Raw genomic sequence first — 55,818 nt, forward strand, 5'->3', positions numbered from 1 at the left:
CGAAATTGTTGAAAAACTCGTCGGCGATCTTCTTGGCGGAGCCATTGATCAGGCGCTGGCCGAGCTGGGCGAGCTTGCCGCCGATCTGCGCCTCCACATTATAGGTGAGCAGCGTGCCGCCATCCTAGTCGGTCAGCGCCACCGTAGCACCGCCTTTGGCGAAGCCGGCGACGCCGCCCTCGCCTTCGCCGGAGATCTTGTAGCCATTCGGCGGATCGAGATCACTCAAGGTCACCTTGCCCTTGAAGCGGGCCGAGACCGGGCCGACCTTGATTTTTGCCGTGGCACGGAAACCGCCATCCTCGGTGGTCTCCAGCTCCTCGCAGCCAGGGATGCAGGATTTCAGCACGGCAGGATCGTTGAGCTTCTCCCACACCACTTCGCGGCTTGCGGCCAGTTGCACTTCGCCGCTCATCGTCATGGCCATGGGCAATCTCCTGAAGGTCTTGGAATTTAAAAAGGCTTATTCCAAGTAATGCACGGATCGAGCAAAGGAAAGACCAGCCCGCAAACGGCCTGCTGCCTATTCGCAGTGCAACAGCCGCGCGGCTGCGGGCCTCTTCCGCAGCCTCTTGGAGACTCCGGCGGGAATGGCTAGGGTCCGGCCAAATGAGTACAGCCCTTTCCCCTCTTCTGGCACCGTTACTCTCGAGCGCCGCGATGCGCGCGATCTGTGACGACGCCACGACACTGCAGCACATGCTGGATTTCGAGGCCGCGTTGGCGCGGGCGGAAGCCGCTGTCGGCGTGATTCCCGCTGATGCCGTCAAGGCCATCGAAGCCGCATGTCGCGCTGATCGATTCGACACGGGCGCATTGGCCGATGCGGCGACGCGTTCGGGCAATCTGGCGATTCCGCTGGTCAAGGCGCTGACGGCCCTTGTGGCCAAGGCCGATGCGGATGCCGCACGCTATGTGCATTGGGGCGCCACCAGCCAGGACGTGATCGACAGCGCAACCATGCTGACTTTGCGCGCCGCGATCGATGCGCTGTTCGCTGATTGCGACCGCGCCATTGCTGGCTTTGCGAAACTGGCAGAGACACACCGCAACACAGCGGTGGTCGCGCGCACCTGGCTGCAGCATGCGCTGCCGATGCCGTTCGGGCTCAAGCTCGCGGAATATGCCTCGGCGCTGCATCGCTCGCGCCAACGGCTTGCCCGGCTTCGCGCTGACGGACTGGCGCTGCAATTCGGCGGTGCCGCAGGCACGCTGGCAGCGCTGGGCGACAAGGGTCTGGCTGTCGCGGAGAAACTCGCAAAAGAACTGGACCTGCCGCTCCCCGACGCACCCTGGCACACGCATCGCGACCGCATCGCTGACTTTGCTTCGGTACTCGCCATCCTGTCCGGCACCTGCGGCAAGATCGCCCGCGACGTCTCGCTGATGATGCAGACCGATGTGGGCGAAGCGTTCGAGCCATCCGGCGAAGGCCGCGGCGGTTCATCGACCATGCCGCATAAGCGCAATCCGGTGGCCTCCGCATCAGCGCTTGGTGCCGCGACAATGGCGCCGAATCTCGCGGCCACGATTTTCGCGGCTCAGGTGCAGGATCACGAACGCAGCGCCGGGCCATGGCATGCGGAATGGCCGACGCTACCGACGCTGCTGCTGGTCACATCCGGCGCCCTCGCCGCCATCGTCGATATTGCCGAGGGACTTGAGGTCGATGTCGCGAAGATGCGCAGCAATCTCGATACCGCGCATGGGCTGATCATGGCCGAGGCCGTGACCTTTGCGCTGGCCGAGACGCTTGGCAAGAGCGACGCCCATCATCTGGTGGAAACGGCCAGCAAGACCGCTGCTGCCGAGAAGAAGCATCTGCGCGATGTACTGACTGCAGATCCGAAAGTGACTGCGCAGCTCAGCACGGATGCGATCGCCAAATTATTCGAGCCGATGGATTATCAGGGCGCCTCGCAAGCCCTGATCGATCGTCTGCTCGCCTCACTCACGCATTAAGAACGACGGAGATTTCCGATGCCCATGATCGATGCCGACGGCTGCCTGCTCAATGTTTCCGTCGAAGGCCGCGACGGCGGGCCGACGCTGATGTTGTCGAACTCGCTCGGCTGCACCATGGCCATGTGGGAGCCGCAGCTGCCGGTGCTGACAAAACTGTTTCGCGTGATCCGTTACGATCGCCGCGGCCATGGCAAATCCGGCATGAACGGCCCGGTGTCGATGGAGCGCTACGGCAAGGATGTGCTGGCCATCCTCGACGATCTCAATATCGACACGGTGCATTGGTGCGGCCTCTCGATGGGCGGCATGGTCGGGCAATGGCTGGGCGCCAACGCGCCGGATCGCTTCAACAAGATGATCCTGGCCAATACCAGCTGCTACTATCCGGACCCGACCAACTGGCACAACCGCATCAAGGCCGTGCGCGAAGGCGGCATCGCCTCGGTGGCGGATGCCGTGATCGGTGGCTGGCTGACGGCGGATTTCCGCGAACGCGATCCGGACGCGACCGCCAAGATGAAGGCGATGCTGCTGGCGACGCCGGTGGACGGCTATCTTGCCGCCTGCGAGGCACTGAGCACGCTGGACCAGCGCGCATTGCTTCCCAACATCAAAAGCCCGGTGCTGGTGATTGCCGGCAAGCAGGACAATGCGACGCCCGTGTCCGCCGGTGAATTCATCCGCGCAAATATTCCCGGCGCCAGCATGACGCTGCTGGATGCCGCGCATATTTCGAATGTGGAACAGAGCCACGCCTTCACGGAAGCCGTGGTCGGCTTCCTGACGCAGAGGTAACTACGTGTCGTCCTCGCGCAGGCGGGGACCCATAGCCTCCGACGAGGCGGTTGAAGCGGCAGAGTTACCACCATCCGTGTTTAATTTATAACCCTCGCGTGTATGGGTCCCCGCCTGCGCGGGGACGACGGCCGAGATGACGGAGCTTCACACATGGACGAACAACAACGCGCCGCGAACGGCACCGCCAAACGCCGCAAGATTCTCGGCGATGCGTGGGTCGATAAATCCGCCGCCGGCAAGAACAGTTTCAATGCCGACTTCCTCGACCTCATTTCGCGCTATGCCTGGGGTGAGATCTGGACGCGGCCGCAATTCGACGATCGCACACGGCGCGTGCTCGTCATCGGCACCATGGTGGCGCTCGGCCAGTGGGATGAGTTTCGCCTGCATGTGCGCGCCGCCCTCACCGAAGGCGGCTTCACGACCGATGACATCAAGGAAATCCTGCTGCAGCAGGCGATCTATTGCGGCGTCCCGGCTGTGAATCACGCGACCAAGGAAGCCAGCACGGTGATCAAGGAACTGGGGCTGTCGATCTAGAACGCAGGGTGGGCGAAGCGTTACGCTGCGGTCGCCTTCTGCACGGACGGCGCTTCGCCCGGATCTTCGCTCGACCACGTCTGCGCCTGCGCCACGTCCCGGCGCAGCGGGGGCTCGAAAGCCATCACCACGGCCACGCCGAGGATCAGCAGCAGTTCGGTGATGTGTAGCCGCATGGCGGCAAGCTCGCCGACCTTCCAGGCCATCACCATGCCTGCGAATGAAATCGCCCCGCCGATGCTGAGCGCCACGGCCAGCGCTTCATCGCAGCCGCCCGCCTTGCGGATCTTCGGCTGCGTGATGAACACCAGAAACACCGCAAAGAAAGCCACAACGGTCAGTTTGGCGAGCACCAGCAGCCACGCATAACGCACGGTGCCAAAGCTCGACAATTGCAGATAGTCGTTCAGGAACAGCGCCAGCGAGATATTCGGCCGCTCGTAAAAGCCCTGGATCGGCGAGACCATGATGCGGAACGCATAAATGGTCCAGGTCGGGATGAAATAGCAGGCCAGCAGCGCGCCGGTGAAGGTGCTGATGCGCCAGCTCTGCACCGTGCCTTTGGCCGACAGATTGTCCTGGAAAATGCCGTGCTCTGCCATGCCGTCGCGGTCCATCGCTCATCTGCGACTCGCGGGCGAGCCGATATGGTTGACGCAGAGCTAACGCCCACGCCGTCTCTGCGACAACGTAAACCATTTGGTAACCTTAATTTTCAAAAGGCGTGGATATCGGGGCCAGCAGCCCGATTTGCGCTGGACAAAAGAAAAGCCCCGCCTTGCGGCGGGGCCTTCCTCAGGGGTTGCTGAGAACAACCCGCTCTAACGCTGCTGCTGATGACCCGGCGGGTTGCCCTGACGGCTCGGATCCTGATGCTGATCGGGCCGCTGCTGACCGCCCTGCTGGCCCTGATTCTGGCCGGGGTTTTGGGTCTGCTGGCCCTGATTGTTCTGGCTCTGGTTCGATTGGCGTTTGGACATGTATCCTTCTCCTGTGTTGAACCATCCAACGCACTGACAACGTCCCGCTGACGCAAGCGTTGCAGTTCCGCCGTGGAGATTGCAGGGCCATTGCGCGGAGCAAATGTGACGGCGGAACCGTTTGCGCTGCAGCGAAAAACGGCAGGGACAGCACAACTTAGCCGCACGTCTGCCTGTTGCTGTTCCCGCATATGCACTGTTAGAAAATGGAACAGTGATCGCGAGATTCCGGCTGTCGGGGTTTTGGTATCGATTCACACGGACACGGCAGCACGATACGGGGTCTATGGATTATTTCGCCCAGCAACTGATCAACGGTCTCGTGCTCGGCTCGATCTACGGCCTGATCGCCATCGGCTACACCATGGTCTACGGCATCGTCGGCATGATCAATTTCGCCCATGGCGATATCTTCATGATCGGCGGTTTTATTGCGCTGATCACCTTCCTCATTCTCGTTTCCATCGGCCTCACTGCGGTGCCGGTGATCCTGTTGCTGGTGCTGCTGGTCGCGATGGCGGTCACCTCGCTCTATGGCTGGACCATCGAGCGCATCGCCTATCGGCCGCTGCGCCACTCGTTCCGCCTCGCCCCGATGCTGTCGGCGATCGGCATGTCGTTCGTGCTCACCAACTTCTCGCAAGTCGCGCAAGGCGCGCGCGTAAAACCGGTGCCGCCGATCATCACCGGCGGCTATACGCTGCATGAAGGCGCCGATGGCTTTGCCATCCGCATTTCCAACATCCAGATCATCGTTGTCATCACCACCGTGCTGCTGATGGCGCTGTTCACCTATCTCGTCGCGCGCACACGGCTTGGCCGCGACATGCGCGCCTGCGAGCAGGATCAGAAGATGGCCTCGCTGCTCGGCGTCGATGTCGATCGCACCATCTCCATGACCTTCGTCATCGGCGCCGCTTTGGCTGCGGTCGCCGGCATGATGTATCTGCTCTATTATGGCCTGGTGGATTTCTTCATGGGCTTTGTCGCCGGCATCAAGGCCTTCACCGCCGCCGTGCTGGGCGGCATCGGCTCGCTGCCGGGCGCCATGCTCGGCGGATTGCTTATCGGCTTGATCGAAACGCTGTGGTCGGCCTATTTCTCGACCGAATACAAGGACGTCGCCGCCTTCTCGATCCTGATCGTGGTGCTGATCTTCATGCCGACCGGCCTGCTCGGCCGTCCCGAAGTCGAAAAAGTCTGAGACGGGACCCGGCGTGGCAGCGGTAGCGACATCAATCAAACCCACCCGCGGCCTCGATGTCGCATTTATCTTCAAGAAAGCCGTGATCTCCGCGCTCGTCGCGCTGGTGCTGTTCTCGCTGATGATCGGCGTACGCACCGAAGCCGGTTCGGACGGACAGCTCACCTACTGGACGCGCTTCGGCGATCTCGCCGCCATGGTCGCCACCGTATTTGTCGGCAGCATCGTGATCGAGCTGCTGCGCCACTGGTGGGGACCGGTGGACACCGTACGCATCGTGCCGCCTTCGGCCACCAAGGCGCTGTCGCTCGCGGGCCGCGCGCTGGTGCCGGTGCTGCTGATCTTTGCCTTTCTCGTGCCGGTGATCTTTTACAACGAGCGCTACATCCTCGATCTCGGCATTCTCGTGCTGACCTATGTGATGCTCGGTTGGGGCCTCAATATCGTGGTCGGCCTCGCCGGCCTGCTCGATCTCGGTTATGTCGCCTTCTATGCCGTCGGCGCCTATTCCTACGCGCTGCTGGCGACGACCTTTGGCCTGTCGTTCTGGATCTGCCTGCCGCTCGCCGGCATTCTCGCGGCGTTCTTCGGCATCCTGCTCGGCTTTCCCGTGCTGCGCCTGCGCGGCGACTATCTCGCCATCGTCACCCTTGCGTTCGGCGAAATCATCCGCCTTGTGCTGCTGAACTGGCAGTCGCTCACCGGCGGGCCCAATGGCATCTCGGGCATTCCGCGTCCGACCATGTTCGGCATTCCGCTGACGCCGGGCGATGACGGCCTTGCCGCCCTGCTCGGCATCGAGTTCTCGCCGACCCATCGCATCGTCTTCCTGTTCTATCTCATCTTCGCGCTGGCGCTGATCACCAACTGGGCCACCATCCGGCTGCGCCGCCTGCCCATCGGCCGCGCCTGGGAGGCGCTGCGCGAGGACGAGGTCGCCTGCCGCGCACTTGGCATCAACACCACGACGACGAAACTCACGGCTTTCGCGATCGGCGCCATGTTCGGCGGCTTTGCCGGCGCTTTCTTTGCCACGCGGCAGGGTTTCATCAGCCCGGAGAGCTTCACCTTCCACGAGTCGGCGCTGGTGCTGGCCATCGTCGTCCTCGGCGGCATGGGCTCGCAGCTTGGCGTCGCGCTTGCCGCAGTGGCATTGATCGGCGGCTTCGAACTGTTCCGCGGCCTCGAACAATTCCGCATGCTGGTGTTCGGCATGGCCATGGTGCTGCTGATGATCTGGCGCCCGCGCGGCTTGATCGGCCATCGCGCGCCGACGGTTTATCTCGAGCGCAATCAGGCGATCTCCTCCGACCTCGTGAAGGAGGGCGCGGGTTGATCAACACCATTCTCAGCGTCGAAAACCTGACCATGCGGTTCGGCGGCATCGTTGCCGTCAACGACCTCTCCTTCACCGCGGATCGCGGCAAGATCACCGCGCTGATCGGGCCGAACGGCGCCGGCAAGACCACGGTGTTCAACTGCATCACCGGCTTCTACAAGCCCACCTCGGGCACCATTCGCCTGCGCCATACCGACAGCGAATGGCAGCTAGAGACGCTGAACGATTTTCGCATTTCGAAAGTCGCCAAAGTCGCGCGCACGTTCCAGAACATCCGTCTGTTTCCCGGCATGACCGCGCTGGAAAACCTGATGGTGGCGCAGCACAACGCGCTGATGCGCGCGTCGGGCTACACCTTTCTCGGCCTGTTCGGCGTGCCTTCCTATCGCAAGGCGGAGAACGACGCGATCGATCTCGCGCGCTACTGGCTCGACCAGATCGGCCTGCTGCCCCGCGCCGATGATGCGGCGGGCAACCTGCCTTACGGCGACCAGCGCCGTCTCGAAATCGTGCGCGCGATGTGTACCGAACCGGCCCTGCTCTGCCTCGACGAACCTGCTGCCGGTCTCAATGCAAAGGAGAGCGGCGAGCTCAATGAACTCCTGCTGCGCATCCGCGCCGACCACGGCACTTCGATCCTGCTGATCGAACACGACATGTCGGTGGTGATGGAAATCTCCGACCACATCAATGTGCTCGATTACGGCGTCAAGATCGCGCATGGCACACCGCAGGAAATCCGTGACGATCCAAAAGTGATCGCCGCCTATCTCGGCGCCGACGAGGAAGAAGCGATTGCGGTCATGGAGGGCGAGACGTGAAAACGCCGTTCTCTCAGCCGTCATTGCGAGGAGCCCTTGCGACGAAGCAATCCAGCTCTTCCTTCACGTGGCTTTCTGGATTGCTTCGCTGCGCTCGCAATGACGGCGAGGCCATCGCATGACCACCTCCCCTATGCTCGCCATCACCAGCCTGCGCGCCTCCTATGGCAAGATCGAAGCGCTGAAGGGTGTCGATCTTGCGATTCAGCACGGCGAGATCGTGGCTTTGATCGGCGCCAATGGTGCCGGCAAATCAACGTTGATGATGACCATCTTCGGCAAGCCGCGCGCCCGTGCCGGCAGCGTCGTCTATGACGGCACCGATATCACGGGCCTGCCGACCCACGAGATCGCGCGCATGCGCATCGCGCAGTCGCCGGAAGGCCGCCGCATCTTCCCGCGCATGAGTGTGGCGGAAAACCTGCAGATGGGCGCCGATGTCAACGAGATGACGCCCGCGCAATACAGCGAAAGCCTCGACAAGGTGCTGACGCTGTTTCCGCGCCTGAAGGAGCGCATGACCCAGCGCGGCGGCACACTCTCCGGCGGCGAGCAGCAGATGCTGGCGATCGGCCGCGCGCTGATGAGCCGTCCGCGTTTGCTGTTGCTCGATGAGCCCTCGCTCGGCCTCGCGCCACTGATTGCCAAGCAGATCTTCGATGCCATCCGCGTGCTCAACAAACAGGACGGCCTCACGGTGCTGATCGTCGAGCAGAATGCCAATCACGCATTGCGGCTCGCCCACCGCGGCTATGTCATGGTCAATGGATTGATCACGCTGTCGGGTACAGGCGCTGAACTGCTGAAAGCGCCGGAGATTCGCTCTGCCTATCTCGAAGGCGGACGACACGGCTAGTTTTGTAGAGTGGGCAAAGCGCAGCGTGCCCGCCACCTTTCGCGACTTGTGCTGGTGGGCACGTCGCTTCGCGCCTTTGCCCGCCCTACAGGTCTAGAGCGATACTAAACTGCGACATGGTGGAGGTCGCACATCCGGCGCGGCGCGTAGCAAGCTGTTTTCGCTGCGCTTTCGACCGCTCTGCCGCTGCAGGCCGACTGCAATGCCCCAGCCATGCATCTTCACGTTCGTTGCTCGGGAACGGTACTCGCCATAGGCCACGATGGCTTCATCCTCGAGCGAGTTCAACATGATCCTCACCACCCGCGCCTGCGCGGCATCGCTGGCCTTTCTGGCGCTGGCCGCGGCCACGCCGGCAATCGCGCAGACCTTCACGGTCGATCCCGCCCTTCCCGCCTACGCGCCCAGCAGCGCAAGGCCCGCAGCCGGCGCGCCTTATCTCAGCGCCGATGGCGCGATCCGCATCGGTGGCGCGGTCCATGCCAAGGTCGCCGTCGAGCGCGCCAATGCGCTCTATGCCAAAACCCATCCCGGCGCGAAGCTGGTCGATGTCTCCGCCGGCGCGGAAACCGCAATTCCCAATCTCACTTACAATCGCATTCTGGTCGGCTCGATGGGACGCCCGATCAAGCTGCTGGAAGCCGCCGGCTTCAAGAGCGCGTTCGGCTCCGAGCCGGTCGAGATCAAGGTCGCCAATGCCGCCAATGACACGTCGCAGAAACTCGCGACCTCGCTGGCCGTCTATGTCCATCGCGACAATCCGCTGATGCAGCTCACCACCAGGCAAGTCGCGAAGATCCTCACCATCGGCAATGAGGGCGGAGACTTCTCGCGCTGGGGCCAGCTCGGCCTGACCGGCCACTGGACCAAGCGCCTGATTCATCCGCTCGGCACGCCGCAATATAGCGGCTTCGGCACCTGGATGATGGCCAACCGGCTGGACGGCAAGCCCTACAGTGCCGCCTACGAGGAATATTCCTCGACGGACGAATTGCTGAAGCGGCTGGAAAACGAGCCCGGCGGCATCACCGTCGCCGCGATCGGGCGCGGGACGGACAAGATCAAGCAGCTCGCCGTATCCGAAAAACCGGAAGGTCCATTTATCAAGGGCACGCCGGCAGAAATCCAGGCCAACGCATATCCCTATGGACGCTATCTGTATTTCTACGCGCGCCGCGAAGCGAACGGCAAGGTCGATCCCGTCGCTGCCGATTACCTGAAGCTGCTGCTGTCGAAGGAAGGCCAGCAGATTTTTGCCGCCCAGTCCAACGGCTATATCCCCCTCAGCGCCGCCGACGCGGCTATCGAACGTGCAAAGCTCGACCAATGAAACAGACCTTCCCTCTTCTCGCTTTGCTGATCGCAGTCTCCGGCGCACAGGCCCAGGATGCCAAGACGAAGCCAGCCGCCGCACCGAAAGATGCAAGCTATCTGCTGCCCGACGGCCGCATCGCGCTGCATGGCGATGAAGCGCTGGCGCCGGTGATCGATGCGCTGAATGCCAAATTTGCCGAGACGCATCCCGGCACAAAATTCGCTCCGATGCTCAAGGGCTCTGCAACAGCGTTGCCCGCGCTGGCGGCCGGTGCCACGGCAATCGGCTTCGTGGTCGGCGAAGCCGCCCGTCCCGACCTGCGCGCTTTCAAGGCGATCAACAAGCACGATCCGCTCGGCATCAAGATCGGCTATGCCGGCTATGGCCCGCGCGCCGGCGGCAAGACGCCGCCGGCCGTCTATGTCCACAGCTCCAATCCGCTTGCAGGCCTGACGCTGGCGCAGCTTGCCGGCCTGTTCACGTCGGGTTCACCCGCGGGCGACATCAACACCTGGAGCCAGCTCGGTGTCACCGGCGCCTGGGGCACCCGCCGCGTCCATCTCTACGGCCAGCGCGACGATGGCGACTTCTCCACCAGCCTGCGGCTGGCCCGCCTCGGCGGCATGCCATTCGCCGGGCACTACGAAGGACTGGCAGACGATGCCGCGGTGCTGCAGGCCGTGGCGCAGGATCCCTACGGCATCGCCATCGTCGACTGGGCCGAACAGAAGCCGTCGTCGGAGGGCGTGCGCATCGTTCCGCTCGCCAACGACGCCGGCAAGCCATTCGCCGTGCCCGGCAAAGACGACGTCGCCAGAGGCGTCTATCCGTTGACGCCGGCGATCACGCTCTATGCGGCGCATCCGCCGAAGCAGCCGCTGGATCCTGTGGTGAAGGACTATCTGGCACTCGCGCTGTCGGACGAAGGCCAGGCGATCATCGCCCGTTTCACGGACAATGCGACGGGATTTCTGCCGCTGGCGGCGGATGATCTGAAAGCACAGCGCGCAAAGCTGAAGGATTGAAGCTCGCAGCTTGTCGCGATGCTCACCAACCTCTCCCTGCCCTGTCGCGGGGAGAGGTTGGAAACCCGGCGGCGAAGTGACGCAGTCGGCCTTGGGGGCACCTTAAAATTGCCGATGACTTCGCGCGAAAATCGCCCCACACTCCGGTGTCATCCACCCGGCCGCACGGCCCCGTTCTGGATCATCGCGAGGATCATATGAAACCCATCAAGCTCATCGGTCTGGCATTCGCCGCATCGCTGCTCTCCTCCGCAGCCTTTGCGCAGGACATCAATGTCGCGGTGGCCGGCCCCATGACCGGCGGCGAATCGGCCTTCGGCCGGCAGATGAAGAACGGCGCCGACCAGGCCGTGGCTGACATCAATGCCGCCGGGGGCGTGCTCGGCAAGAAGCTGGCGCTGCAGGTCGGCGACGATGCCTGCGATCCCAAGCAGGCGCGCTCGGTGGCCGAGAAACTGGCCTCCTCCAAGGTGCCGTTCGTCGCCGGACATTTCTGCTCGTCGTCGTCGATCCCGGCTTCGGAAGCCTATGCCGACAGCAATGTGCTGCAGATCACGCCGGCCTCCACCAATCCGCTGTTCACCGAGCGCAAGCTCGCCAATGTGCTGCGCGTCTGCGGCCGTGACGACCAGCAGGGCCTCGTTGCCGCCGACTACATTGCCAAGAACTACAAGGGCAAGAATGTCGCGATCCTCAACGACAAGACCACTTACGGCAAGGGTCTCGCCGACGAAACCAAGAAGGCGCTCAACAAGGCCGGCTTCACCGAAAAACTGTTCGAGAGCTACAACAAGGGCGACAAGGATTTCAATTCCATCGTCTCGCGCCTGAAGCGGGACAATATCGATCTGGTCTATGTCGGCGGCTACCATCAGGAAGCCGGCCTCATCCTGCGCCAGATGCGCGACCAGGGCCTCAAGACCGTGCTGATGGCCGGCGATGCTATGAACGACAAGGAATTCGCCTCGATCACCGGCCCTGCCGCGGAAGGCACCCTGTTCACCTTCGGCCCGGATCCGCGCAACAAGCCGACCGCCAAGGCGATCGTCGAGAAGTTCAAGGCGAAGAACATCGATCCCGAAGGCTACACGCTCTACACCTATGCCGCGTTCCAGGTCTGGACCCAGGCCGTCGCCAAGGCCGGCTCGACGGATCTGAAGAAGGTCATGGATGTGATCAAGGCCGGCGAATGGGACACCGTGCTCGGCAAGATGGCGTTCGACGCCAAGGGCGACATCAAGGCCATCGACTATGTCGTCTACAAGTGGGACGCCAAGGGGAATTATGCGGAGCTTGGCAAGGGAAGCTGAGCTTCACCGCCCTCTTCCCACTCCGTCCTCATCCTGAGGAGCGCGCCCCTTGGCGCGCGTCTCGAAGGATGGATGCGATCACCAATCATGGTTCGAGACGGCGCCGAAGAGGCGCCTCCTCACCATGAGGGCTGAGTTTCAGGCCTTAACCACTGCTATCCAAAATTCTGCAGCGCCGGAAACGTCTCCAGCAGCCAGATGCTGGCATTCGCGATGCCGCCGGTGAGAAACGCGATACCGGTGATGATCATCAGCACGCCCATCGCGCGCTCCACATGCACCAGATGCTTCTTCATCCGCGCGAACACGCTGGAGAAGCGCTCCACCATGAAGGCCGCGATCAGGAACGGGATGCCGAGGCCGAGCGAATAGACGGCAAGCAGCCCCGCCCCTTTGGTCACCGTCGCCTCTGCCGCCGCCACCGACAGGATCGCCGCCAGGATCGGGCCGATGCACGGCGTCCAGCCAAAGGCGAAAGCGAGGCCCATCGCATAGGCGCCCCAAAGCCCGACGGGCTTCGGCATCGTCATGCGGCCTTCCCGCATCAGCACGCCGATCCGGGTCAGGCCGAGGAAATGCAGGCCCATCAGGATGATCAGCACGCCGGCGACCATCGAGAGCTGCGCCGCATAGGCACGCACCAGGCTGCCGATCAGGCTGGCGCTGGCGCCCAGGATCACGAACACCGTGGAGAAGCCCAGCACGAACACCAGCGCGGAAATCATCACCGCGCGGCGGGACACCGCCTCCTGCTCGTCATTGGCGACATGCTCGATGGTCGCGCCCGTCAGATAAATCAGATAGGGCGGCACCAGCGGCAGCACGCAGGGCGACAGAAAGCTGACTATGCCGGCGATCAGCGCCGCGGGGATCGTGACATCCGTGATCATGCGGCTAGATGCACCGTGGGCGCGCCGACATGCAAGCGTGTTAGATCAAGGATGTCGCAGTTGATACGGTTGTGATCGCACGTGATCGCGATCGCAGCATGGAATTTGCCGGGAGGAACCGCATGAAGAACCTTCTCACCGATATCGCCGGTGTCCGCGTCGGCCATGCCGACGACCCTGCCCTCGCCTCCGGCGTCACGGCGATTCTGTTCGATCGACCGGTCGTCGCGTCCGTGGATATCCGCGGCGGTGGCCCCGGCACGCGCGACGCCAGCCTGCTCGATCCCGTCAATACGGTGGACGCGATCCACGGCCTCGCCCTCTCCGGCGGCTCCGCCTTCGGGCTGGAGGCCGGCGGCGGCGTGCAGGCCTGGCTGGCCGAACAGGGCCGCGGCTTCCAGATCGGCAGCGCCGTCATCCCCATCGTGCCCGGCGCGATCCTGTTCGACCTCATCAATGGCGGCGACAAGAACTGGGGCCGCTTCCCGCCCTATCGCGATCTCGGCTATGCGGCTGCCGTCAATGCCAGCGACAGCTTTGCTCTCGGCAGCGTCGGGGCGGGGATGGGCGCGACCACCGTCAATCTGAAGGGCGGGCTCGGTTCGGCCTCCGCTGTCACGCCCGCTGGCGTGCGCGTGGCCGCGCTGGCTGCTGTGAACGCTGTTGGTAGTATCACCATGGGCGACAGCGCGCATTTCTGGGCCGCAGCCTTCGAGCAGAATGGCGAGTTCGGCGGCCGCGGCTTTCCTGGCACGATCACGCCGGACATGCATGCGCTGCGCATCAAAGGCGGCCCTGCGGCGAACGCCATCGAGAACACCACGCTTGCCGTGGTGGTCACCGACGCCATCCTCACCAAGGCGCAGGCGCAGCGCCTGGCGATGATGGCGCAGACCGGGTTCGCGCATGCGATCTATCCCGTCCACGCGCCGCTGGATGGCGACATCGTGTTTGCCGCAGCGACCGGCGAGAAGGAGATCGATCCCGTGGTGGGACTCACCGAACTCGGCATGCTTGCGGGCAATGTGATCGCACGGGCCATTGCGCGTGGCGTCTATGAAGCGACCGCCCTGCCCTTCGACGGCGCGCTGCCGGCATGGCGCGATCGCTTTCCAAACTAGCCATCACAAGCTCCTCCCTCATCCTGAGGAGCCGCGCAGCGGCGTCTCGAAGGATGGCGGTAGGCTCCGAGCCAGGCCGACTCATGGTTCGAGACGGCGCTTTGCGCCTCCTCACCATGAGGGTCCGAGAAATCCAAGGTATACTTCTAACTACCAAAGTAATTAACTACCGAAATCCATGTATTCGATCGTATAAACTCGCCCCCTTTAAGGTAAAAATTCCCTTTCGATTGCAGAGCTAAATTGAACGGCGCATCTTCACGCGTGTCCAAACAAGGGCACACAACAGTGGAGAGAACGTCATGAAGAAGATCGCTATCCTTGCCATCACTGCTGCCGCTCTCATGAGCGCACCGTCTGCAAACGCCAAAGGCCTCAATGTCGGTCTCGGCCTTGGGGTCGGCGTCAATGCCGGCGGTCTGCTCGGCGGCGTGCTGGGTGGCCGTGGCGGCCTTGGTGTCGGCGCTGGAGTCGGCGTTGGCGTCAATGCCGGCGGTTTGCTCGGCAAGCACGGTCTGGTTGGCGGCCTGCTGCGCAATGGCCTCCTCGTCAATGTCGGCGCTGGCGTCGGCCTTGGCGGACGTGGCGGGTGCGGCTGCTGATCCACAGCATCACACATGACGGCTGAGGGATCTCACTCTTCCCTCGGCAGCGAACGGGGGTACGCCCCCGTTCGCCCTCCAACGGATCATATGAGAGGGATCACATCGCCGGCTTCGCCACGAGATCCCCCTTCGGCTTCGTCGCTGTCGGCGCAAAGCTCTTCGACAGCGATGACGCGACGATATAGCCCTGCGCCTTCTCGCCATCGAGCAGCGTGCCGGTGATGCGGGTGAGATCGAAGCCGAGCTTGTAGCCGCTGCCGAGCTCACGCACAGCACCGATGCCGTAAGTGTAGGTCGTCGCCCGATAGGGCGAGTCGAGATAGACCGAATCCGTATAGCCAGCCGCCGCCGTCAACGACCACTTATCGTTCACCTGCCAGGTGCCCTTCGCCGTCAGCAGCGTATCGATGGTGATCGGCGAGAGCGGAAAGGTGGTTTCGCCGGCACGCCGCACGGCTGCCAACTCCAGCGTGAACGGCTTCGGGCGCCAGGTCAGATTGGCATCGAACAAAGTCGTATTCACATTGGTGAAGTCGATATCGTGCCAGATCCCATAGAGCTGCGACACCGACGCGAACATGCTGAGATCGCCATCGGCATAGCGCGCGAACAGGAATGGCTGGATGCGCTCATTGTTGCGGCGATAGCCGAACAGATCCAACTCTTCCGCATAGCGCCGCATCGACAGGTTCAACGAGACGCCGACCTCGCCCTTGCTCAGGATCACGCTGACACCGGGAATGATGGTGCCGCGCAGGACCTGATGCGGGATCGGCAGGAAATCCTGATAGATGATATTGGTCTGGTTCAATCGCGACAGACCGATCTCGCCGGTCACGAACCACTTGATCTTGCCCTTGATGCTTTCGAGCTTCACCGCCTGCGCGAGATCCATCGACTTGGTGTTGTAGGTGTCGATCTCCGAGAAGGACGTCGTCGAGATCACGCGAAAATCGTCGTCGCCCATGATGCCACGCAGACCGAGCTTGACCACAAGCGCCGGATCGATGCCCGGCGCGATGTAACGGGTCGCATTCGCTTCGGCCGTTGCATTCCAGGTGATGTCATCCTGCTTGCCCGCTGCGATCAGGCCGACCTCGGTGCCGATGAAGGCGCTGCCGATACTGCCGCTGCCGCGGCCACCACCGGTCGAGAACAATGGGTTGCTGTCGTAGCCGCCGCGCAGCCGCATGGAGGCAAAAAGCTCGTCCTCCGCCCGCGCCGGGACGCTGAGTAGATAACTACCAATAGCGATAACAAATACTATGATACGCAACATACGACACCAGAACTACTTACAACTACTGGAAATCGTGCCGCGTTAACGTTAGCGAGAAATGAAGACCGGGCCGCCGCTGCCACATATGCGGCAATCTGGCAGCGAAAAGTCCGGACGCGCGCAGGCTGCTACCTACGGCACCAGAAGCGCAACGAAATGCGGCGGTATGAGTTTCTGTAGTTGATCAACAACGCAGTGACCGTGATGCCCTCGACAGCGATTCGCCATCTCAGCTACAGCCCCGCGACACGTGAAATGCGCGTCACGTTCACGAGCGGGCGTCGGTATGCCTATGCGCAGGTGCCACCCGAAGTGCACGCGGCCTTCAGCACAGCGCCATCACGTGGCTTGTTTTTCAATCACCGTGTGCGGGATCGGTTTGCGTATCGGGAGCTCGAACGATCAGGCGGTGATCGACAGCGACGACGCCGCGGTTGAGATCTGCTGCGCCTGCTTGGCGATCATCTGCTCGATGGCATTATACGAGGTGCGTGCGGCTGCGGCAGTCGATGAAGCCGGCACCGCCGAGGTGGATGTCACCTTGGAGCCATCTGCATAGCTGATCGAGGTCGTGGTGCTGCCATCGGCATTCACTGTCGTGCTGGTGGTTGCCCCCGCGGTATCGGAATCGCCGCCGCCACCACCACCACCGCCGTGTTGCGACTTGCCGGCGCCCTTCAGGGCGTTGCCGAGTTCGTCGATGCTGACCGAGCCGTCGCCATCCTTGTCGAGCTTGGCGAACACCTTGTCGGCATTGGCGACATTGGTGCCGCCGGCGCCGAGCTTGTCCTCGAATTCGGCCTTGCTGATCGAACCGTCGCCATCGCCATCGAGCTGATTGAACAGGCTTTTCAGCGCATCGGAGCGGGTCTTGGAATTCGCCGAGACATTGGTCTGGCTTTGCGCATCAAGCAGCGCGCTCATGGTCGAGGTCGAAAGACTGCCGCTGGATGCAGCTGTGCCAGCCGTCGCGGTTGATGGCGATGTAAGCGATACCGGCGTGCCCAATTGGAACGAGGAGCCCTGTGACAGCCCTGTCGTCGTTTTGGACGACGACGAAGACGACGTCTTCTTCGCTGTCAGAGACTGCAGAAGGTCCATGGCCGATGTGGCAAGCGCTGCGACGCCGAGCATCGTCGATCTCCATCCGGGCCGGCATGGCCCAGGCGAATATCAGCAAACCCTGTGCCAGCGGAAAAACGATGTGATATCAATGGCTCGCGCGAGCTCACAGCTTCCTTGGACCGGGCAATCCCTGCCCCGGCGGCAGATTTTGCCGGAACTCCACAGCCCCGCGCGTGCTGCGTTGCTGCCCACAGGCCGCCCATGTTACGCGAGGCGACGCCACCACCCTTTCAGGAAGTCCGACCATGTCCCAGAGCTTCGCGCCCCGTCCGCTGGCCATCGCCCCGTCCATTCTGGCGGCTGATTTCGCCAAGCTCGGCGACGAGGTCCGCAGCGTAGACACGGCCGGCGCCGACTGGATTCATCTCGACGTGATGGACGGCCATTTCGTGCCGAACATTTCCTATGGCCCCGATGTCATCAAGGCGCTTCGCCCGCACACCAAGAAGATCTTCGACGCGCATCTGATGATCGCGCCGGTCGATCCCTATCTCGAAGCCTTCGCCAAGGCGGGCTGCGACCACATCACCGTGCATGCCGAGGCCGGCCCCCATCTGCATCGCTCTTTGCAGGCGATCCGCGCGCTCGGCAAGAAGGCCGGCGTGAGCCTCAATCCCGGCACGCCGCTGAGCGCCATCGAATATGTGCTCGATCTCGTCGATCTCGTGCTGGTGATGTCGGTCAATCCCGGCTTCGGCGGCCAGGCGTTCATCCCGTCGGCGATCAACAAGGTCACCGACCTGCGCGCCATGCTGGCGGGCCGTCCAATTGATATCGAGGTGGATGGCGGCGTCTCGGCGGCGAATGTCGGCGCGCTCGCGGCTGCGGGGGCGAATGCGTTTGTCGCGGGCTCGGCCGTGTTCAAGGGCGGCACGATGGAGAGCTACAAAGCGAATATTAATGGTATCCGCAGCGAAGCAATGAAAGCGCGCGGGGAGATGATATAGCGCCGCCACGTGGAAATCGTGAGGCTGCGATGCGTATTCGGCTGATATCAGTTCTGGCTGTTTTTCTTTGTCTGATCGGGCCTGCGCTCGCCGCAGAACCGTCGCGCATTGATGACCCCGACCGTTTCTCAAGCCAGATCTTCAAGCTGATCAGCCAAATCAAATCTCATGATGCCGCAACCCAGCTTGCCAAAGCCATCGGAAGCCCGGAACAGTCAGCGGAGCTTGAAAAATCCCTGAAAGAATTCGAAGGAAAGAAGTTCGACTTCGGCAAAAAGGTCTACGACAAGGACTATCAGGGCGCATTGCGCCAAATCGTCTACTACGCGTATTTCGAGAATTTCGGGTTCCTCTACTTTCGCTTCACATTCAAAATGACCAGCAAGGGATGGTATCTTGCGAATTTCTTTTTCAAGGAATCGTCGCAGGAACTGTTTCCGAAGGATCTGATCGAAGGCCCGATGTAGCGGAGGTCCGGATTCGCGACCCGACATCCGGGCGACGGCCTGAACTTTCCGTCGCGGTCTGCGACCAACGCAGATGGCACACCTCACTTATCTCCACCGACTGCTGCTCGCCCCGGTCTTTGCGGCCGCACTTTCATGCAATGCACACGCGGGGGACGCCGCCGCGCGAACAGTGATCGGCTTTTCGACGGACGGCACGCATTTCGCCTTCGAGCAATATACGCAGCTCTATGACGCCACCGACGTCATCGCCGAAATTCAGGTGATCGACACACGCATCGACGATTTCGCGAAGGGCTCCCCCTTTGCTGTTCGCACCAAAGATGACGACGAGCGCGAGGTGGACGCTGTCCGCGCCGATCTCGCGAAGACGGCGAAGCCGATGCTCGACAGGCTGAAGATCAGCGAGCCCGGCACGCGCTTCGCCGGCAAGCCATCGATGGATCTCGACGAGATCGGCATCTACCAGATGGAGCCGAAGCCGCTCGCCACCACGCAGGACATCACTTTGCCCGATGGGCGCAAGCTGGTGCTCACATTGTCCGACCAGGCACTCGGCAAGGCCTCCTGCTACGGCGCCGGCGGCCGCGGCACCTTTGGCAGCGTGATCATCACCGGGCTCAAGCTGCAGCTGGCCATCGACGGCGCGGCGCCCGTGATTTTGCAGCAGGACAAGCAACTGCCGAAACGCCGCCGATGCGTCACTGCTTACGGTATCGCCGAGGCGTATCATCATCAGGCGAAGGACGGCACGCAGACGCTGGCGGTATTGATCGAGACGGTCGACGCCCACGAATTCCACGCTGGCCCGAACCGGCGCTTCATGGCGGTGACAACGAAGCTGCCAAAGGGGTAAATTCCGCAGGAAAATCAGTGATCCCGGCACTTTCCGAGGTGGTTTCCCCCGCCTCGATCTGCTAAAGCGCGGCGTAACCCCTGACATTGCAGAGACGCCGATGATCCCGCGCTATACCCGTCCCGAAATGGCCTCCATCTGGGAGCCGCAGACCCGCTTCAAGATCTGGTTCGAGATCGAGGCGCATGCCGCCGATGCCCTTGCGGAACTCGGGACCATTCCGAAGGACGCGGCGAAGACGATCTGGGCCAAGGCCAAGGATGCCACCTTCAATGTGGAGCGCATCGACGAGATCGAGCGCGAAACCAAGCATGACGTCATCGCCTTCCTGACCCACCTCGCCGAAATCGTCGGTCCCGAAGCGCGCTTCGTGCATCAGGGCATGACCTCGTCGGACGTGCTCGACACCTGCCTCAATGTGCAGCTGGTGCGCGCCGCCGATATCCTGATCGCCGATATCGACCGCCTGCTCGCGGCGCTGAAGACCCGTGCCTTCGAGCACAAGATGACGCCGACCATCGGCCGCTCCCACGGCATCCATGCCGAGCCGGTCACCTTCGGCCTCAAGCTCGCTTTCGCCTATGCCGAATTCACCCGTAACCGCGAGCGCCTCGTCGCCGCCCGCAAGGAAGTCGCCACCTGCGCGATCTCCGGCGCCGTCGGCACCTTTGCGCAGATCGATCCTCGCGTGGAAGAGCATGTCGCCAAGGCGATGGGCCTGGAGCCCGAGCCGATCTCGACCCAGGTGATCCCGCGCGATCGCCACGCGATGTATTTTGCAACGCTCGGCGTCATCGCCTCGTCGATGGAGCGGCTTGCGGTGGAAATCCGCCACATGCAGCGCACCGAGGTGCTGGAAGCCGAGGAGTTCTTCTCCGAAGGCCAGAAGGGCTCGTCGGCGATGCCGCACAAGCGCAATCCGGTGCTGACCGAAAACATCACCGGCCTGTCGCGCATGGTGCGCGCCTATGTGACACCGGCGCTGGAAAACGTGGTGCTGTGGCACGAGCGCGATATCTCGCACTCCTCGGCCGAGCGCATGTTCGGCCCGGACGCCACCGTGACGCTCGACTTCGCGCTGAACCGCATGGCCGGGGTCATCGAGAAGCTGCTGGTCTATCCCGCCAACATGCAGAAGAATCTCGACCGCCTCGGCGGCCTCGTGCATTCGCAGCGCGTGCTGATCGCGCTGACGCAGAAGGGCGCGAGCCGCGAGGACAGCTACAAGATGGTCCAGCGCAACGCGATGCCGGTCTGGCGCGGCGAAGGCGACTTCCAGACGCTGCTGAAGGCCGATGCCGACGTGAAGAAGTATCTCAGCGACGACGAGATCGCCGAGAAGTTCGATCTCGGTTATCACCTCAAGCATGTGGACACGATCTTCAAGCGTGTGTTCGGCAGCGCGTCTTGACTCAATCCCTCATCCTGAGGAGCGGCCGCAGGCCGCGTCTCGAAGGATGGCCGCAAGCTCTGACGTTCCGCGGCTCATTGTTCGAGACGGCGCTTCCGCCTTCGCTCTTCGAGCTACGGCGGACAAGTCGCGCCTCCTCACCATGAGGGCGGCGGGTGTGCCCCGCGTCGTCGCCGTCAGCCTTCGGCGCGGCCATCACTTCAGCAAGACACCGGCGCTGAGCATTCGCCTGCTCAGTGGCCTTGGCGTCGAAGGTGACGGCCATATGGGCGCGACCGTCCAGCACCGCTACGACCGCCGCCGCGATCCGACCAAGGCGAACCTGCGGCAGGTGCATCTGATCCCGTCCGAGCTGTTCGACGAATTACGCGGCAAAGGCTTTGCCATTGCGCCGGGCGATCTCGGCGAGAATATCACGACATCGGATATCGACTTCGCTTCGTTGCCAACGGGGACGCGCCTGCATCTCGGTGCCAGCGCCGTGATCGAGCTCACCGGCCTGCGCGAGCCCTGCGTGCTGATGGACAGGTTTCAGCAAGGACTGAAAGCAGCGACGCTGGATCGCGATACCGAGGGTGGCCTGATCTACAAAGCCGGCGTCATGGCCGTGGTGCTGACCGACGGCGAGGTAGCACCGGGCGATGCGATCCGGATCGAGATGCCGGATGGCGAATGGAAGCCTTTGCAGCCCGTATAGCGCGTAGCAGGCGTGTAAGGTGGGCAAAGCGTAGCGTGCCCACCTTCACCAGCCGTGCACTTGGTGGGCACGCTGCGCTTTGCCCACCCGACAATCGATCGCCCCTTCCCGAAAAAGCCAGAATGTCCGTATCTTGCTCAGCAACCCTGCGGTAACCAACCTGCCTTAGGCTCCTCCCGTGCCCACGCGTCCCACCATTCTCGTTTTCGACTCCGGCCTCGGCGGTCTCACCGTGCAGCGCGAGATTGCGAAGGCGCGGCCGGATGCGCGCTATGTCTATGTGGCGGATGACGCATTCTTTCCCTATGGGCAGCACAGCGAGCAGGCACTGATCGAGCGCGTCGTGCCGCTGATGGGCGAACTGATCGGCACGCATCGACCCGACATGGTGGTCATCGCCTGCAACACCGCCTCGACCATCGTGCTCAGCCATCTCCGCGCAGCTTACAGCGTGCCCTTCGTGGGTACCGTGCCGGCGATCAAGCCGGCTTGTGCGGGCTCGGTGACCAAGCGCGTGTCCGTCCTCGGCACCTCGGGCACCGTCAAGCGCGAATACACGCAAACGCTGATCCGCGAATTCGGCGGCGGCTGCATCGTCACGCTGGTCGGCTCGACCAATCTCGCCTCGCTGGCCGAGAGCGCACTGAGCGGCGGCAGCGGCGTGAGCGATGCGGATCTGTTCGCCGAGATTGCGCCATGCTTCGTGCAGGACGCCTCCGGTGCACGCACGGACACCGTGGTGCTGGCCTGCACGCATTACCCGCTGCTGCTGGCGGAGCTCACCCGCCTTGCTCCATGGCCCGTAGCCTGGATCGATCCCGCGCCCGCGATCGCGCGTCGCGTGGTTGGCCTCATCGGCGATCTCCAGTCCGGCGCCCCGCATGGCGATGCCGTGCTGCTCTATACCTCCGGCAAGCGCCATGCCTGGCCGGAAACGCTGGCGCCATTCTTTGGTGGCCAGGTGGCAGCCTAGCGAGATCGCTCGACTTTCCCCGGCGCACTGCTAGCCTTCCGTTGCGCCGTTCCAGCAAGAGAACGGCAAAGGGAGACCTACATGCTCAAGACCAGCTTTCTGAAGCCACTGTTGCTCGGCGCCACGATTGCCGCCTTTGCCGCCGGCACGGCCTCCGCGCAAGGCATCAAGCGCACGCCGCTGCAGGACATCAAATATCCCGCAGGCCATCACATCGTGACCGTGGTTGCCGAGATCGGGCCGAACCAGCTCGCCGGCCGCCACACCCATCCCGGCGTCGACACCGGCTATGTGCTGGATGGCGAAGCCACGCTGCTCGTCGAAGGCCAGCCCGACAAGGAGCTCAAGACCGGTGATTCCTATGCCGTGCCGGCCGGCATCCCGCATGACGTGAAAACCGGTGCCAAGGGGCTCAAGCTGCTGGCCATCTATGTGGTCGAGGACGGCAAGCCGGTGGCAACGCCAGCGCCGAAATAGGGGCTTAATCTACGGGAACCGGCTATTATCCGGCCCAATCGCCAGTTTTGGCCTCTGCAGGCCTCCAAATTGGCATGCGGGCCGTCAAAATGGCAAAAAGCCCTGTCGTTGAATTGACATAACGGGCCCTGCCCCCTAGAAACCGCCTTGCTCGCGGGCCGTTTTCGGCCCGCGAAGCGTTTCGCACCCGTGGTTCTCCTCCCAGCTTTGGGAATGAACCTGTCGGTGCCGGAATATCCTTCAAAAGATCATCCGGCATACAGGAGGGCGCGTCTCCTCATCCACCATTGAACATCGAGGACGCGATGACAAAGCGTAGTGAAGCTAAGTATAAAATCGACCGCCGCATGGGCCAGAACATTTGGGGTCGTCCCAAGTCTCCGGTCAACAAGCGCGAATACGGCCCCGGCCAGCATGGCCAGCGCCGCAAGGGCAAGCTCTCGGACTTCGGCACGCAGCTGCGCGCCAAGCAGAAGCTGAAGGGCTATTACGCCAACATTTCCGAACGTCAGTTCTACGCCGTTTACGTCGAGGCTTCGCGCCTCAAGGGCGACACCGGTGAAAACCTGATCGGCCTGCTCGAGCGCCGCCTGGACACCGTGGTGTATCGCGCCAAGTTCGTCGCCACCATGTTCGCCGCCCGCCAGTTCATCAATCACGGCCATGTCCGCGTGAACGGCAAGCGCGTCAACATTTCGAGCTACCTCGTGAAGGTCGGCGACGTCATCGAGGTCAAGGAATCCTCGAAGCAGCTCGCCGTCGTTCTCGAAGCCTCGCAGCTCGGCGAGCGCGACGTGCCGGATTACGTCGAAACCGACCACAACAAGATGACCGCGCGCTTCATCCGCATTCCCGCACTGTCGGACGTTCCGTTCGCCGTGCAGATGGAACCGCATCTGATCGTCGAATTCTATTCGCGCTAATTATTCCAGCGACGAAGATGAAAAGGCCCCGGTTTTCCGGGGCCTTTTTTGTTGGCGTATACGCCCATCCCGTCGTCGCCCGGCTTGACCGGGCGATCCAGCAAACTCAGGCCGCGAGTGTACTCACATGCGAAAGGTGTCTACTGGATCACCGCTTTCGCGGGTGATGACAGGCGCGTGTGTAGAAGCCCTGACGATCACAGGATAGGCTGCATCTAACCAACACGGACGTCTTCATGCCCTTCACCCCTGCCCGCCCCGATCCATCGCAGCCAGCCGTTCGCATCAATCTGCTGTCGGATACGCAGACCAGGCCGACGCCTGAAATGCGCGCGGCGATGGCAGCGGCAGAAGTCGGCGATGAACAGGTGGGCGACGATCCGACCGTCAACGCGCTGTGCGATCGCGTGGCCGATCTGCTCGGCAAGGACGCGGCGGTGTTCATGCCGTCAGGTACCATGTGCAATGTCGCCGGCCTGCTTGCGCATTGCCGGCCGGGTGACGAGATCCTTGCCCATCGCACCGCGCATATCCTCTCGCGCGAAGGCGGCACACACGCCGCGCTTGGCGGATTTCAGATTACCGGGCTCGATGGCGACGACGGCAAGTTCACACCAGAGACACTGCGCGCAGCGCTGCATCCGCGCACGCGCTATGAGGCAGCACAAACGCTCGTCAGCGTCGAGCAGACGGCCAATATCGGCGGCGGCACGATCTGGGCGAGAAGCGATCTCGATGCGATCGTCAGTATCGCGCGCGAACGCGGCATGGCCACGCATATGGATGGCGCACGGCTGCTGAATGCCTGCGTCGCCACGGGCATCAATGCACGCGACATGTCCAACGGCTGGGACTCGGTGTGGATCGATTTCAGCAAAGGGCTCGGCGCGCCGATTGGTGCCGTGCTCGCCGGAACGCGCGACTACATCGATGCGGTATGGCGCTGGAAACAAGGGCTCGGTGGATCGATGCGGCAAGCCGGTATCGTGGCGGCCGCGTGCATCCACGCACTCGATCATCACATCGATCGACTGGCCGACGATCACGCCAATGCACGGACGCTTGCGCGCGGGCTTGCGCAGATCGATGGGGTTCAAGTGCAGGAGCCGGAAACCAACCTCGTCTTCTTCGATCCCGCGGCTGCGGGCATCAGCAGCTCTGACATGGTGAAGGCACTGCGGACGATAGGCGTATCGCTGGCCACCATGGATGGCCGCATCCGCGCCTGCACACATCTGGATGTCACTGCGGCGATGATCGAGGAGACGCTCGGATTGGTGCGGGAGATCGTGCGGGCAGTATAATCCCCACTGTCGTCGCCCGGCTTGACCGCGCGATCCAGTACACACCGGCAAGCGTCGTAGTCACAACAACCTGCGTCTACTGGATCACCCGCTTTCGCGGGTGATGACAAGGTGAGTGAAACATCGCTACTTCAGCGCATCATACACGATCTTGCGCACATCCACTTCCATGCGCCAGCGCTGCGATGGCGCCTGGGTCATGACCAGAACGAACATATCGTCCGCAGGATCGACCCAGAAGAAGGTGCCGCCGACACCATCCCAGCGATATTCGCCGAGCGGTCCCGGCTCCTCCGCAATTTCCTTCGTGCGCACGGCGAAGCCATAGCCGAAGCCGCTGGCCGCACCGGGAAAGTAGTAATAGTCGCGCGCAACGCCACTACCGGGGCCGATGTGATCGCGCGTCATCTCCTTCACGCTTGCAGCCGTGAGATAGCGCCTGCCGTCCAAGGTCCCGCCGTTCAGCAGCATCTGCAGGAAGCGCGCATAATCTGCGATTGTGCAGACAAGACCGGAGCCACCGGCCTCCCAGCGCATGACTTCGGCAGGATCGTGCATGCCGACCACCGGCCCGACCATGCGGTCGGACGCAAAAGGCTCGGCAACACGTTCGCGATGATTCAAGTCAGTGATGTAGAATGACGTGTCGGTCATCCCCAGCGGCGCGAACAAGCGATCGCGCAGGACATGATAGAGCGTGTCGCCGGAGACGACCTCGATCACGCGTCCGAGAATGTCGGTGGAGTGCCCGTAGTTCCACAGCGTGCCCGGCTGCTCCGCCAGCGGCAGTTTCGCAATACGCTCCGCCCATGAGGCATTGTCCCAATCGCGCCCGAACACATCGAGCTGCGCATAGCGTTTTCGCGCGGGGTCATCGCCATAGAATCCATAGGTGATTCCGGATGTGTGCTTCAGCAGATCGGCGATGGTGATCGGGCGTTGCAGTGGCACGAGCCCGAAGCTGGCATGTTCGTCACCGCCATTCGCGTCGAGGCCCACTTTGGCCGTTGCAAACGCCGGAATGTATTTCGACAGAGGATCGTCGAGCTTGAGCTTGCCGTCCTCGACCAGCATCATGATGGCAACGGATGTGATCGGCTTGCTCATGGAATACAGCCGGAAGATCGAATCCGCCGTCATCGGATGACCGCTGTCGCGATTGCCGAATGTATCGAGATAGACCGGCTTGCCATGCTGCTGCACCAGCACGACGGCGCCGGGAATTTTACGCTCCGCGACCATTCCGAGGAAGTAATCGTCGAGCTTGAGCAGCTGGTCCTGCGAGAACGTGCGCGCAACGGATTGCGCTTTCTCGGCTCGGGCAAACGAGATCGGCACGACACTCGCGCCGACGCCGCACAGCGTCAGCAGCAGAATGGCAGCGGCGCTATTTCTCCAGCGCTTCATAGACGAGCAGCTTGAGCGAGCGCTGGATGCGTTGACGTTCCGATGGCGTCTGTTCGAGCAGGATCATGAAGAAATCCTGCTTGGGATCGATGATGAAATAGCAGCCGGAGGCGCCGTCCCATTTCAATTCGCCGAGCGATCCCGGCGGTGGTGGTTTTGCGTTGCCGGCATCGGTGCGCACGGCGAAGCCATAGCCGAAGCCGAAGCCATCGCCGGGGAAATACAGAGCGTCGCGCGCAATGCCACTGTCCCTGCCGATGTGATCGGTGGTCATGTCCTTGAATGTGGCCGCGCTCAGATAGCGCTTGCCGTCATATTCGCCGCCATTGAGCAGCATCTGCGCGAATTTGCGATAGTCCGACAGGGTCGAGACCATGCCACCGCTGCCGGATTCCCATTTCTGGTAGGTCTCCGGGCGGTTCTGGCGGCCGGTGCGGAAATCGCGATCCCAGCCCATCGGCTTGGCGAGCAGGGCTTCCTTGGCCTTTTCCTTCACATAGAAGCCGGTCGAGGTCATGCCGAGCGGCTTCAGCAGCTTCTCTTCCTCGAAACCGAGCAGCGTCTTGCCGGAAACGACCTCGATGACACGACCAAGAATGTCGGTGGAGTGGCCGTAGTCCCACATGGTGCCGGGCTGAAATTCCAGCGGTAGCTGCGCGATGCGGTCGGCGAACTCCTTGTTGTCGAAATCGCCATTGTAGATATCCGCATTGCCGTAAGCGCGGCGCACAAGGCTGTTGCCATAAAAGCCGTAGGTGACGCCGGACGTATGCAGCAAGAGATCGCGGATGGTGACCGGCCGGTTCGGCGCCACGATCTCCAGCCCCTTCTCGCCATTCTCCAGCTTCTTCTCGACGCCGACCTTGGCTTTTGCAAAAGATGGAATGTATTGCGAGACGGGATCGTCCAGCTTCAGCCTTCCCTCGTCGATCAGCATCATCGCCGCAAAGGACGTGATCGGCTTTGACATGGAATGCAGGCGGAAGATCGTATCCGCAGTCATCGGCTGCTTGGTGTCGGGATCGCGCTCGCCGAAGAAACGCTCATAGACCGGCTTGCCATGCTGCTGGATCAGCACGATGGCGCCGGGGATCTTGCCGTTGTCGATCTGCGTCTTGAAGAACGCGTCGATGGCCTTGAGCTTCTCCTGCGAGAAATGCGCGCCGGCCGGGATATCGAACGTGCCTTCGGCGGCAAAGCGATCTTCCGCTGCGGCGAAGGTCTGGAACAGAAACGCACTGGCACCGGCGGCGAACACCGCGCCGGCAGCCAATACACGCATCACACTCCGTCGCTTCATCGCACATCCTCGTGACCAGACCGCGCGAAGTCTAACGGCGGACCGACCTCAGGCAAGAGGCTCGCCGAGTTCGCGTCGATACAATTCGGCAGATGGTTGAGAGAAACAGCAAAAGGTGACGGCGCGGACAACGGGTGTCGCGCGCAGGGTGTCGATGACGGTGCGTATCGCGATGCCAGCGGCCCGCTCGGCCGGAAAGCCATAGACACCGGTGGAAATCGCCGGAAACGCCACCGTTGCCAGTCCATTCGCCTCGCAAAGCTCAAGCGAGCGCCGGTAGCAGGAGGCGAGCGCCGCGTCTTCGCCTTGCCCACCGCCATGCCAGATCGGACCCACGGTGTGAATCACATGCCGCGCAAGCAAACGGTATCCGAGGGTGATTTTGGCGTCGCCAGTGGCACAGCCGCCAAGAGTGCGGCATGCGGCGAGCAGATCCGGGCCGGCGGCCCGATGGATCGCGCCATCCACGCCACCGCCGCCAAGAAGCGTCTCATTGGCGGCGTTGACGATGGCATCCACGCGGAGCGTGGTGATGTCGGCAACGACGACGCCAAGCGTCGCCGTCCCGATGTGTCGCTGAAAGATCAGGCCGAAGCCTGGGCTTCGATGACGCCCTTCTCGGCCAGCAGGGTCTGCAACTCACCCGCCTGGAACATCTCGCGGACGATGTCGCAGCCGCCGATGAATTCGCCCTTTACATAGAGCTGCGGAATGGTCGGCCAGTTCGAATAGGTCTTGATGCCGTCGCGCAGGTCGGCGGATTCGAGAACGTTGAGGCCCTTGTAGCCGACGCCGACGTGATCGAGGATCTGGACCACCTGGCCCGAGAACCCGCATTGCGGAAACTGCGGCGTGCCCTTCATGAACAGCACCACGTCGTTGGTCTTCACTTCGTTCTCAATGAATTGCTCAATGCTCATGATCGCATCCTTGCTCGCACCCTGGTCGCGGCCGGCCCGTCCGGCGCAGCGGCCCTCGCCTGCCCATATATGTAGCCGAAACCGTTTCGCATCCCAAGCCGAAAGCCGATTTTCACCCGCATTTGCGGCCCGGCCGGCCGCCCGGCGGGCGCTTTTCCGCAGCTTTGTCCAAGCCATCAGGACACGGATTTATATGACGGGGAGCCTTTCATCCCGTTTGGGGCACCCTATCTAGGACAAACCGTTTCTGCGGAACCCATCCGGAAGACTGACGTTCTCCCCTCAAATCGGAGACTTACGTGACGCCCTCAGCATCCGCCCAGCCCGCAGCTCCGATTGCCAGAAGCGGCCTCGCCCAACAACTGACCGAGGCCTATCTCGCGGTCCGCAACGAGACCGAGCGCCGCGCCGCGCCGCTATCGCCGGAAGATCAGCTGATCCAGTCGATGCCCGATGCAAGCCCGGCCAAATGGCACCGCGCGCATGTCACCTGGTTCTGGGAGCAGTTTCTGCTCGGCGAACATCAGCCGGGCTACAAGGTCTTCCATCCCGATTACGCCTATCTGTTCAATTCCTATTACGTCTCCGCCGGCCCGCGCCATGCGCGCGCGCAGCGCGGACACCTGACACGCCCGAGCGCCGATGAAGTCACCGCCTATCGTCGCCATGTCGATGATGCCGTGGTGACGTTTTTCGAGACCGCGAGCGATGAGAAACTGGCGTCGTTGATCCCGTTGCTCGACGTCGGCATGAATCACGAGCAGCAGCATCAGGAGCTGATGTTCACCGACATCCTGCACGCCTTCGCCCAGAACCCGATTCCGCCGGCCTATGACGCTGGCTGGCACTTCCCGGCCACGACACGGGATGGCGATGCATGGACGACGCTGACCGAAGGCATCCACACCATCGGTCATCAGAGCGACAGCTTCCATTTCGACAATGAGAAGCCCGCCCATCGCGCCCTTGTCGGCCCGGTCAAACTGCAGCGCAATCTCGTGACGAATGCCGAGTGGCGCACCTTCATGAATGACGGCGGTTACGACAAGGCGACGCTGTGGCTGATGGATGGCTTCGCGGCTGCTGCGCGCGAGGAATGGCAAGCCCCCGGTCACTGGCGAAAGATCGATGGCGAGTGGCAGATCATGACGCTGGGTGGTCTACAGCCGATCGATCCCGACGCGCCCGTGTGCCACATCAGCTATTATGAAGCCGATGCATTCGCGCGCTGGAGCGGCAAGCATTTGCCGACCGAAATGGAATGGGAAGTCGCGACCCGCGCCAATAACCTCAACGATGCCTATGGCATCGTCTGGCAATGGACGCGCAGTTCGTATGCGCCCTATCCCGGCTATCGCGCCATCGAAGGCGCGCTCGGTGAATACAATGGCAAGTTCATGGTGAACCAGTATGTGCTGCGCGGCTCGTCACTGGCGACGCCTGACCGCCACAGCCGCGTCACCTATCGCAATTTCTTCTACCCCCACCATCGCTGGCAATTCACCGGCCTGCGCCTCGCAGACTACGGCAATTGAGCATCACCCCGCATCCATCGCGATTGCGTTGAGGAGAGTATCATGAACGTCCACGCCCCGCTGGCTTTGGCCGAGCTCGATCCCGCGACCACGGCTTTTGCTGCGGATGTGACCGAAGCACTGTCGCAGCAGCCCAAAAAGCTGTCGCCGAAATACTTTTATGACGAAGCCGGCTCGCAGCTGTTCGAGCAGATCACAAAACTTCCGGAATATTACCCGACCCGGACCGAGCTTGGCATTCTCCGCGCCCGCGGCAAGGACATCTGCTCCATCATTCCGAAGGATGCCGCGCTGGTTGAATTCGGTGCTGGTGCGACAACGAAGGTTCGCCTGCTGCTCGAACAATGCTCGTTCGGCGCCTATGTGCCCGTCGACATCTCAGGTGATTTTCTCGCCGACCAGGCGAAGGAGCTGCGCAAGGATTTCCCCGCGCTGAATGTGCTTCCGGTGAATGCTGATTTCACCGCGTCCTTCGATCTGCCTGACGCAGTGAAGGCGATGCCGAAGGTCGGCTTTTTTCCCGGCTCCACGCTCGGCAATTTCGATCCGCACGAAGCCTGCGCCTTTCTGAGGTCAGCGCGCGAAATCCTTGGCAAGGATGCCTTGATGCTGATCGGCATCGATCTTGAAAAGGACGAGCGCGTGCTGCAGGCGGCTTATAACGATGCCGCCGGCGTCACCGGCGCGTTCAACAAGAATGTGCTCGTGCGCATCAACCGCGAACTCGGCGGCGATTTCGATCTCGGCGCCTTCGTGCATCGCGCGATCTACAACAAGGAGCGCCACCGTATCGAGATGCATCTGATCGCCAAGGAGCCCCAGACGGTGCATCTGCTCGGTCGCAGCTTCAAATTCCGCGCGGGTGAGAGCATCCACACCGAGAGCAGCTACAAATACTCGATCGAGCGCTTTGCAGCGCTGGCGCGTGGTTCGGGCTGGGAGCCGAAATCGTCATGGACCGATGCAGAGGATCAGTTCTCGGTGCATGCCCTGGTGGCGGTGGAATAGACCCGCGCTGTCGCAATCTCTCACTGTCATCGCCCGGCTCGACCGGGCGATCCAGTACACGCTGAAGACAGTGGCAAGCACGGCTGGCGATGAATACTGGACCACCCGCTTTCGCGGGTGATGACAAGCCGAGCTAGCCTTCCGGCACGCCCGTCTGCAGCGCGAGCGCGTGTAGCACGCCGCCCATCTGGCCCTTCAGCGACTGGTACACGATCTGGTGCTGCGCCACGCGCGACTTGCCGCGAAAGCTTTCCGACAGCACCGTGGCCGCGTAGTGATCGCCGTCGCCGGCGAGATCGCGGATCGTCACCTGCGCGTCGGGAATCGCGGCCTTGATCATGGTCTCGATATCGCGGGCGTCCATCGGCATCAGTCGGGTCTCCAGAAATCTCGAATCGCGGCATGATTGTGCCGCCGGGGTCTCCAGCCTATCGCGTGCAGCGCGGCATTCCCATGATGATAATCCGTGATCGGCCCCTTTTAAAGGCGGGTCGGATGTCACATCTGAGAGGACAGCAATTTGACCGTCACGAGGGTAGCCCCATGAAAGTCCCCGGCCCGGACCATCCCATCTCGATTACGCCCTCCGGCAAGCATATCCGCGTGACCGCCGGAGATGTCGTCATTGCCGACACCACCAAGGCGGTGACGCTGAAGGAAGCGACCTATCCCGAGGTGTTCTACATCCCCCGTGCCGACGCCAATATGGATGCCGTGACGCGCACCGAGCGCGTGACCCACTGCCCCTATAAGGGTGACGCGAATTATTACAGCATCAAGACCGCGGACAAGGTGCTGGACAACGCGATCTGGACCTATGAAACGCCATTTCCGGCGATGGAAGAGATTAAAGATTATCTCGCTTTCTATCCGGACAAGGTGAAGATCGAGATCTTGCCCGCCTGACCCCGGCGAATTGCCGGGACGCGCTTCGCCCCTTATCATGGCGTCCGATTGATAATGCGACGGCCGCGCCACTGGCGCGGCACAGCAGGGGCTCGCCGGACCACCATGTCAGACCGTAACGCTGCGCTGGATCGCGCCCGCACCTTCGTCACGCTGCTCGTGCTCGCGAACCACGCGGTGGTCGCCTACACCGCCTTCGGCCGCTATTACCCCAACCACTATCTCTGGTCGACCGCGCCCATCGTCGATGACCAGCGCTGGTTCGGCTTCAACGTCCTGACACTGTTCAACGACACCTTCTTCATGTGTCTGATGTTCATGCTGTCGGGCCTGTTCGTCTGGCCGAGCCTGAAGCGCAAGGGTATCCTGGATTTCTTGCGCGATCGCGCGCTCCGGCTGGGACTGCCTTTCCTGGCGATGATCTTCGTGCTGATGCCGATCGCCTATTACGCGTCGTTCAGCCTCTCCACCAACAAGACCGGATTTGTCGAGTTCTACATCAACAATTTCAAGCAGGGACAATGGTTCGCCGGCCCCGGCTGGTTCATCTGGTACCTGCTGTTTCTCGATCTGGTCGCGATCCCGGTCTTCCTGTTCGCGCCGAGATTGGTCGATGGCATCAACCGGCTGTCGATCCGCGCCTTCGAGCGGCCGTGGCTGTTCATCGCCGCGCTCGCGATCATTGCTGTGATCTCTTACGTGCCGTTCCTGTTCACGGTCGGCGCCGTGCGCTGGTTCAGCCTCGGCCCGCTGCAGGTGCAGTTCAGCCGCATGGCGATCTATGGCGTGTTCTTCTTTGCCGGCATGGGCATCGGCGCCGCCAATATCGATCAGGGCCTGCTGGCCCGCACCGGCGCTCTCGCCAAGCAGTGGCTCTGGTGGACCATCGCAGCCGCTGCGTCGTTCGGCTCGCTCGCCTATCTCATCAATTTCCGCCGCATGAAGCTGTCCAACCTCACTGGCGCCCCGCCGGTCTGGTGGCAGTCGAGCTATGGCGTGATCTACGCCATCGCCTGCACGCTGATTTGCCTCGCCGTGCTGGCGCTGTTCGTGCGCTTCGGCCAGCGCGAGAAAAGCATCTTCGATCCGCTGCGCGGCGATGCCTATGGCATCTTCGTGCTGCACTACATCCCGATGCTGTGGTTGCAATGGGCGATGCTGAAAATGCCCTGGGGTGCGCAGCCGAAGGCCCTGATCGCCTTTGCCGGCACGCTGGCGATCAGCTGGGCCGCCACGCGCGCGCTGCGGCAGATCCCGGGCATGACGCGGGTGCTGTAGCGCCCTTCACACGCAAATCACGACGACCTTCCAGGAGACCAGCATGCGTGCGCGCAACGGCGACAAGATCAATCTACTCTTCAATGTCACGCCGGCCGTGCTCGAAGACTATCGCGATCCCATTCTCGCAGCCCTCCAGCGCAAGAACATCGACGCCCGCGCCGGGCTGCTCGGCGAGATCGCGCCTGAGGACGTGGACTACATCATCCACGCGACCGGCGGCCCCATCACCGACTTTGCGCCTTTCATCAACACGCGCGCGGTCCTGAGCCTGTGGGCCGGCGTCGAGAAGATCGTCGGCAACGCCACGCTGACACAGCCGCTGTGCCGGATGGTCGATGATGGCTTGCGGCAGGGCATGGTCGAATGGGTCGTCGGCCACGTGTTGCGCGCGCATCTCGGGATGGACCGTTATGTCTGCGAGAAGCCGCGCGCCTGGGAGCAGCATGTCCCGCCCCTCGCCACCGATCGCTCGGTCACGGTGCTGGGCCTCGGCGAGCTGGGATCGGCAGCCGCAACGGCGCTGGCACAACTCGGCTTTCGCGTTACCGGCTGGAGCCGCAGCCCGCGCGATGTGGCAGGCGTTCGCTGCCTGGCCGGCACGGAGAGCCTCGCGCAGGCACTGGCCTCGGCTGAGATTCTTGTCGGGCTGCTGCCGCAGACGCCGGAGACCATCGATCTCCTGAATGCCGAACGGCTGGCGCTGCTGCCGAAGGGCAGCTTCATCGTCAATGCCGGCCGCGGCACGCTGATCGTCGATGACGCCTTGATCGCAGCCCTCGACAGCGGACAGGTGGCGCAGGCGACGCTGGATGTGTTCCGCACCGAGCCGGTGCCGGCGGATCATCCGTTCTGGTCACATCCGGGCGTAACCATCTCGCCGCATATCGCAGCGGCCACGCGCGTTAGCACCGCATCAGAAAAGATCACGGAGAATATCGCGCGGTCAGAGAGCGGCGAGCCACTGCTGCATGCCGTGGATCGCGGCTTGAATTATTGAAACTCAGTTGTCATCGCCCGGCATGACCGGGCGATCCAGTACACGCTACTGCCAGTAATCACCTCGACTGCGATGATTACTGGGTCACCCGGTCGAGCCGGGTGACGACAAGCATAGACTGACGCCTTACGCCACCTTGCCGCTCATATAATTCGGCAGCCAGCTCTCATGGGCATGCACGAGCGCCTTGATATCGACCGCCTTCTCGCCGTCGATCGCCACCGTGTGTCCGCCGGTGACGCCGATCTGCACGCAGGGCACGCCGACATTCTTCAGTTTCGACAGCACGGTGAGCAGATCATTCTCCGCCACCGTCACGATGTAGCGCGCCTGATCCTCGCCGAACCAGAACGCATGCGGCACGATCGATGATGGCGCAGCGTCGAGCTTGGCGCCGATGCCCGACGCCATTGCCATTTCGGCAACCGCGACCAGCAGACCACCATCGGCGATGTCATGCACCGCCGTCGCCGTGCCCGCATGGATCATGCCGCGCACAACGTCGCCATTGCGTTTTTCGGTGGCGAGATCGACCGGCGGTGGGGCGCCCTCTTCCTTGCCACAGACATCACGCAGATAGACGGACTGGCCGAGCCAGCCTTCGGTGGCGCCGATCAGCAGGATCGCTTCGCCCTCTTTCTTGAAGGCCAGCGTCGCCGACTTGGTGAAATCATCGAGCACGCCGACGCCACCGATCGATGGGGTCGGGAGAATGCCGCGGCCGTTGGTTTCGTTGTAGAGCGAGACATTGCCCGACACGATCGGGAAGTCGAGCGCGACACAGGCTTCGCCGATGCCCTTCAGGCAGCCGACCAGCTGGCCCATGATCTCGGGCCGCTCGGGATTGCCGAAGTTGAGATTGTCCGTCACCGCCAGCGGCTTGCCGCCGACCGCGGTGATGTTGCGCCACGCTTCGGCCACCGCCTGCTTGCCGCCCTCGACCGGGTCGGCCTCGCAATAGCGTGGCGTCACGTCCACCGACATCGCGATGCCCTTCGGGCCGTCCTCGATGCGCACCACTGCGGCATCGCCGCCGGGGCGCTGCACGGTGTTGCCGCCGATCACGTGATCATACTGCTCCCACACCCAGCGCTTCGAGCAGAGGTCCGGCGTGCCGATCAGTTTGACCAGTGCATCGACCAGCGAGGCCGGCGCGGTCACGTCGCGCGCGGCGATCACCGGCAGTTTGGGCGACGGCACATGCGGACGATCATAGAGCGGTGCTTCATCGCCGAGCTCCTTGATCGGCAGGTCGGCCATGGTCTTGCCGCCATGCTTGACGACGAAACGCAGCGTCGGCGTGGTATGGCCGACGATCGCGAAATCGAGGCCCCACTTCTTGAAGATCGCCTCGGCCTCTTTTTCCTTTTCGGGCTTCAGCACCATGAGCATGCGCTCCTGGCTTTCCGACAGCATCATCTCATAGGCCGTCATGCCCTCTTCGCGCGTCGGCACCGCATCGAGATTGAGCTCGACGCCGAGATCGCCCTTGGCGCCCATTTCGACGGCGGAGCAAGTCAGACCCGCGGCGCCCATGTCCTGGATCGCGATCACGCAATCGGCGGCCATGATTTCGAGGCACGCTTCCAGCAGCAGCTTCTCGGCGAAGGGGTCGCCGACCTGCACGGTCGGGCGCTTCTCTTCCGACGCATCGTCGAATTCGGCCGAGGCCATCGACGCGCCATGGATGCCATCGCGGCCGGTCTTGGAGCCGAGATAGACGATCGGCATGTTCACGCCGGAGGCAGCTGCCAGGAAGATTTTGTCCGCGTCCGCGAGACCGACGGCCATCGCATTGACGAGGTTGTTGCCGTCATAGCGGGTGTGGAAGCGCGTCTGGCCGCCCACCGTGGGCACGCCGAACGAATTGCCGTAGCCGCCGATGCCGGCGACGACGCCCGAGACGAGGTGGCGCGTCTTCGGATGTTCCGGCGCGCCGAACGAGATCGCGTTCAGGCACGCGATCGGCCGCGCGCCCATGGTGAAGACGTCGCGCAGGATGCCGCCGACGCCCGTGGTCGCGCCCTGATAGGGCTCGATATAGCTGGGGTGGTTGTGGCTCTCCATCTTGAACACGATGGCCTGGTTGTCGCCGATGTCGATCACGCCGGCATTCTCACCCGGCCCCTGCAGCACCCACGGCGCCTTGGTCGGCAGGCCCTTGAGATGGATGCGTGAGGACTTGTACGAGCAGTGCTCGTTCCACATGGCCGAGAAGATGCCGAGCTCAGTGAAGCTCGGCTCGCGCCCGATCAGTTTCAGGATGCGCTCATACTCGTCGGGCTTGAGGCCGTGGGAGGCGACGAGTTCGGGAGTGATCTGAGGCTCGGTCATGCTGTCTCTTGGCTCTGGGAAGGCCCCTTCATAGAAAGATCAGACCTGTGGGAAAAGGCCTTATTCAGGCCCGTTCCCCGCATGTCCCAAGCTTTGCCCGAAAAGTGCCGTCCGGCCCTCCGCGGGCCTGCATATCGCCCTGCGCGGAGGCTGGATTGCGCCCGCCGGACGGATCGGATTTAACACTTTTCGCCGCCAATCCAAGGAGTTCCCCACCGTGAATGTGCCTGCCGACGCAACCCTGCCGTTCCGCGCCGATGCTTTTACCGAAACCGAGGGGGAATTCGCCGGCTGGACCACGTGGAAGCGCGATTCCTTCGAATCGGTGTCCGGCCCGTTCTGGCACAAGGTCGAGGCGGACGGCTCCGTCCGCTGCGCCTTCCGGGTCGAACCGCGGCATCTCAACGGCATGAAGAACGTCCATGGCGGCTGCTTCATGACCTTTGCCGATTACTGCCTGTTCGCCCTCGCCTCGCGCGAACTCGCCGGCCCCGGTATCACCGTCTCCTTCGCCTGCGAATTCCTCGATGCCGGCAAGGTCGGCGACCTCATCGAATGCGATGGCGAAATGACCCGCATCGGCGGCTCGCTGATCTTCCTCCGCGGCGTGCTGCATACGGGCGGGCGAAAACTGTTCACCTTCTCCGGCACGATCAAGCGCGTGAAGAAGCGGACGAAGCCGGCGGCGATCGCGGCGGAGTGAGCGCCGGCCGCAGCACCCATCTCAATCCGGCAGCAGCCCCAGATTGGACGCCAGCAACACCAGCGCTTCCATGATCATGTGGGAGCAGAGTTGCGCGGCCATGCCGTTGACGTCCTGCGGCGGGCTGACCGTGTTGAAATCCATCGCCACGATGTTCAGCCCGGACAGGCTGCGCAGCAATTCGATCCCCTCGCGGGCGGTGAGCCCGCCCCATGCCGGCGTGCAGACCCCCGGCGCCACCGAGGGATCGAACACATCCATGTCCCAGCACAGATAGACCGGCCGGCCGGCGACCGCGTCGCTGAATTCCGCGATGGTCTGCGCAAAGCCGCGGCGCATCAGGTCTTCGATGGTGATGACGCGGAAGCCGAGCCCGCGCGTATGCTTCAGCACGCCGGAGCAATAGGTGAAGCCGCGCACGCCGATATGCCAGGAGGAGGATGCGTCCACCAGGCCTTCCTCGGCGGCATTGGTGAACTGCGTCGCCGCGTTGTAGCGATCATCCGGCGTATAGGGATAGGCATCGGTGTGGCTGTCGATATGCAGTGCCACCAGGCCCTTGTGCTTGCGTGCCGCAGCCCGCATCAACGGCAGCGACACCGACCCGTCGCCGCCGATGCCGATCGGCACCGCGCCCGTCTCGACGATGCGCGCGGCCGCGGCCTCGATCCGCACGAACGCGTCATCGATACGGCCCGGCACCAGCGCCACGTCGCCGGCATCGACAGCGCCGAGCAGCGACAGCACGTCGACATCGGCGAGCGATGGATGATAGCGGCGGATCAGCCGCGACTCGCGGCGCACTTCCAGCGGCCCCTGCCGCGCGCCCACCCGGAACGGATGTGTGCCGCAATCGAATGGCACGCCGAGAATGGCCGCGCGACAGCCGGGCTGCGGCAGCCCCGCGGGCAGGCCCATGAAGGTTTCGGGGCCGACGAATTCTGCTGCGTCACTCATGCGCCACTCGCTTGCTGTGTGAGGAAATCGAACGCCGTCAGCGCATGCACGCGGGAGACGATGCCCAGTTCGGCGATATCCGCATATTCGTCGGGCGCGCCCATATTGTAGGGCGTCGGGCCGTAGACGACGGTCGGGATGTTCGCCATCCGGAACCAACGCGAATCCGAACCGCCGACACGCATGTTCACGGCAGGCGCGCGTCCCATCACGTCGGTCGCCGCCTTGGCGCAGCGACGGATGAGTTCGTTGTCCGGATCGGTGTAGTTCGGCTCGAAACAGCGCAGCACGCGCCAGGTGATGCCCGGCAGATCGAGGCCCTGCTTCAGACCGGCCAGCACCACATCGGCCGTGATTCCCACCGGCAGCCGGATATCGAGCGCCGCATGCGCCGTGGACGGCACGAGATTAGGCGACGTGCCGCCGGAGACGATGCCGAGATTGACCGTCACGGCTGACAACACATCAGCTTCACCGGCGCCGCAGAGCGGTTCGGAGATCGCCTTTGCGCCGGCAATCGCGCGGCGCACCTGCTCAGGCATCTTCACCGGAAGATCACGCAAGGTGCTCACGCGGTCCAGCGCGACGCGCAAGCGGTCGAGCGCATTGGCGCCGAGATGCACATGAGCGCCATGGGCCGCCTTGCCCTCCGCGGTGACGTCGATCCAGATGAATCCCTTCTCGCCGAACCGCGCCACCATGGGCGATCCGGCATCGCCGATGATCGTCGCAGCGCCGGTCGCGTGCGGGACCTGATCGAGCAGCAGCTTTGTGCCGAGCGGGCCCATGGTCTCCTCATCGCCTGCCAGCGTCAGCACCGCTTCTCCCTGCCAATGCGCACGCTGTTCGGCCAATGCCGCCATCGCCGCAATCGATGCCGCGATCCCGCCCTTCATGTCAGCCGCGCCGCGGCCGTAAAGCCGGCCATCACGCGTTTCGCCCGCCGGATTGACCGACCATTGCGCCGCATCGCCAACGGGATAAGTGTCGAGATGGCCGTTGAACACGACGCGCCGCCCCGGCCCCGCACCTCGGATCCGCGCCACCACATTCACGACGGATGCCGAGCCCGGATGCAATTCGATCTCTGCGCCCGGCACATGCGTCTTGATCAGATCCGCGGCCAGCGCCGCTACCGCGCGGGTGTCGCCGTCCGGATTGGGCGAAGGCGTGGCGATCAGCGGCAAAGCGAGATCGATCACTTGATCGACCCGGTCGCGCGCGACAGCCGCGCGCGCGGTTTCAGCGGCGGGCAAGGCGCGCCTCCCAGATACGGATCGAATGGGTCAGCGGCCAGCAGATCACGAAATAGATCACCCCGATGAAAGTGAAGATCTCCAGCGGCCGGAACGTCGATGACGACAGCTCCATGCCGCGCCGCGTCACCTCGCTGACCGAGATGACGGACGCCAGTGACGAATACTTGATCAGCTGAACAAAGTTGGCTGCCAGCGGCGGCAGCACGCTGCGAATGGCCTGCGGCCCCACGATCCGGACAAAGCTCTGCAGCGGGGTCAGACCCAGCACCTGCGCCGCCTCGCGATGCCCGACCGGCACCGTGGCGATGCCGGCCCGAAACACTTCGGAGATGAAAACTGCCGAATAGAGCGAGAGGCCGAGGATCGACGCCGAGAGGGCGTCGATCTGGATGTTGAACACGATCGGCAGCACGTAATAGACCCAGAGCAGTTGCACCAGGATCGGCGTATTGCGAATGATCTCGCCCACGGTCAGCGCCGCGATCCGCGCCAGGCGGAAGCGCGACATCTGCATGAGCGCGATCACCATCCCGAGCACGGTGGCCACGATCAGCGTGACCACCGACAGGAATAGCGTCATCTGGATGCCGTCGGCGATGAAGCCGAAATTCCTCGGGATGACGTCCCAGCGAAAGCTATAGGTCTGCATGAGATGGCCTTATGGCGCGACGATCGGGCCGAGCTTGTTCTTCTCGGCCGCAGCTTTCAGGCGTCCATCGAGCTTGATGGTCTGGACGAACAGATTCATGTAGTTCAGCCAGATCTGGTCGCCCTGGTTCATCACATAGGCATAGGGCGTCACCGACAGCGGCTCCGGCGGCGACAGCGTGACCGACCAGTCGAACTGCGCATTCATCTTGGTCGATGCGGGAAAGTCGGTGGCCATGACATCGACGCGGCGCGACATCAGTTCGGCCTGTACCGTGGCCGGGGGCGCCACGGCGACAAGCTTTGCATTCTTCAAATGCGCACGCAGGAACGGCTCGATATAGCTGCCGAGCGCCGTGCCCACATTCACGCCGGGCTTGTCGATATCCGCCCACGACTTGACCTTGCCGTCCTTCTGCACGACCGCATAGATGCCGCTGATGAGATAGGGCTGCGTGAAGGCCACCGCCTGCGCGCGCTTCATGGTGGCGCCGACGCCGAACATGCCGAGATCACATTTGTTGGCCTGCAGATCCGCAATGAAGGTGCTGAAGCTGGTCTCGACATATTCGAGCTTGACGCCCAGATCCTTCGCCAGCTCTTCGGACAGATCGATGTCGATGCCTTCGAGCTTGCCGGTGTCCGGATTGCGCAGCGAGATGGCATAGTAGTTCGGCCAGATGCAGACCTTCACCTTGCCGCTCTTGGTGATCTCGTAGAGACGGGACTGCGTTTGCTGCGCGCTGGCCTGCCCCGCCGTCAAAGACGAGACAGCCAGGGCAGCGACAAGGGTCAGAAGCTTTTTCATGGTCATCAATCCTCAAAATGCGTCAGGAAACGCCTGGCTCGTTCGGTGGTGGGATTTTCGAAGAAAAGCTGCGGGTTGCCCTGCTCGACGATGACGCCCTCGTCCATGAAGACGACACGGCTGGCGACACGGCGCGCAAAGCCCATTTCATGCGTGACGACCAGCATCGTCATGCCTTCGAGCGCCAGCGTGCGCATCACCTGCAGCACTTCGCGACGCAATTCCGGATCGAGCGCGGAGGTCGGCTCGTCGAACAACAGGATCTTCGGCTGCATCGCCAGCGCGCGCGCGATCGCCACGCGCTGCTGCTGGCCGCCGGACAATCGCGCGGGATAGGAATCGCGTTTGGCTGCCAGCCCGACTTTCTCCAGCAGGTTTTCCGCGATGGCGATGGCCTCGTCGCGGCCTGTGCCGCGCACCCGCATCGGTGCCTCGATGATGTTCTGCAGCACCGTCATATGCGGCCACAGATTGAACTGCTGAAACACCATGCCGATTTCGGGCCGCACCTTCTTGGCGGCAGCGCGCACGTTCGACGACGGATCCGCTTGCGCCACCGTCGCCCCATCCATCAGGATGCGACCATCGGACGGAGCCTCGAGCAGCGCCATGCAACGCAGCAGCGTCGTCTTGCCTGAACCGCTTGGCCCGATGATGCAGGTCGATTCGCCCATGCCCAGCGCCAGATCGACGCCGTGAAGGACCGTGTTGGCTCCAAAACGCTTCACCACGGCCTCTGCGGCCAGCAACGGGCCGGATGCGGGGCTTGGTGAACTGATCTCGGTCATGGCGGCAGACGCTCCAAACATGTCTTCGAGACATAAGCAAATCTGATGCCAGATATGGAAATTCGGTGATTACGGATCCTATGGCGATATTTTCCCGACATGCCGCCCATAAAACGTATAGATGGAATTTATGGATCTGAGGCTGATCGAGATTTTCATCGCCGTAATGCAGCACCGCTCGGTGACCGAGGCAGCTCGCGCGCTTGGCGTCACCCAGCCCGCCGTCAGCGCCGCGCTGAAACGGCTGGAGCAGAATGTCGGCTTCGCGCTGTTTCGCCGGGAAAGCCGGCATATCGTCCCGACCGCCGAAGCGCTGCTCCTGCATACGGAAGCGGTGCAGGCGCTGGCGGGCTTTTCTGAACTGGAAGACGCCGCAGCGGGGATTTCAGCCGGGCAGCGCGGCGTCCTGACCATTGCCAGCAGCCCGGGCCCCGGCATTGCCTGGCTTCCGCAGATCGTCAGCCGCTTCCGCCGCGACCGCCCGGCGACCCGAATCCGGCTGCTGACGCGCAGCTCCGACAATGTCCGCAGCCTGGTGTCATCGCGCGCGTTCGACATCGGCATTGCCGAGCCGCCATTCGACCGCACCAACATGGTGTTGAAGCGCTATCGCTTCCGGCTGCAATGCGTATTGCCCGCATCTCATCCATTGGCTGCCCATGAAACGCTCACCCCCGATCTGCTGGAAGGAAGCGATCTCATCATCACGCCGGGCAGCCGCACCTCCTACGCCGCCATCTCGCGCGCTTTTGAGGCCAGCGGCACGCCGTTCCATCCAGCGATCGAATGCGAGTTCTTCGCCATCGCCCTTAATCTCGTGATCGACGGCGCCGGCATCTGCCTGGTGGACGCCTTGAGCATTGCCGACACGCTGCGGCGGACGGGACCAACCGGCGCGCTGGTGGTCCGGCCATTCTCGCCTTTGGTTCATTACGAAGTCGGTGTCCTGAAACCGACAACCGGCGAGCTCAGCGTGCTCGCCAAACAGTTCGTCAAGCTGCTCGACGACTACACAGCGCCGCATCTAACCCGATCATGATAGAGACGCGCGGCTGAGCGCATCGCTCAATTCATCAAACGTCCAGCCCATCCAGAAACGCATCCGCCTCCGCAATCACCGCCGCCTTGCGCCCCTCGTCCCATCCGGCCAGCGTGCGGTACGGCATCGCCATCCGTTGATTGCCGCGCAACGTCGCCGCGTTGCGGATCAGGAAGGCCCAGTAGAGGAAATTGAACGGGCATGCCTTCGGTCCGGATTTGAGCTTTACGTCATAGACGCAGCTCGGGCAGAAATCCGACATCCGGTCGATATAGGCGCCGGATGATGCGTAGGGCTTCGACGCCAGCAGGCCGCCATCGGCGAATTGCGACATGCCCTGCACATTCGGCAGCTCGACCCATTCGAACGCATCCGCATAGACGACGAGATACCATTCGGCGATCTCCTTCGGCGCGATGCCGGCGAGCAGCGCAAAGTTGCCGGTCACCATCAGCCGCTGGATGTGATGCGAATAAGCCGTCCGCTTCGTCTGCCCAATTGCTTCGGCCATGCAATGCATGTCGGTCTCGCCAGACCAGTACAGCCACGGCAGCGGCCGCGTCGCGTTCAGCGCATTGGTTTCGGCATAGTCCGGCATCTTCAGCCAATAGACGCCGCGAACATATTCACGCCATCCGAGAATCTGCCGGATGAATCCTTCCACCGCATTCAGCGGCGCCCGCTTTTCGATGTATTCGCGCTCCGCCGCGATGCAGACCTCGCGTGCCGTCAGCAAGCCCGCATTGAGATAGGGCGAAATGACCGCGTGAAACACAAACGGTTCGCCACTCGCCATCGCATCCTGATACTTGCCGAAATTCGGCAGCGCATCGCGCAGAAAATCGTCGAGGGAGCGCAGCGCATCCTTGCGCGTCACCGCCCATTCGAAACTGTCGAGATCGCCGAAGTGATCGGCGAAGCGCGCGCGCACCAGCGCCATCACATCTCGCGTCAACTGGTCCGGCGCAAAGCCGAAGCGCGGCGGCAGCGCCTGTGCCTTCGGCAGGCGCTTGCGGTTGTCGTGATCGAAATTCCACTGTCCGCCCGCAGGCGCATCGCCTTCCATCAAGAAATCGGTCTCGCGCCGCATCTCGCGATAGAAGAACTCCATGCGCAGAACCTTGCGCTCTGCCGCCCAAGCAGCAAAGCACGCGGTGCTCGCCAGAAAGCGATCGTCCTCGCGAATCTCGACGGGCACGCCCGGATCGAACGCCTTCAGATCCGCCAGCAGGCGCCACTCGCCGGGGGACGTGACGATTACCCGCTCCGCCTGATGTCGCGCGACCGCACGCTGCAATTCGCCTGTGATGGAGCCGGTATTGCCGGCATCGTCGAGCCTGATGTAATCGACCGCGATGCCTTCGGCTCGCAGCTCTTCGGCAAAGTGCCGCATCGCCGACAGCACAAAGACGATCTTCTGCTTGTGATGCTTGACGTATGTGGTCTCGCCCGCGACCTCGGCCATGACAACGACGTCGCCGTCTTCATAGTCCTGGAGCGATGCGACATTGCGGGTTAGCTGATCGCCGAGCACGAGCCGCAGACACCTCACGGGCGGTCACCATTGACCGGCGCAGCGGCGGCCCGGTTGCGGCGCAGATCGCCCTTGCAACGCTCCGAACAGGTCTTCACCTGCTCCCAGTCCCGTGCCCACTTCTTGCGCCATGTGAACGGGCGCCCGCAGGCGGCGCAAAGCTTCTGTGGCAAGTCGGATTTGAGACGCATCTTCGACATGATACTTCGTCCGTCCACGCTTCCCGACACCAATGGGTCGCAGGCGCCGAAGTTCCGTGATTGACGGACTGCAGGGTGGGCAAAGCGAAGCATGCCCACCATGACCTTCGTAAGGCGACAGGGGAGCGGGCCTCAGTGGCTCACATGCTGCGCAGGCTGCTTGCCATCGTTCCACTTGCCATCGATCGCACGTTCGATTTGCGCGGCCAGCTGCAGCAACAGACCGTCATTGGCCTGCTTCGCCTGCGCCTGGATGCCGAGTGGCAGGCCGTGCTCCTGCGACGCCAGCGGCAACGAGATGCCGGGAATACCGCAAAGATTGGCAAGCGGCGTATAGGCGAAGAACTGCCAGAGATTGGCGAACCAGTCGTGCACCGACGGATTGTCGCTCATCGACAGATATTCCGTCGTGCCGATCTTCGGCGTCGGCTTCGCCGTGATCGGCGTCAGGATGATGTCGTAGCGCTCGAAGAAATTGCCGAAAGCGCGTGACGTCGTGTTGAACACCGCCTGCATGGCGGCACGTTCGGTGTAGGACGTATTGAGGCCATCTTCCCAGATCTTGATATTGATCGGCTCCAGCAGGTCCGTGGTCGGTTTGTCCAATCCTAGCCGCGCCAGATGGCCCGCGATCACCTGCGCGAAATTGCTGATATAGCAGGTCGTCTGTGCGGCGAAGGCGGCGCGGAAATCGACCTCGGGCACGGCCCACTCGACATGATGTCCGAGTCCTTCGAGCAACTTGCCGACACGCGCCAGCTCGGCGACGAAATGCGGCGGCGATTTGTAGTCGCCCCATTCATGCGACAGCGCGATGCGCAGTTTTCCGGGATCCCGCTTGATCAATTCGCTATAGGGCTCGGCCGGTGACCAGAACGGCATGAATTCGCCGGGCGCGCCGCCGCGCACATTGTCGACGAAGGCCGCGGTGTCGCGCACCGTGCGGCTGGTGCATCCCTGGATCGACACCAGGCCGGTCAGATCCGACATGGCCGGCGCCAGCGAATACACGCCGCGCGACACTTTCAGCCCGATGGTGCCGCACACGCCTGCAGGAATGCGGATCGAGCCGCCGCCATCGGTGGCATGCGAGATCGGCAGCACGCCGGCTCCCACCATCGCTGACGAGCCGGCCGAGGAGCCGCAGCTCGAATAGTCAACATTCCACGGATTGCGCGTGACATAGAACTTGTTCTCGGCAGAAGAACACACGCCGAATTCCGGCGTGGTGCTGCGGCCGATGATGTTGAGGCCGGCCTTGCGGATCTTGCCCGTCAGGAAGCTGTCCGCCGCAGGACGATTCCCCTGCATGATCTGCGAGCCGAATTCCTGCAGCCGCCCCTTCAGCGTCGGCCCGAGATCCTTCATCAGATAAGGCACGCCGCCGAACACGCCGTCCGGATTCATCCCGTCCTTCAGGGGATCGGCGACCACATCGTCGAACACTTCGACAACGGCGCTGAGCGCGGGATTGGTCTTGGCGATACCGGCAGCAGCCTGTGCCGCGAGTTCGGCGGGCGTCACCTCGCCCTTGCGCACGCGCTCGGCCAGCGCCACCGCGTCATGCTTCGCCCACTCATCCCAACCCATCGCCAAAGTCATGTCGTGCATCCGTTCAACAAGGTGATCGCTAAACGAAGCTAAGCTGCCGGCGCTGCTGCTGTAAACCGGCGACGCGCCGACGCATGGAGCCTATGCGCAAGCTGTGCCGCAGGGCGGATGAGCGCAGCGTCATCCGCCGCGGAGTTTCAGCAATGCAGTCGGCCGGCGGATGACGGCTTCGCCTCATCCGCCCTACGGCCGAGCACTAACGCGTCACCGGCTCGCTGGTCGGATTCAGAAACGCCTTGATGTCCGCCGACGCCTCGTTGAGTTGCGCGTCCTGATCGTAAACGTCGTTGCGGAACTGCACGATGCCGTCGCGCGCCATCCAGGCGGTGAGATAGACCCAGGCCACCGGCACCGGCTTGGTCAGCTTGATATCCAGGCGCTGCCCTGTTGCGATGCCGAGATCGATCTGCGTGCGATCCCAGTTCGCCGTGTCCTTCAGCAGCCACGCGGCGAGATCGCGCACATTGTCCACGCGGGCGCAGCCATGGGAATCGAAGCGATAGTCATTGGCGAACAGATTGCGCTGATTGGTATCGTGCATATAGACGGCGTAGGAATTCGGCATGTCGATGCGCACGCGGCCGAGCGCATTCCACTCGCCGGGATCCTGGCGCACGGTGACATCGGGCACCTTGCCCTCGCTCCAGTCCACGCTCGCGGGATCGAGCGCATTGCCGCGGCCATCCAGCACCTGCATATGCATGCGCGCGAGATAGCCGGGATCTTTTCGCATGCGCGCGGAGATCTCGTGCTTGGTGATCGAGGACGGCACCGTCCAGGTCGGGTTGAGATTGACGTTGTTGATCTGCGACGTCACCGTCGGTGACGGCTTCTCGCTCTTGCCCACCACGACGCGATAGCGCCGCACCACCTTCTCGCCCTCGATGGCTTCGGCATAGGCCGCGGGGATGTTCACGACGACATAGCGGTCGCCGAACTTGAAGCCGAGCGCCTGCATCCGCTGCAATGACGCTTCCAGCTGCTGGATGCGTTTCTCGACCGGTACATTGAGCGCCGCCAGCGTGCGCGGGCCGACCAGGCCGGTGGCGAGCAGCCCGTTGCGTAGCTGGAAGCGTTTCACGCCGGCGATCAGTTCATCGTTATAAGGGCCGGTGTTCTCAACGGTGAACAGATCGCCGGTGATGACGAGCCGGCGCCGCAGCAGATCGACATCCGCGCCTTCTGCGCCTGCCGCATATTTCGCTTCCGCTGGAATGGCTGGCCAGCCGCCCTTCGCGGCAATGGCCTTGTAGCGCTTGATCGCATCTTCGGTGCGCTGCGCAGACTGCGGATCGAACACCGGCTCGCTATATTGCGCGAGGATCGCCGCCGAGCGCTGTTCGGGCGTCATGCCCTTGATGTCGATGATGGCATTGGCATTCGGCGCCTTGGCGGGCGCCGGTGCAGGCGCCTGCGCGAAAGCTGTCGATGCACTCGCCGCCACGGCGACGATCATGGTGGTGAACCGCAATGTCATTGTTCAAATCCGATGTTGCCGAAGCAATAACCCGAGCATGAAATGAAATGTTCACGCTTTGATTAAGATCTGAATAAATGCGGTTACCGAGAGGTTAACACCCCCTCTTCGTCTTCGTCGCTTTGCTCCTCGCAATGACGGAGCGACTCGCCCTATTCCCACCAGTTGCGCTGAAACATCGGCCGCTCATTCTGGCCGCTGCGGCGGCGCATCGCATTGTTCTGCGGCGCGCGCTCGCGCGGGAAGAACATGCTGAAACCATCGTCGTAGTCGCCGCTCGCCACGTCCATTTCGGGGCGCGGCGTCGGCTTGCGGGTGACGAAACCACCCTGCGGATGGTTGTTCAGCACCGTGACGAATTCGGTGCGGTAATTGGTTTCGGCGCTCAGCGGTTCGTCGGAGATCACGATCGAGGAACGCGGCAGGGCCGTCGGCCCGATCCGGTCGAGCACTTCCTGCGGAATGGTGATGCGATCGAGCGCGCTCCTGGCGCTGTCGCCCTCGTCGATGGTGACGGCGCTCCAGCGCAGGCCTGTGCCGTCCTGCGCCATCGCCGTGAACACATGCGTGCCGATCGGCCGGCCGGCATCGCGGATGGTGACCGGCACTTCGATGCTGAAGTCGAACACCTCGCCGCCGCCATCTGGCGCCGGCTTGTGGGTGTTGCGGCGAACATAGAGCTTCTGCGTTTCGCGGCTGATATAGATCGAGACCGGTTCGGCAGCGAGCTTTGCGTCGAGGGCCGCGGTGGCGGTGGCCGCCTTCTTGGCATCGGCAGCCTTGGCTGCGTCCTTCGCTGCGGTGGCAGCGTCGAGCTTCGCCGTCGTATCGGCCTTGGCAGCCTCCAGCTCCGTGGCCAGTTCCGCAGCCTTCACCGCCGCCTTATGCTTCAGGTCCTCCGCGCGCGCTTTCGCCTGATCGGTCGAGGCAGCGGCGAGCGCCTTGTCGGCGGATGCGAGCTGGGCATCGGCACGAAGCTTGGCGGCCTCCAGCTTGCGCAGCGCCGCCGGCAGCGGCTTCGCCTCGCGGGCGGTCGATGTGGCAAGCTTCTTCGCCTCGGCAGCCGCCGTGGCGGCCTCTGCCGCCGCGCGCGTCGCTGTCTCGGCCCGCGCCGGGACCGCAGCAATCACCTCGGGCTTCGGCACCAGCAGTGCCGGATGAACAATATCCATCGGAGCCGCGTCGATCGGCGAGACGATCACCCGCATCCCGATCCGCGTCTTGTCGAACATCTTGTCGGCAAAACCGAATGGCATGCGCACGCAGCCATGGGAGGCGGCATAGCCCGGCAGCGGGCCGCCATGGAGCGCGACACCGTTCCAGGTGATGCGCTGCATGTTCGGCATCGCCGCATCGTCATACATGTTGGAGCGGTGGTCCTTGTTTTTCTCCAGGATCGCGAACACGCCGGACGGCGTCTCGCGTCCCCCTACCCCGGTCGAGACCGGTGCCCGCGCGATCCAGCCTTCGGCGTCGTAGAACGTCACTTGCTGGCTCTTGATCGACACGATGGCCATGATCGGCTCGCCGGCATTGCGCGGCGCCATCGCCTCGACGAGCCGCGCGGGGCGCGTCTGCTTGGCGGCAGCATTTGCCGCAGGCGGCATCGCCACGACGGCGAGCGCCACGACGGCAGATACCATCAAGCAGCGCGTTGCCACGGTGGATCGTACCGTCGCCAACCGAATTTTCATGCAATGCCCCAAATCAAATGCCTGGCTGGACGCCAATCTTGCAAATGTTGATTGCGATTTTATCAACTCGCCCTGGCGCCCTTATGGAACGACCCAAGGCCAAATCACCTTGCTTGCCCTCTTATATGACAGCGCGCGTGGGCGAAAGATGGCCTGCTGCCACACCTGCCGTCCAATGACCGTAGGGTGGGCAAAAGCGCAGCGTGCCCACCACCAAGTGCCGTGCGCGTGAAGGTGGGCACGCTGCGCTTTGCCCACCCTACAGAAGCTCCCTTCCGTTTACTGCATGCTCACCAGCGTCATGTCGAGGAACCAGGATTGCGGCGAGACGAAGCCCTTCACATTCTTGGTCATCGCGCGCGGATTGAGATCGTGGACGATGTAGAGCCAGGGTGGATTGTCCACGAGGCGCTCATGCGCCTTGCGTGTGGCGTCGGTGATCACCTTGGGATCGGTGGATTCCGCCAGCGCCTTCAGCGCGTCCTCGAACACGTCATCCTTCCACTGCTCGAAATTGAAGCCGTTCGGCGAGAAATTCGCCGCCGCAAAATAGCGCGCCATGATGCCGACATCCGACGACGGCGACGAGATATTGAGGCCCATCGCACCCTTCAGGTTCGGATTATCCGGCGTCAAGCGTGCGGCCGTGAGCAGCACCGTCCATTCCACCACGTCGAACTCGACATTGACGCCGCAAGCTTCCTTCAGGTTCTGCTGCATGAATTCGTTCATCGGCATCGGCAGCATCTGGCCGGACCCCGAGGAAGAAATCTGCACCTTGAAGGACAGCGGCTTTTGCGGCGTGAAGCCGGCTTCGGCGAGCATCGCCTTGCCCTTGGCCGGATCGAATTTGTAGCGGTTCGCAGGACTACCGAAATTCGGATCGGACGCCTTCAGCCAGCCCGATGACGGCTCGGCGGTGCCCGCCAGCAGGCTCACCAGCCCCTCGCGATCGACGCAATAGTTCAGCGCCTGGCGCACGCGCACGTCCTTGAACGGCGAATTGGCGGCGCCGATATTGTAGAACCACGGCCAGACATGCGGATAGGAGCCCGTGGTGATCGTGAAGCCCGCGGATTTCAGCGAGGCAATCCCGTCCGGCGGCGGCACTTCGATCCAGTCCACCTGCCCCGAACGCAGCGCGGCCAGCCGTGCATTTGCTTCGGGCACCGGGATCAGCACGACCTTGTCGACTTTGGCTTTCTTCGCGGCATCCCAGTAGCCGTCATTGCGCAGCAGCTCGACGCGCTCGCGCGGCACCACGCGGCTGATCTTGAACGGACCGGTGCCCGCCGCCGGCAAGGTCGCCACCTTGCCCCAGTCCTTGCCGGCTTTTTCGAACGAGGTCGGCGAGGTGAACAGCAGATAGACGGCCATATAGGGGAAGTAGGATGCGGGTGTCGTAGTGGTGATCGCCACCGTCGCATCGTCGATCTTCTTGTAGGAGCCCATCAGCGGCACGCGCGCCCGCGACATGCCCGAGGCTGCCGCCTCGAATTGCGGACTGTCATTCTTGAAATAGCGGTCGAGATTCCAGATCACCGCATCGGCATTGAAATCGCTGCCGTCGTGAAATTTGACGCCTTTGCGGAGATGGAAGATCCAGGTCTTGGTGTCGCCCGGCGCCTGCTCCCATTTCTCCGCAAGGCCCGGACGCAATCCGGCAAGCTGATCGGTCTTCGTCAGGTCCCACAGCACGAGACCTTCGAAGATCGGATAGCCCATGAAGCGCATGCCCTCGAAGCCGTTATTCGGCAGCCCTGTGGCAGTGGGGATATCCGCCGCCGTCATGGCGATGCGCAGCGTACTTTCGGCCAAGGCCGGTTGTGCCAGCAGCGTGGCTGCAAGCGCGAGGATAGTGGATGTCTTGCGGATCAACATGACGTCTCCTGCTATGGGCAAAGGCAAGGAGACGTGAGCAAGTTTCGGGCCAGCACACTTTTGTCATCACCCGCGGAAGCGGGTGATCCAGTAGACACCGGCCGATGTGATGAGCACGAACTTTTGCGTCTACTGGATTGCCCGGTTAAACCGGGCAATGACAGTGAGAATACGCAGCCGCCTATTTCTATTGCAGCAGCTTGTTGTATTTCGCGACATCACGCGTCACGATTTGCTGCAGTACATCCGGTGCATGCTCATTGGCATCGGGCGCGACCGTGGAGAGATCGCGAAACCGCTTCTTCACGACCTCGCTCTCCACTGCCACGCGTGCAGCTGCATTGAGCTTTGCAATGATCTCCGGCGGCGTGCCCTTCGGCGCGAACAGTCCGTTCCAGCCCTGCGCCTCGAAGTCCGGCAACCCTGCTTCGGCCGAGGTCGGCAAGTCAGGCAGCGAGCCCAGCCGCACCGTGGAGCCCACCACGATCGCCTTCACGAGCTTGTCGTCGATCGCCTGCGAGACGGATGCGGCGGAATCGCAGACGCCATCGATCTGGCCGCCGATCGCATCGGTCAATGCCGGCGCGGCACCGCGATAGCCAACCAGGGTGACATCGATGCCGGCCGCCTGAACGAAACTCTTGCAGATCAGGTAATTCGACGAGCCGACGCCGGCATGGCCGAGATTGACCTTGCCGGGATTGGCCTTGGCATAAGCGATGAACGCCTTCAGATCGGCTGCCGGAAAATCCTTGCGAAGCGCAACAACGCCAAAAGTCTTGGCGACCATGCCGATGGAGACAAAGGACTCCGGCTTGAAAGTCAGTTTTGGATAGATCGTGTAGGTCGCCGCGCTGGTGCCCGCATTGCCAATGGCGATCGTATAGCCATCCGGCGTCGCGCGCGCTGCACGCGTCAAGGCGGTCGAACCTCCCGCCCCCACAATGTTCTCGATGATGATGGTCTGGCCGAGCGGCACCGACATTTGCTCGGCAACGACGCGCGCGATCACATCGGATGTACCCCCGGCGGCAAAGGGTACAATCATCGTGATGGCGCGTGTGGGATAGGTTTGCGCGTGAGCAACTGCAGCAAACGACATCACCGTCAGGCTAGCCACCGCACGTCCGATCCAACGGTAAATCTGATCACTCACGTCGCGCACTCCGTATCAATCACAACAGCCCGGTGACAGCGTGAGATTGCGACTGCGGCTCTCACGCCGCAAGCGATTTCTCGGCGATGGACAACCATTCCGCCTGTGCCTTGCGGGCAAATTTCGGCGCACGCTTCATCTGCACCACGAACTCTGCGAACACGACTTTCGCTTCCGACGTGCGCCCCAGCGCCTGCAGCAGCTGGCCATAGCGAACATGGGCCTCGGCACTCGATGCATAACGCAGCAGCGCTTCGTATTCGCCGAGTGCCTCGTCGGTTAGCCCCGCGTCGGTCAGCGATCGTGCATAGAGGAGATGCGCGTCCGCGGATTCGAAGTCGGGCCACTGCTTCTGCAATTCGTCGAGCGTGGCGATTGCATCCAGCGGGCGTTTGGCACCGAACTGCGCCTTCGCCTTGGCCAGCGCATATTTCGCTTCGTGCCCGAGCGGCAAAGCGAGGATGTGGTCGTAATGCTGCACGGCCTCGTCGAAGCGGCTGATCTCAAGACACTCCGCCGCCAGCGCCGCGCGATTGGCGATCGTATCGGCGGATGCGAGCTGATCGACGAGCGCGCGATAGGTCTTTTCCGGATCGATGCGCTTGGCGACATTGCGGCGCGCCTGCTGCGCGGTGCGCCCGCCGAAAATCTCCGGCAGGAGTTCGATCACCACATAGGCGACCGCGCCGGCCACCGGGACCATCAGGATGATATAGGCCCAGGGCTGCATCCGGCCGGTGCGGGCAGCGTGATAGACTAGCATGATATCGAGCAGAACAATGACCAGAGCCAGCGGCATGAGCATCCCCTCAAGCAAGCAAATGAACGCTACGTGCCGGCAAGAGGCCGGCGACGTGTCATCCGATGCGTGATGGACGCTGTGAGATAACGCTGGGTTCGATCGCGCAGTGCAGCTATGCAGCGCGCGCCAGATGGGCGGCGAGGCCTGTGAACAGGCCGCGACCGTCTGTGTTGCCCATGATGTCTTCGACGTGGTTTTCCGGATGCGGCATCATGCCGAGCACATTGCCGTTCTCGCTGACGATGCCGGCAATCGATGCCGCCGCGCCATTGATATTGTGGAGATCGCCGACCTCGCCCGTGGGCGAGCAATAGCGATACAGCACGCGGCCATCGCCTTCGAGGCGCTTCAGCGTCTCTTCATCCGCGGTATAGTTGCCTTCGCCATGGGCGACGGGCACGCGGATCACCTGCCCGGCATTGTAGCCGCGGGTGAAGGCGGTGTCGGAACGTTCGACGCGCAGATGGACGTCCTGGCAGATGAACTTCAGCCGCGCATTGCGCATCAGAATGCCCGGCAACAGGCCACTCTCGCACAGGATCTGAAAACCGTTGCAGACGCCAAGCACGAGGCCGCCATCGGCCGCGAATTTACGCACCGCGTCCATCACCGGCGAGCGCGCCGCGATGGCGCCACAGCGGAGATAATCGCCATAGGAGAAACCGCCGGGCACGACGACAATATCGGTGCCGGCCGGCAGCGACGTCTCGGCATGCCAGACCATCTTGGCTTCAGTGCCCGAAGCAAGCTTCAGCGCCCGCGCCATGTCGCGCTCGCGATTGATTCCGGGGAAGACGAGAACGGCGGATTTCATGTCAGGCTCGGTGCTTCATTCAGTTCAAGACGATGCGCGCTGCGGTATTCGTGCGGAGTAAGGCTTCACGCAGAAGCGTTACCCCTGCACCTCAACCTTGTAATTCTCGATCACCGTATTCGCCAGCAGCTTGTCAGCCGCCGCCTTCAACGCGGCTTCGGCCTTCGCCTGATCGGCGCCGGGCGCGAGTTCGATGTCGAACACCTTGCCCTGGCGCACCTGGGCGATGCCGTCGACGCCGAGCGACTTCAATGCGCCCTCGATCGCCTTGCCCTGCGGATCAAGGATGCCGTTCTTCAATGTGACTGTGACGCGGGCTTTCACGTTCTATCCCTTAGCTCTTCACCAATACCGGACCGGTGCCCATCGGGCGCTCGTTCTCTGCCAGAATGCCGAGACGCTTGGCAACCTCGGTATAGGCCTCCAGCACGCCACCGAGATCGCGGCGGAAACGGTCCTTGTCCAGCTTCTCGTTCGACTTGATATCCCACAGCCGGCACGAATCCGGCGAGATCTCGTCGGCGACGATGATGCGCATCATGTCGTTCTCGAACAGGCGGCCGCATTCCATCTTGAAATCGACCAGGCGGATGCCGATGCCGAGAAACAGTCCGGTCAGGAAGTCGTTGACGCGAATGGCCAGCGCCATGATGTCGTCGATCTCCTGCGGGGTCGCCCAGCCGAACGCCGTGATGTGCTCCTCGGAGACCATCGGATCGTTGAGCTGGTCGTTCTTGTAATAGAACTCGATGATCGAGCGCGGCAGCTGGGTGCCTTCCTCGATGCCGAGGCGCTGCGACAGCGAGCCGGCGGCGACATTGCGCACGACGACCTCGAGCGGCACGATCTCGACCTCACGGATCAACTGCTCGCGCATATTGAGCCGGCGGATGAAATGCGTGGGCACGCCGATGTCGTTCAGATGCTGGAACAGGTATTCCGAGATCCGGTTGTTGAGGACACCCTTGCCCTCGATGACCTGGTGCTTCTTCGCGTTGAACGCGGTCGCATCGTCCTTGAAGTGCTGGATCAGGGTCCCGGGCTCCGGGCCTTCATACAGAACCTTGGCCTTGCCTTCATAAATGCGACGTCGACGGCTCATGGGGATGTACCGTGTGTTGTTGAAATCCATGGAATTTGGTTGCTCCGAATAACGGGGTAGACCCACGACGGAGCTGCCGTGAAGGCCTGGAACTCATCTGAACCGGTCTGTGCACCAATCTGTCACAGATTCTGAATACAGAACTGTGATCAGGAAACAGAACGAGAACCGAACCTTGGGGCAACCTACCCGATCCCCCCCGCCGATACAATCGATCCGGCCGGTCGGATGCGGGTTTTACCCGGTTGCACAAATGTCACGTCCTCGCAATGACCTGCGACCATGCGGCCGATTGTCCGTACGGCTACGCGCACTTAGTTAAGCCTCCAACCGGACATTACAACGCCGGCCCGACCACCCCAAACCCAGGGAACCCCAAGATGTCATCACTCGACAAGCGCGGACAGGATTTTGAACGCAAATACGCGC

At 62.7% G+C, this 55,818-nt stretch carries 57 protein-coding genes and 1 pseudogene (1 of these 58 only partly in view); 30 read left to right on the forward strand and 28 right to left on the reverse strand.

The genetic code is table 11. The annotated features are described in order from the left end of the window. Positions 1-427, reverse strand: a pseudogene (locus ACIQ2A_RS07860) (CoxG family protein); the annotation flags it as partial. Between the two features lie 182 nt (positions 428-609). Here ACIQ2A_RS07860 and ACIQ2A_RS07865 point away from each other — a divergent pair. From ACIQ2A_RS07865 to ACIQ2A_RS07875, 3 genes are all read left to right on the forward strand, one after another. Further along, positions 610-1,962: a 3-carboxy-cis,cis-muconate cycloisomerase gene (locus ACIQ2A_RS07865; protein WP_398477592.1), complete on the forward strand. Its 1,353-nt coding sequence runs from the start codon at positions 610-612 to the stop codon at positions 1,960-1,962. An 18-nt stretch (positions 1,963-1,980) separates the two neighbouring features. Next, positions 1,981-2,760, forward strand: coding sequence for a 3-oxoadipate enol-lactonase (pcaD, locus tag ACIQ2A_RS07870; protein ID WP_398477594.1), 780 nt, complete (start codon positions 1,981-1,983; stop codon positions 2,758-2,760). 153 nt (positions 2,761-2,913) lie between these two features. Continuing rightward, on the forward strand, positions 2,914-3,303 hold the full coding sequence (locus ACIQ2A_RS07875; protein WP_398477596.1) for a carboxymuconolactone decarboxylase family protein: 390 nt from the start codon (positions 2,914-2,916) through the stop codon (positions 3,301-3,303). Positions 3,304-3,323: 20 nt separating this feature from the next. On the opposite strand, the gene ACIQ2A_RS07880 is transcribed toward ACIQ2A_RS07875, so the two are convergent. Next, a complete protein-coding gene (locus tag ACIQ2A_RS07880; protein ID WP_398477725.1) occupies positions 3,324-3,905 on the reverse strand; it encodes a hypothetical protein in 582 nt (193 codons plus the stop codon). A 219-nt stretch (positions 3,906-4,124) separates the two neighbouring features. Beyond that, positions 4,125-4,283: a hypothetical protein gene (locus tag ACIQ2A_RS07885; RefSeq protein WP_398477598.1), complete on the reverse strand. Its 159-nt coding sequence runs from the start codon at positions 4,281-4,283 to the stop codon at positions 4,125-4,127. A 286-nt stretch (positions 4,284-4,569) separates the two neighbouring features. Here ACIQ2A_RS07885 and ACIQ2A_RS07890 point away from each other — a divergent pair, with 286 nt between their 5' ends. The 7 genes from ACIQ2A_RS07890 (at position 4,570) to ACIQ2A_RS07920 (ending at position 12,153) form a co-directional block, all read left to right on the forward strand. Next, the gene (locus tag ACIQ2A_RS07890) at positions 4,570-5,487 is read left to right on the forward strand and encodes a branched-chain amino acid ABC transporter permease LivH (protein ID WP_398477600.1); all 918 of its coding nucleotides are present in this window, start codon (positions 4,570-4,572) and stop codon (positions 5,485-5,487) included. A 13-nt stretch (positions 5,488-5,500) separates the two neighbouring features. Beyond that, complete coding sequence (gene livM / locus ACIQ2A_RS07895) at positions 5,501-6,823, forward strand: high-affinity branched-chain amino acid ABC transporter permease LivM (protein ID WP_398477602.1); 1,323 nt, start codon at positions 5,501-5,503, stop codon at positions 6,821-6,823. A 32-nt stretch (positions 6,824-6,855) separates the two neighbouring features. Then, positions 6,856-7,647, forward strand: a complete 792-nt coding sequence (locus tag ACIQ2A_RS07900) for an ABC transporter ATP-binding protein (RefSeq protein WP_398477727.1) — start codon at positions 6,856-6,858, stop codon at positions 7,645-7,647. A 118-nt stretch (positions 7,648-7,765) separates the two neighbouring features. Then, the gene (locus ACIQ2A_RS07905; protein WP_398477604.1) at positions 7,766-8,503 is read left to right on the forward strand and encodes an ABC transporter ATP-binding protein; all 738 of its coding nucleotides are present in this window, start codon (positions 7,766-7,768) and stop codon (positions 8,501-8,503) included. Between the two features lie 289 nt (positions 8,504-8,792). Beyond that, positions 8,793-9,833 (forward strand): PstS family phosphate ABC transporter substrate-binding protein, encoded by a 1,041-nt coding sequence (locus ACIQ2A_RS07910; RefSeq protein ID WP_398477606.1) that lies wholly within the window; start codon positions 8,793-8,795, stop codon positions 9,831-9,833. Beyond that, complete coding sequence (locus ACIQ2A_RS07915; protein WP_398477608.1) at positions 9,830-10,843, forward strand: PstS family phosphate ABC transporter substrate-binding protein; 1,014 nt, start codon at positions 9,830-9,832, stop codon at positions 10,841-10,843. Before ACIQ2A_RS07910 ends, ACIQ2A_RS07915 begins: the two co-directional genes overlap by 4 nt. Positions 10,844-11,040: 197 nt before the next feature. Next, positions 11,041-12,153: a branched-chain amino acid ABC transporter substrate-binding protein gene (locus tag ACIQ2A_RS07920; RefSeq protein WP_398477610.1), complete on the forward strand. Its 1,113-nt coding sequence runs from the start codon at positions 11,041-11,043 to the stop codon at positions 12,151-12,153. 155 nt (positions 12,154-12,308) lie between these two features. Here ACIQ2A_RS07920 and ACIQ2A_RS07925 read toward each other — a convergent pair whose 3' ends face one another. Next, on the reverse strand, positions 12,309-13,043 hold the full coding sequence (locus ACIQ2A_RS07925; protein ID WP_398477612.1) for a cytochrome c biogenesis CcdA family protein: 735 nt from the start codon (positions 13,041-13,043) through the stop codon (positions 12,309-12,311). A 122-nt stretch (positions 13,044-13,165) separates the two neighbouring features. On the opposite strand from ACIQ2A_RS07925, the gene ACIQ2A_RS07930 reads away from it, so the two are divergent. Both ACIQ2A_RS07930 and ACIQ2A_RS07935 read left to right on the forward strand, forming a co-directional pair. Further along, a complete protein-coding gene (locus tag ACIQ2A_RS07930) occupies positions 13,166-14,164 on the forward strand; it encodes a P1 family peptidase (protein WP_398477614.1) in 999 nt (332 codons plus the stop codon). A 302-nt stretch (positions 14,165-14,466) separates the two neighbouring features. Further along, positions 14,467-14,766 carry a hypothetical protein gene (locus ACIQ2A_RS07935; protein WP_398477616.1) on the forward strand — a complete coding sequence of 100 codons (300 nt, stop codon included), beginning with the start codon at positions 14,467-14,469 and terminating at the stop codon, positions 14,764-14,766. Between the two features lie 100 nt (positions 14,767-14,866). On the opposite strand, the gene ACIQ2A_RS07940 is transcribed toward ACIQ2A_RS07935, so the two are convergent. Continuing rightward, a complete protein-coding gene (locus ACIQ2A_RS07940; RefSeq protein ID WP_398477618.1) occupies positions 14,867-15,961 on the reverse strand; it encodes an outer membrane beta-barrel protein in 1,095 nt (364 codons plus the stop codon). A 291-nt stretch (positions 15,962-16,252) separates the two neighbouring features. Here ACIQ2A_RS07940 and ACIQ2A_RS07945 point away from each other — a divergent pair, with 291 nt between their 5' ends. Continuing rightward, positions 16,253-16,486: a KTSC domain-containing protein gene (locus ACIQ2A_RS07945; RefSeq protein WP_398477729.1), complete on the forward strand. Its 234-nt coding sequence runs from the start codon at positions 16,253-16,255 to the stop codon at positions 16,484-16,486. Here ACIQ2A_RS07945 and ACIQ2A_RS07950 read toward each other — a convergent pair. Beyond that, on the reverse strand, positions 16,451-17,182 hold the full coding sequence (locus ACIQ2A_RS07950; protein WP_398477620.1) for an EF-hand domain-containing protein: 732 nt from the start codon (positions 17,180-17,182) through the stop codon (positions 16,451-16,453). The two genes, ACIQ2A_RS07945 and ACIQ2A_RS07950, sit on opposite strands and share 36 nt — an antisense overlap. Positions 17,183-17,418: 236 nt before the next feature. On the opposite strand from ACIQ2A_RS07950, the gene rpe reads away from it, so the two are divergent. From rpe to ACIQ2A_RS07995, 9 genes are all read left to right on the forward strand, one after another. Further along, positions 17,419-18,120, forward strand: coding sequence for a ribulose-phosphate 3-epimerase (gene rpe, locus ACIQ2A_RS07955; protein WP_398477622.1), 702 nt, complete (start codon positions 17,419-17,421; stop codon positions 18,118-18,120). 29 nt (positions 18,121-18,149) lie between these two features. Next, positions 18,150-18,587, forward strand: coding sequence for a hypothetical protein (locus ACIQ2A_RS07960; protein WP_398477624.1), 438 nt, complete (start codon positions 18,150-18,152; stop codon positions 18,585-18,587). Between the two features lie 73 nt (positions 18,588-18,660). Next, positions 18,661-19,443 (forward strand): DUF2259 domain-containing protein, encoded by a 783-nt coding sequence (locus ACIQ2A_RS07965; protein ID WP_398477626.1) that lies wholly within the window; start codon positions 18,661-18,663, stop codon positions 19,441-19,443. 100 nt (positions 19,444-19,543) lie between these two features. Next, a complete protein-coding gene (purB, locus tag ACIQ2A_RS07970) occupies positions 19,544-20,854 on the forward strand; it encodes an adenylosuccinate lyase (protein ID WP_398477628.1) in 1,311 nt (436 codons plus the stop codon). A 157-nt stretch (positions 20,855-21,011) separates the two neighbouring features. Continuing rightward, positions 21,012-21,551, forward strand: coding sequence for an MOSC domain-containing protein (locus ACIQ2A_RS07975; RefSeq protein ID WP_398477630.1), 540 nt, complete (start codon positions 21,012-21,014; stop codon positions 21,549-21,551). A 178-nt stretch (positions 21,552-21,729) separates the two neighbouring features. Then, positions 21,730-22,524: a glutamate racemase gene (gene murI, locus ACIQ2A_RS07980; RefSeq protein WP_398477632.1), complete on the forward strand. Its 795-nt coding sequence runs from the start codon at positions 21,730-21,732 to the stop codon at positions 22,522-22,524. Between the two features lie 81 nt (positions 22,525-22,605). After that, on the forward strand, positions 22,606-23,001 hold the full coding sequence (locus ACIQ2A_RS07985; protein WP_398477634.1) for a cupin domain-containing protein: 396 nt from the start codon (positions 22,606-22,608) through the stop codon (positions 22,999-23,001). A 305-nt stretch (positions 23,002-23,306) separates the two neighbouring features. Continuing rightward, positions 23,307-23,924: a 30S ribosomal protein S4 gene (rpsD, locus tag ACIQ2A_RS07990; protein ID WP_398477636.1), complete on the forward strand. Its 618-nt coding sequence runs from the start codon at positions 23,307-23,309 to the stop codon at positions 23,922-23,924. A gap of 236 nt (positions 23,925-24,160) precedes the next feature. Next, positions 24,161-25,228, forward strand: a complete 1,068-nt coding sequence (locus ACIQ2A_RS07995; RefSeq protein WP_398477638.1) for a threonine aldolase family protein — start codon at positions 24,161-24,163, stop codon at positions 25,226-25,228. A 126-nt stretch (positions 25,229-25,354) separates the two neighbouring features. On the opposite strand, the gene ACIQ2A_RS08000 is transcribed toward ACIQ2A_RS07995, so the two are convergent. From ACIQ2A_RS08000 to grxD, 4 genes are read right to left on the reverse strand one after another with little or no spacing between them, the layout of a single operon-like run. Then, positions 25,355-26,635 (reverse strand): serine hydrolase domain-containing protein, encoded by a 1,281-nt coding sequence (locus tag ACIQ2A_RS08000; RefSeq protein WP_398477640.1) that lies wholly within the window; start codon positions 26,633-26,635, stop codon positions 25,355-25,357. Continuing rightward, the gene (locus ACIQ2A_RS08005) at positions 26,616-27,935 is read right to left on the reverse strand and encodes a serine hydrolase domain-containing protein (protein ID WP_398477642.1); all 1,320 of its coding nucleotides are present in this window, start codon (positions 27,933-27,935) and stop codon (positions 26,616-26,618) included. Before ACIQ2A_RS08005 ends, ACIQ2A_RS08000 begins: the two co-directional genes overlap by 20 nt. 48 nt (positions 27,936-27,983) lie before the next feature. Further along, a complete protein-coding gene (locus tag ACIQ2A_RS08010; protein ID WP_398477730.1) occupies positions 27,984-28,520 on the reverse strand; it encodes an O-acetyl-ADP-ribose deacetylase in 537 nt (178 codons plus the stop codon). Beyond that, a complete protein-coding gene (grxD, locus tag ACIQ2A_RS08015) occupies positions 28,520-28,855 on the reverse strand; it encodes a Grx4 family monothiol glutaredoxin (protein WP_398477644.1) in 336 nt (111 codons plus the stop codon). The genes ACIQ2A_RS08010 and grxD overlap by 1 nt, the downstream gene beginning before the upstream one ends. 299 nt (positions 28,856-29,154) lie before the next feature. On the opposite strand from grxD, the gene egtB reads away from it, so the two are divergent. Beyond that, the gene (gene egtB / locus ACIQ2A_RS08020) at positions 29,155-30,390 is read left to right on the forward strand and encodes an ergothioneine biosynthesis protein EgtB (protein WP_398477646.1); all 1,236 of its coding nucleotides are present in this window, start codon (positions 29,155-29,157) and stop codon (positions 30,388-30,390) included. A gap of 42 nt (positions 30,391-30,432) precedes the next feature. Then, on the forward strand, positions 30,433-31,398 hold the full coding sequence (gene egtD / locus ACIQ2A_RS08025) for an L-histidine N(alpha)-methyltransferase (RefSeq protein WP_398477648.1): 966 nt from the start codon (positions 30,433-30,435) through the stop codon (positions 31,396-31,398). 133 nt (positions 31,399-31,531) lie between these two features. Here the strand turns inward: egtD and ACIQ2A_RS08030 are convergent, their stop codons facing one another. Beyond that, positions 31,532-31,768: a BolA/IbaG family iron-sulfur metabolism protein gene (locus ACIQ2A_RS08030; RefSeq protein ID WP_211909409.1), complete on the reverse strand. Its 237-nt coding sequence runs from the start codon at positions 31,766-31,768 to the stop codon at positions 31,532-31,534. 173 nt (positions 31,769-31,941) lie between these two features. On the opposite strand from ACIQ2A_RS08030, the gene ACIQ2A_RS08035 reads away from it, so the two are divergent. The 3 genes from ACIQ2A_RS08035 (at position 31,942) to ACIQ2A_RS08045 (ending at position 34,582) form a co-directional block, all read left to right on the forward strand. Then, positions 31,942-32,304 (forward strand): DUF427 domain-containing protein, encoded by a 363-nt coding sequence (locus ACIQ2A_RS08035; protein ID WP_398477651.1) that lies wholly within the window; start codon positions 31,942-31,944, stop codon positions 32,302-32,304. Between the two features lie 105 nt (positions 32,305-32,409). Then, positions 32,410-33,582 carry an acyltransferase gene (locus ACIQ2A_RS08040; protein ID WP_398477653.1) on the forward strand — a complete coding sequence of 391 codons (1,173 nt, stop codon included), beginning with the start codon at positions 32,410-32,412 and terminating at the stop codon, positions 33,580-33,582. A gap of 43 nt (positions 33,583-33,625) precedes the next feature. After that, positions 33,626-34,582, forward strand: coding sequence for a 2-hydroxyacid dehydrogenase (locus ACIQ2A_RS08045; protein ID WP_398477655.1), 957 nt, complete (start codon positions 33,626-33,628; stop codon positions 34,580-34,582). Between the two features lie 126 nt (positions 34,583-34,708). On the opposite strand, the gene purL is transcribed toward ACIQ2A_RS08045, so the two are convergent. Continuing rightward, positions 34,709-36,916, reverse strand: a complete 2,208-nt coding sequence (purL, locus tag ACIQ2A_RS08050) for a phosphoribosylformylglycinamidine synthase subunit PurL (protein ID WP_398477657.1) — start codon at positions 36,914-36,916, stop codon at positions 34,709-34,711. Positions 36,917-37,133: 217 nt separating this feature from the next. Between purL and ACIQ2A_RS08055 the strand changes: the two genes are divergently transcribed. Continuing rightward, positions 37,134-37,619: a PaaI family thioesterase gene (locus ACIQ2A_RS08055; protein ID WP_398477660.1), complete on the forward strand. Its 486-nt coding sequence runs from the start codon at positions 37,134-37,136 to the stop codon at positions 37,617-37,619. A 21-nt stretch (positions 37,620-37,640) separates the two neighbouring features. Here the strand turns inward: ACIQ2A_RS08055 and ACIQ2A_RS08060 are convergent, their stop codons facing one another. Genes ACIQ2A_RS08060 through ACIQ2A_RS08080 form a run of 5 tightly spaced genes read right to left on the reverse strand, consistent with a single transcriptional unit; the run spans position 37,641 to position 42,079 of the window. Next, the gene (locus ACIQ2A_RS08060) at positions 37,641-38,576 is read right to left on the reverse strand and encodes an arginase family protein (RefSeq protein WP_398477662.1); all 936 of its coding nucleotides are present in this window, start codon (positions 38,574-38,576) and stop codon (positions 37,641-37,643) included. Continuing rightward, a complete protein-coding gene (locus ACIQ2A_RS08065) occupies positions 38,573-39,832 on the reverse strand; it encodes a M20/M25/M40 family metallo-hydrolase (RefSeq protein ID WP_398477664.1) in 1,260 nt (419 codons plus the stop codon). The genes ACIQ2A_RS08060 and ACIQ2A_RS08065 overlap by 4 nt, the downstream gene beginning before the upstream one ends. Further along, on the reverse strand, positions 39,819-40,484 hold the full coding sequence (locus ACIQ2A_RS08070; RefSeq protein WP_398477666.1) for an amino acid ABC transporter permease: 666 nt from the start codon (positions 40,482-40,484) through the stop codon (positions 39,819-39,821). The genes ACIQ2A_RS08065 and ACIQ2A_RS08070 overlap by 14 nt, the downstream gene beginning before the upstream one ends. Positions 40,485-40,493: 9 nt before the next feature. Beyond that, entirely contained in the window at positions 40,494-41,291 is a 798-nt protein-coding gene (locus tag ACIQ2A_RS08075; RefSeq protein ID WP_398477668.1) for an ABC transporter substrate-binding protein, read from the reverse strand. 5 nt (positions 41,292-41,296) lie between these two features. Then, positions 41,297-42,079, reverse strand: coding sequence for an amino acid ABC transporter ATP-binding protein (locus ACIQ2A_RS08080; RefSeq protein ID WP_398477670.1), 783 nt, complete (start codon positions 42,077-42,079; stop codon positions 41,297-41,299). A gap of 130 nt (positions 42,080-42,209) precedes the next feature. Between ACIQ2A_RS08080 and ACIQ2A_RS08085 the strand changes: the two genes are divergently transcribed. Then, positions 42,210-43,118: a LysR family transcriptional regulator gene (locus ACIQ2A_RS08085; RefSeq protein WP_398477673.1), complete on the forward strand. Its 909-nt coding sequence runs from the start codon at positions 42,210-42,212 to the stop codon at positions 43,116-43,118. 34 nt (positions 43,119-43,152) lie between these two features. Here the strand turns inward: ACIQ2A_RS08085 and ACIQ2A_RS08090 are convergent, their stop codons facing one another. The 11 genes from ACIQ2A_RS08090 to purC all read right to left on the reverse strand — a co-directional run bounded on the left by ACIQ2A_RS08090 (position 43,153) and on the right by purC (position 55,389). Then, positions 43,153-44,670: a cryptochrome/photolyase family protein gene (locus ACIQ2A_RS08090; RefSeq protein WP_398477675.1), complete on the reverse strand. Its 1,518-nt coding sequence runs from the start codon at positions 44,668-44,670 to the stop codon at positions 43,153-43,155. Next, complete coding sequence (locus tag ACIQ2A_RS08095; protein ID WP_398477677.1) at positions 44,667-44,852, reverse strand: DUF2256 domain-containing protein; 186 nt, start codon at positions 44,850-44,852, stop codon at positions 44,667-44,669. Before ACIQ2A_RS08095 ends, ACIQ2A_RS08090 begins: the two co-directional genes overlap by 4 nt. Positions 44,853-44,984: 132 nt before the next feature. After that, complete coding sequence (locus tag ACIQ2A_RS08100) at positions 44,985-46,454, reverse strand: amidase (RefSeq protein ID WP_398477679.1); 1,470 nt, start codon at positions 46,452-46,454, stop codon at positions 44,985-44,987. A gap of 205 nt (positions 46,455-46,659) precedes the next feature. Further along, positions 46,660-47,940, reverse strand: coding sequence for a murein L,D-transpeptidase (locus tag ACIQ2A_RS08105; protein WP_398477681.1), 1,281 nt, complete (start codon positions 47,938-47,940; stop codon positions 46,660-46,662). Positions 47,941-48,092: 152 nt separating this feature from the next. Continuing rightward, on the reverse strand, positions 48,093-49,634 hold the full coding sequence (locus ACIQ2A_RS08110) for a L,D-transpeptidase (protein ID WP_398477683.1): 1,542 nt from the start codon (positions 49,632-49,634) through the stop codon (positions 48,093-48,095). A 279-nt stretch (positions 49,635-49,913) separates the two neighbouring features. After that, positions 49,914-51,515 (reverse strand): ABC transporter substrate-binding protein, encoded by a 1,602-nt coding sequence (locus ACIQ2A_RS08115; RefSeq protein WP_398477685.1) that lies wholly within the window; start codon positions 51,513-51,515, stop codon positions 49,914-49,916. A 187-nt stretch (positions 51,516-51,702) separates the two neighbouring features. Continuing rightward, on the reverse strand, positions 51,703-52,617 hold the full coding sequence (locus ACIQ2A_RS08120; protein ID WP_398477732.1) for a tripartite tricarboxylate transporter substrate-binding protein: 915 nt from the start codon (positions 52,615-52,617) through the stop codon (positions 51,703-51,705). A gap of 115 nt (positions 52,618-52,732) precedes the next feature. Continuing rightward, entirely contained in the window at positions 52,733-53,470 is a 738-nt protein-coding gene (locus ACIQ2A_RS08125; protein ID WP_398477687.1) for a hypothetical protein, read from the reverse strand. A gap of 115 nt (positions 53,471-53,585) precedes the next feature. Continuing rightward, positions 53,586-54,287: a phosphoribosylformylglycinamidine synthase subunit PurQ gene (gene purQ, locus ACIQ2A_RS08130; RefSeq protein ID WP_398477689.1), complete on the reverse strand. Its 702-nt coding sequence runs from the start codon at positions 54,285-54,287 to the stop codon at positions 53,586-53,588. Between the two features lie 78 nt (positions 54,288-54,365). After that, a complete protein-coding gene (purS, locus tag ACIQ2A_RS08135; RefSeq protein ID WP_398477691.1) occupies positions 54,366-54,611 on the reverse strand; it encodes a phosphoribosylformylglycinamidine synthase subunit PurS in 246 nt (81 codons plus the stop codon). A gap of 10 nt (positions 54,612-54,621) precedes the next feature. Further along, on the reverse strand, positions 54,622-55,389 hold the full coding sequence (gene purC / locus ACIQ2A_RS08140) for a phosphoribosylaminoimidazolesuccinocarboxamide synthase (RefSeq protein WP_211909433.1): 768 nt from the start codon (positions 55,387-55,389) through the stop codon (positions 54,622-54,624). A gap of 380 nt (positions 55,390-55,769) precedes the next feature. Between purC and ACIQ2A_RS08145 the strand changes: the two genes are divergently transcribed. Next, positions 55,770-55,818, forward strand: partial view of a DUF1476 domain-containing protein gene (locus tag ACIQ2A_RS08145; RefSeq protein ID WP_398477693.1) — the 5' end (the start) only. It continues 275 nt past the right edge of the window; 49 of the gene's 324 nt are visible here — the first part of the coding sequence; the start codon lies at positions 55,770-55,772; the stop codon falls past the right edge of the window.

It is taken from the genome of Tardiphaga sp. (assembly GCF_044336785.1).
Classification (GTDB): domain Bacteria; phylum Pseudomonadota; class Alphaproteobacteria; order Rhizobiales; family Xanthobacteraceae; genus Tardiphaga.

Excerpts from the sequence above, each read along its gene's own strand:
- ACIQ2A_RS07865 (WP_398477592.1), top strand. The coding sequence starts at position 610 with ATGAGTACAGCCCTTTCCCCTCTTCTGGCACCGTTACTCTCGAGCGCC.
- pcaD (WP_398477594.1), top strand. The coding sequence starts at position 1,981 with ATGCCCATGATCGATGCCGACGGCTGCCTGCTCAATGTTTCCGTCGAA.
- ACIQ2A_RS07875 (WP_398477596.1), top strand. The coding sequence starts at position 2,914 with ATGGACGAACAACAACGCGCCGCGAACGGCACCGCCAAACGCCGCAAG.
- ACIQ2A_RS07880 (WP_398477725.1), bottom strand. The coding sequence starts at position 3,905 with ATGGCAGAGCACGGCATTTTCCAGGACAATCTGTCGGCCAAAGGCACG.
- ACIQ2A_RS07885 (WP_398477598.1), bottom strand. The coding sequence starts at position 4,283 with ATGTCCAAACGCCAATCGAACCAGAGCCAGAACAATCAGGGCCAGCAG.
- ACIQ2A_RS07890 (WP_398477600.1), top strand. The coding sequence starts at position 4,570 with ATGGATTATTTCGCCCAGCAACTGATCAACGGTCTCGTGCTCGGCTCG.
- ACIQ2A_RS07900 (WP_398477727.1), top strand. The coding sequence starts at position 6,856 with ATGCGGTTCGGCGGCATCGTTGCCGTCAACGACCTCTCCTTCACCGCG.
- ACIQ2A_RS07905 (WP_398477604.1), top strand. The coding sequence starts at position 7,766 with ATGACCACCTCCCCTATGCTCGCCATCACCAGCCTGCGCGCCTCCTAT.
- ACIQ2A_RS07910 (WP_398477606.1), top strand. The coding sequence starts at position 8,793 with ATGATCCTCACCACCCGCGCCTGCGCGGCATCGCTGGCCTTTCTGGCG.
- ACIQ2A_RS07915 (WP_398477608.1), top strand. The coding sequence starts at position 9,830 with ATGAAACAGACCTTCCCTCTTCTCGCTTTGCTGATCGCAGTCTCCGGC.
- ACIQ2A_RS07920 (WP_398477610.1), top strand. The coding sequence starts at position 11,041 with ATGAAACCCATCAAGCTCATCGGTCTGGCATTCGCCGCATCGCTGCTC.
- ACIQ2A_RS07925 (WP_398477612.1), bottom strand. The coding sequence starts at position 13,043 with ATGATCACGGATGTCACGATCCCCGCGGCGCTGATCGCCGGCATAGTC.
- ACIQ2A_RS07930 (WP_398477614.1), top strand. The coding sequence starts at position 13,166 with ATGAAGAACCTTCTCACCGATATCGCCGGTGTCCGCGTCGGCCATGCC.
- ACIQ2A_RS07935 (WP_398477616.1), top strand. The coding sequence starts at position 14,467 with ATGAAGAAGATCGCTATCCTTGCCATCACTGCTGCCGCTCTCATGAGC.
- ACIQ2A_RS07940 (WP_398477618.1), bottom strand. The coding sequence starts at position 15,961 with ATGCGGCTGCGCGGCGGCTACGACAGCAACCCATTGTTCTCGACCGGT.
- ACIQ2A_RS07945 (WP_398477729.1), top strand. The coding sequence starts at position 16,253 with ATGCCCTCGACAGCGATTCGCCATCTCAGCTACAGCCCCGCGACACGT.
- ACIQ2A_RS07950 (WP_398477620.1), bottom strand. The coding sequence starts at position 17,182 with ATGCTCGGCGTCGCAGCGCTTGCCACATCGGCCATGGACCTTCTGCAG.
- rpe (WP_398477622.1), top strand. The coding sequence starts at position 17,419 with ATGTCCCAGAGCTTCGCGCCCCGTCCGCTGGCCATCGCCCCGTCCATT.
- ACIQ2A_RS07960 (WP_398477624.1), top strand. The coding sequence starts at position 18,150 with ATGCGTATTCGGCTGATATCAGTTCTGGCTGTTTTTCTTTGTCTGATC.
- ACIQ2A_RS07965 (WP_398477626.1), top strand. The coding sequence starts at position 18,661 with ATGGCACACCTCACTTATCTCCACCGACTGCTGCTCGCCCCGGTCTTT.
- purB (WP_398477628.1), top strand. The coding sequence starts at position 19,544 with ATGATCCCGCGCTATACCCGTCCCGAAATGGCCTCCATCTGGGAGCCG.
- ACIQ2A_RS07985 (WP_398477634.1), top strand. The coding sequence starts at position 22,606 with ATGCTCAAGACCAGCTTTCTGAAGCCACTGTTGCTCGGCGCCACGATT.
- rpsD (WP_398477636.1), top strand. The coding sequence starts at position 23,307 with ATGACAAAGCGTAGTGAAGCTAAGTATAAAATCGACCGCCGCATGGGC.
- ACIQ2A_RS07995 (WP_398477638.1), top strand. The coding sequence starts at position 24,161 with ATGCCCTTCACCCCTGCCCGCCCCGATCCATCGCAGCCAGCCGTTCGC.
- ACIQ2A_RS08000 (WP_398477640.1), bottom strand. The coding sequence starts at position 26,635 with ATGAAGCGCTGGAGAAATAGCGCCGCTGCCATTCTGCTGCTGACGCTG.
- ACIQ2A_RS08005 (WP_398477642.1), bottom strand. The coding sequence starts at position 27,935 with ATGAAGCGACGGAGTGTGATGCGTGTATTGGCTGCCGGCGCGGTGTTC.
- grxD (WP_398477644.1), bottom strand. The coding sequence starts at position 28,855 with ATGAGCATTGAGCAATTCATTGAGAACGAAGTGAAGACCAACGACGTG.
- egtD (WP_398477648.1), top strand. The coding sequence starts at position 30,433 with ATGAACGTCCACGCCCCGCTGGCTTTGGCCGAGCTCGATCCCGCGACC.
- ACIQ2A_RS08030 (WP_211909409.1), bottom strand. The coding sequence starts at position 31,768 with ATGCCGATGGACGCCCGCGATATCGAGACCATGATCAAGGCCGCGATT.
- ACIQ2A_RS08035 (WP_398477651.1), top strand. The coding sequence starts at position 31,942 with ATGAAAGTCCCCGGCCCGGACCATCCCATCTCGATTACGCCCTCCGGC.
- ACIQ2A_RS08040 (WP_398477653.1), top strand. The coding sequence starts at position 32,410 with ATGTCAGACCGTAACGCTGCGCTGGATCGCGCCCGCACCTTCGTCACG.
- ACIQ2A_RS08045 (WP_398477655.1), top strand. The coding sequence starts at position 33,626 with ATGCGTGCGCGCAACGGCGACAAGATCAATCTACTCTTCAATGTCACG.
- purL (WP_398477657.1), bottom strand. The coding sequence starts at position 36,916 with ATGACCGAGCCTCAGATCACTCCCGAACTCGTCGCCTCCCACGGCCTC.
- ACIQ2A_RS08060 (WP_398477662.1), bottom strand. The coding sequence starts at position 38,576 with ATGAGTGACGCAGCAGAATTCGTCGGCCCCGAAACCTTCATGGGCCTG.
- ACIQ2A_RS08070 (WP_398477666.1), bottom strand. The coding sequence starts at position 40,484 with ATGCAGACCTATAGCTTTCGCTGGGACGTCATCCCGAGGAATTTCGGC.
- ACIQ2A_RS08075 (WP_398477668.1), bottom strand. The coding sequence starts at position 41,291 with ATGAAAAAGCTTCTGACCCTTGTCGCTGCCCTGGCTGTCTCGTCTTTG.
- ACIQ2A_RS08080 (WP_398477670.1), bottom strand. The coding sequence starts at position 42,079 with ATGACCGAGATCAGTTCACCAAGCCCCGCATCCGGCCCGTTGCTGGCC.
- ACIQ2A_RS08085 (WP_398477673.1), top strand. The coding sequence starts at position 42,210 with ATGGATCTGAGGCTGATCGAGATTTTCATCGCCGTAATGCAGCACCGC.
- ACIQ2A_RS08095 (WP_398477677.1), bottom strand. The coding sequence starts at position 44,852 with ATGTCGAAGATGCGTCTCAAATCCGACTTGCCACAGAAGCTTTGCGCC.
- ACIQ2A_RS08100 (WP_398477679.1), bottom strand. The coding sequence starts at position 46,454 with ATGACTTTGGCGATGGGTTGGGATGAGTGGGCGAAGCATGACGCGGTG.
- ACIQ2A_RS08105 (WP_398477681.1), bottom strand. The coding sequence starts at position 47,940 with ATGACATTGCGGTTCACCACCATGATCGTCGCCGTGGCGGCGAGTGCA.
- ACIQ2A_RS08110 (WP_398477683.1), bottom strand. The coding sequence starts at position 49,634 with ATGAAAATTCGGTTGGCGACGGTACGATCCACCGTGGCAACGCGCTGC.
- ACIQ2A_RS08115 (WP_398477685.1), bottom strand. The coding sequence starts at position 51,515 with ATGTTGATCCGCAAGACATCCACTATCCTCGCGCTTGCAGCCACGCTG.
- ACIQ2A_RS08120 (WP_398477732.1), bottom strand. The coding sequence starts at position 52,617 with ATGTCGTTTGCTGCAGTTGCTCACGCGCAAACCTATCCCACACGCGCC.
- ACIQ2A_RS08125 (WP_398477687.1), bottom strand. The coding sequence starts at position 53,470 with ATGCCGCTGGCTCTGGTCATTGTTCTGCTCGATATCATGCTAGTCTAT.
- purQ (WP_398477689.1), bottom strand. The coding sequence starts at position 54,287 with ATGAAATCCGCCGTTCTCGTCTTCCCCGGAATCAATCGCGAGCGCGAC.
- purC (WP_211909433.1), bottom strand. The coding sequence starts at position 55,389 with ATGAGCCGTCGACGTCGCATTTATGAAGGCAAGGCCAAGGTTCTGTAT.